This window comes from Pseudoalteromonas sp., assembly GCF_036960685.1.
GTDB lineage: Bacteria > Pseudomonadota > Gammaproteobacteria > Enterobacterales > Alteromonadaceae > Pseudoalteromonas.
Window position 1 is genome coordinate 115,343 of the sequence record NZ_JBALXK010000003.1, and the last position, 57,671, is coordinate 173,013.

Here is a 57,671-nt window from a genome sequence, read left to right on the forward strand (position 1 = left end):
TTTGATGAGTGATACAGATACCTTGCTAATGCAAGGAATTGAACAACAAACAATGGGACGTTTTACCGAAGACGCCTATTTAAACTATTCCATGTATGTGATCATGGATAGAGCATTGCCGCATATTGGTGATGGCCTAAAACCCGTACAACGTCGTATTATTTACGCGATGAGTGAACTGGGTTTATCTGCGGCAGCTAAATATAAAAAATCGGCCCGTACTGTCGGTGATGTATTAGGTAAATATCACCCACATGGTGATAGCGCCTGTTACGAAGCCATGGTATTAATGGCGCAACCATTTTCCTATCGCTACCCATTAGTCGATGGGCAAGGGAACTGGGGTGCGGCGGATGATCCAAAGTCATTTGCAGCCATGCGTTATACCGAAGCGCGTTTATCTAAGTTCTCAGAAGTACTGTTAAAAGAACTTGGCCAAGGCACCGTTGATTGGACGCCAAACTTTGATGGCACCATGGACGAGCCACAAGTACTGCCTTCACGCTTACCACATATTTTACTCAATGGTATTACAGGTATCGCTGTTGGTATGGCAACGGACATTCCACCTCATAACGTACGCGAAGTCGCCAGTGCCTGTTGCTTATTACTAGATAGCCCTAAAGCTGATTTAGATCAATTGCTTGAGCATGTACAAGCGCCTGATTACCCAACAGAAGCGGAAATCATTACCTCAAAAGCTGATATTCGTAAAATTTATGAAACCGGCCGTGGTTCGATAAAAATGCGTGCTATCTATACTGAAGAGCATGGCGATATCGTTATCACTGCGCTGCCACATCAGTGTTCAGGTGGTAAAGTTTTAGAGCAAATTGCGGCGCAAATGAATGCGAAAAAGCTGCCTATGGTTGCTGATCTACGTGATGAATCAGATCACGAAAATCCAACCCGCATCGTGATCATTCCTCGTTCTAATCGCATTAAAGTGGAGCCGTTAATGGCGCACTTATTTGCCACTACAGACTTGGAAAAAAATTATCGCGTTAATATAAATATGCTTGGCCTTGATGGCCGTCCGCAGGTAAAAAATTTACGAACCATTTTAACTGAGTGGCTGGTGTTCCGCCGTGAAACGGTACGCCGCCGCCTGCAATATCGTTTAGATAAAGTGTTGGCTCGTTTACATATTTTAGAAGGTTTACTCGCAGCCTTTTTAAATATCGACGAAGTTATTGAAATTATTCGTAGTGAAGACAAGCCAAAGCCTGTGCTGATGGAGCGCTTTGGGATCACCGATATCCAAGCCGAAGCAATCCTTGAATTAAAACTACGTCACTTAGCGAAACTTGAAGAGTTTAAAATTCGTGGTGAGCAAGATGAGCTTGCCAAAGAGCGTGATAAATTACAACAAACGTTAGGCTCTGATCGTCGTATGTCGACGTTACTGAAAAAAGAAATTCAAGAAGCTGCTGAGCTGTATGGTGATGATCGTCGTTCTCCGATTGTAGAGCGTCTTGAAGCAAAAGCATTAAGCGAAAAAGATTTGATCCCATCAGAATCTGTAACCGTGGTGCTATCAGAAAAAGGCTGGGCGCGGGTTGGTAAAGGCCATGACTTAGATGTTGAAGGGCTTAGTTATCGAGCAGGTGATGCCTATAAAGCCTCTGCCCGTGGTAAGAGTAATCAACCAGCGGTGTTCTTAGATTCAGCAGGGCGTGCGTTTGCCACCGATGCGCATGGTTTACCGTCGGCACGAAGCCAAGGTGAGCCAATGACAGGGCGCTTTAACCTCACCGCAGGTGCTAATTTTGAGCATGTCGTGATGGGCGAAGATAAGCAAGTGTTGCTGATGGCATCGGATGCGGGTTACGGCTTTATTACTGATTTTGTTGATTTAGTCAGCAAAAACAAAAACGGTAAAGCGTTAGTCAGCGTACCAAAAGGTGGCCAGTTATTAGCCCCAATTAGGGTGAATGACGTAGCTAACGATTACTGTATGGCTATTTCGAACGAAGGGCGCATGTTGTTATTCCCATTACGTGATCTACCTAAACTTGGTAAAGGTAAGGGCAATAAGATTATCTCGATCCCAAGCGCTAAAGTACAAGCACGTGAAGAGTTTGTAAAAGTGCTGGCGGTGGTGCCAGAGGGGACGAGTGTGACCTTGCATGCGGGCAAGCGTAAGCTCACCCTTAAACCAAGCGATTTAGAGCACTATCATGGTGAACGAGGCCGTCGTGGTAATAAACTGCCTCGTGGTTTACAACGTGTTGATGAAGCGGTGGTTGAGCTAACCGTCATTGATGATGAGATTGAGCCAACAGAAACAGAGTAACATTTAACTAATTGTCACTAAAATTAAACGGCCTGCTTTTGCAGGCCGTTTGTTTTTAAGTAAGAAATTAATTTAAGCTTACAAGTGTGCGCTAAACGCTCGTTTAGCAACTAAAATAACGCTATAATGCTGGCGTTATTATTTTTGGAGTGTGTTTTTTGTTAGCTATTATTCGTATTTTGATCATGGCACTATTTATTTTACTAAGCTGTATATTTGGTTTACTCCTTTGTTTAGTAAAACCTTTTCATATAAATAATGTACATATTGTAGCCAGTTGGTTTGGCTCAATGGCTAACATGCTCGGGGTAAAACTTGTCATTACACGCCACCCGGACGCATTAGAATGTGGCCCAGCGGTGTATGTTGCAAACCACCAAAATAACTATGATATTTTTACTTTACCGGCCGTAGTACCTAAAAATTGCGTTAGTTTAGGTAAAAAAAGCCTCAAGTGGATCCCGTTTTTTGGTCAGTTATATTGGTTATCGGGCAATATTTTAATTGACCGTGGTAATCGTTCGAAAGCGGCGGGCACAATTTCTAAATCAGCCGATAAAATAAGGCAAAAAGGCCTATCGGTCTGGATGTTTCCTGAAGGAACGCGTAGTTATGGCCGTGGCTTACTGCCATTTAAAACAGGGGCATTTCACACTGCATTAAATGCAGGTGTGCCTGTAGTGCCAGTTTGTATGAGCACCACACATAAAACCATTAAACTAAATCGTTGGGACAATGGTATAATCTACATCGACATGTTAGCACCACAGCCGCTTGATAAAACAATCGGGGCGCGTGAACACGCAACGCGTATTCATAGCATAATGGCTGCTAGAATAACTGAATTAGATGCTCAAGTGAGAGAAAAGTAATGGAAAATTGGCGTGAAATTAGTGAAGACATCGTAACTTCGTTATTAGAAGATGGCTCTGATCCAGAGATCCTTTATGAAGTTGAACACCACTTTGTTTGCGAAGACTTCGTAAAGCTTGAACAAGCTGCATTAGCTGCATTTAAACTTGGCTATGATGTTGAAGAGCCAGCTGAACTTGAGCTTGAAGATGGTAGTAAAATTTGGGGTTTTGACATAGTTGTTGAAGCTGAACTTGATGTTGACGTAATCATGGAAGACGTTGATAAACTTGCGCAACTCGCTATAGATACCGACGTAGAATACGACGGTTGGGGCACTTACTTCCAAGAGTAATGTGTTAGCTACTAGGTCCTAGCCGCTAGGACCTAGATCTACTCGCCAACTCGCCATTTCCTAGTGCTTATTTCGTATTCGTTACTTTTGTTATAGACATTTGTTGTGGATCGTTGATAATCAGTAACTATTATTGTTTGAAATGAATTAATCACTTTATATGCTTATTACCCTGCCAATTTCTGAACTCGTACCAGGCATGTTTGTTGATAGTGTTAGCAAGCAATTTGAGGGTGTTGATAGTATAAAAATCAAAACTCGTGGCTTAGTTCGCGATAAATCGATCATCAAACGCTTAATGTCCGAAGGGGTGCAAGAGCTGCTGATAGATTTTACCCAAAGTGATGTAAGTGTTCCTACCAAATACCAGCTTAAACCTGATGCTGAGCTTGTTACTAAAGCTGACATTAAGCCCAAAAAAGCAAAAATAAAAAAAATTGTCTCAGTTGAGCAAGAGTTTGCTAAAGCGACCGTCAGCTATGATCAACATAATCGTAATTTACAAAGCTTATATGGTGATGTTACTTCAGGTTTAAAAATGAATATCGCATTGCTTGATGATATTGCCAAAGATATCGTGTCTTCGGTATTTCGTAACCATAACGCAATGACTATTTTGACCCGTCTTAAAGATAAACATATGTACAATTGGCGACATATGACCAACTGCGCCATTTTTGTTACTGTGTTTGCTAAGTATTTAGGTTATAAAGAAAATATTGTGCATGAGCTTGCCATGGGAGCATTACTGCATGATTTAGGTCAAGCTAAGTTACCACAAGGAATTTTTTCCAAGCCTGAAAAGGTGAATAAGCTTGAGATGCAAGCAATTAAAAAGCATGTTGCGCAAAGCTTAGGGTTAGTAAAAGGCGAGAAGGGTATTACGCCATTGATGCTTGATATGATAGTCAATCACCATGAGCGTCTTGATGGCAGTGGTTATCCGCGTGGTTTGCAGGGAGAAAAACTCAGTCGTCCTGCGCGTATTATGGCCATAGTTGATGTGTATGACGCGATGACTGCGGACAGGCCCCATCAATTAGGTGATGAGCCAATTAATGCATTGCGTTATTTATTGGCGAATAAACAGATGTTTGATAGTGAGTTGGTACAGCGTTTCATCAAATGCTTAGGTGTGCACCCTGTGGGCACCATTGTGAAACTAACCAATGAACGGTTGGCGTTAGTGACAGAGGGCAATCATCAAAACCCGATTCAACCGAAAGTAAAAGTTTTTTATAATGCCAAGCATAAACACCACGTTACTGCTAAAGACGTTGATTTAACCTCGGCTGAGCATGATTTAAAAATCGTCGCCAGTATAAAACCGTTAGATTACCAGCTTAATTTGGCTCGTTTGTTAAAAGAGCATCTGCTGGTTTAGGCTGTTTAGTTATTGATTTAGTGCAGCGATTTTTTGCAGAGTGTTTCGCTGAAAGTAATGCCCCGCTAAAGCAACTGGTCATTAAGATCATCCACAATAAAGTACCATTTTCTGTATGTAATGCAGCGCAACAACACAATAATGCCGCCGAAGCACAAATAATAGCGCCTAACCAATAATGATTTACAGGGTTATCGCAGTTGCCAGCTCTGGTGCAGGCGCAAAAATTAGCCTTGCAAAAGCAATACACACTGACGCCACAAAAAGCTAATGCAGCAATAATTAATGCTATTTCCACAGCTTCACTCCCTTAACTGAATCTTGTTGCTCAGTCTAATTACCCTTTAGAATCAAGTCAACACAAATGATAATTAATTGCAATTGGGTTTTTGGTGTATCTTGTCCGATGTGCTTTAAAATGTTGTTATATTGCTGTTAAAAACTTGTTTAAGTGGGGTTTTTTAACGAATTGTTACAGTTTTTTATTAAAAAATAAGGTAATGTGCTAAGGTTTTGAAGTAACTTACTCCTAATAATTAGATACAACACATGGGAACCCAAGCGCTTAGTTTGGTTAAGGTAACATAATGAAATTTACAAAAACTTTAATCGCAGCATCACTTGCTGTTATGTCTGCAGATACGTTTGCAGCGGCTTTTCAATTAGCTGAGCAAAATGCTTCAGGTCTTGGCCGTGCATACGCTGGTGAAGCGGCAGTAGCCGATGATGCGTCAGTGGTTGCACGTAACCCTGCATTAATGTCGGTATTTAAAGAGCAGCAATTAAGTGTTGCTGGTGTGGCAGTTGTTCCAGATGTGAGCCTTCGTGGTACTGAAGCTAGTAATCAATCTGTTAATCCTGGCCAACTAAATGATAGCAGTATTGCGCCAGCCGCTTTTGTTCCTGCCGGTTATTTTGTCATGCCTATCGATGATAAATTTGCTGTCGGTTTTGGTGCGTTTTCAAACTTTGGTTTAGCGACAGAATTTGATGCAGATTACCCTGCCGGCCAGCTTGCTGGTGAAACTGAAATCGTAACAGTAAATATGAACGTAAGTGGTTCATATAAAATCAATGAACAATTTAGTGTAGGTCTTGGCCTTAACTATGTATACGCAGATGCGAAAATCATTCGTAACTTTGGCGCTACGTCAGAACAAACTCAAGCTCAGTTCGATCAACTATCGCAAGCTGGTTTGTTACCTCCAGGATTTGCTATTCCATCACAAACAGAGGCCGTGCATTTAGAGGGTGACGACTACGGGTTTGGTTGGAATGTGGGTGGTATGTACCAGCTTGATGAAAATAGTCGTTTTGGTTTTAACTATCGTAGCGAAACAGATATTACTTTTGAAGGCGAGTTTTCAAGTCAGCTTCCAGTTGGCTTAGGTGTTGGCTCTGGTGGGGCAAGCCTTCCTGGTCGTGTTGAGATTACGTTGCCGGCAATTGCTGAGTTTTCAGGCTCGCACCAGTTAGATGAAAAAGCAGGCCTACATTACAGTGTGATGTGGACTGGCTGGAGTAGTTTCCAAAATTTACAAGCAGATGTTGATGGGCGTGATGAGCCAGGTTTTTCAAAAAATGAGAACTTCTCAAATGCAATGCGTTATTCAATTGGTGGAGACTACCAGTTTAATGAAGCCGTATTATTACGTGCAGGCCTTGCATATGATGAATCTCCTGCTGATAAAAATCATATGTCGATTTCGATCCCAGATACAGACCGTTTTTGGTATTCATTTGGTGTTAACTACACGATGAGTGATCAAGCTAACTTAGATATTGGTATGAGTATTTTACGTGGTAAAACACAAAACTTTACTGAATCTGATGACCAAGGTCAGCAATGGGGCTTTGAATCAAAAGGCCATGCGTACTTATTTGGTGCACAGTATAACTACACGTTTTAATATTTGACTAGAACCTAGAACCTAGATGTATGGACTCCCTCTCCCTGAGGAGGTACGGTCTTAATCCGACAAAAGATTAACCAAAGGAGTCCATACATGAAAGATACTAATATATTGGCTATTGATTTAGCAAAGAATGTTTTTCAAGTCTGTAAACGAGATCCAAAAGGTAAAGTCCTCTTCAACCGAGAACTTAGCCGAGCAAAACTAAAAGAGATGCTTGTTAAGCAGCCACGCTCATTGGTGGCGATGGAAGCATGTGGTAGTGCGCAATATTGGGCTAGGCTAGCACGTGCTCTTGGTCACGAAGTCAAAGTCATTTCCGCAAGAACAGTTAAGCCTTTCCAAACTAAGCAAAAAACGGATCGTAATGATGCTTTAGCCATCGCAATCGCCGCTTCTCAAGAGCATATCCATGGTGCTCGTGTGCAATCTGCCGAAGAGCAGGCTTTGCAATCATTGGAGCGAGCTCGTCATTTAGCAAAAACACATCAAATAGCACAGAGTAATCAAATTAGGGGCTTACTTGGAGAGTTTGGTATTATTGTGCCACCAAGCTTATCCCAACTTCGTAAGCACATTCCTTTTATTCTGGAAGACGCTGAAAATAACTTGCCTCAGTCTTTTCGTGAAGCACTGAATTATTTATGGCAGCACTTACTACAGCAAATCGAACATGTTGCCATTTTGGAACGCCAGCTCGAAGGCGCTGTAAAATATGATACGACCTGCCAAAAGTTGATGAAGTTAGAGGGCGTCGGCCCCATCGGTGCTTTAGGGCTAGCGGTGCGTTTAGGTCAAGGTGAGAATTTTACCAACGGTCGTGAAGCATCAGCAAATATAGGGTTAACGCCAAAGCAACATAGTTCAGGTGGTAAAGAGCGTATTGGGCATATTTCAAAGCGTCATGCAGATAAGCGACTTCGTTCCACTCTTTTCCAAGGAGCGCTTTCTGTTATCACGCAAGTGAGTAAACGTCCAGCCAGAACAAGCAAAGAGCGTTGGCTACAAGCCTTAGTCGAGAGAAGAGGCAAAAAAATCGCAGCGGTTGCTTTCGCAAACAAAACGGTAAGAACAGCTTATGCGATATTAAAGAATGACACGGAATATCAGCCAATCTCATTGGCTTGATATTCCATGTTGAATCAGCAAAGAGCGATGTAAAACAGGTAAGACCGACCAATAGAAGCAAGTTAGGTCCTAAGGCACTTTAGATGCCGCTTCCTAGAGTTTGCCTATTGGTGCGAGTACATTTTAGGGCGAGGTAGCTCCTCAATAAAGCCCGTATATAAGCACGCATCTATATTTGTTTTTAATGATAGTTCTTTGTTGATTTACTTGGGGAGTCCATATAAGAACCTAGAACACAAAAAAGCCGCGTTACTATAAAGTAACGCGGCTTTTTAAATGCTTTGTATAAATATTATAGACTTTCGATCTTCGCTTTTTGCTCAAGCAGTTTTGCTTTCGCATCCGAGAACTCAGCCAGCTTCTCATTTTCTTTAGCAAGGACAGCTTCTGGTGCATTGTTTACAAACTTTTCGTTAGCAAGTTTATTTTGCACTTGAGCTAGGCCTTTTTCGGCTTTTTCAAGCTGTTTACCAATCCGTGCTAGTTCAGCATCAACATCAATTAGGCCAGCCATTGGGATCATGATTTCAAGGTTGCCAACATACGATGTTGCACAAGCTGGTGCCTCATCTTTATTTTCAAGCAGCGTAAATTCCTCAATTTTAGCAAGTGATGCTAAGAATGATTTATTTTCGTTTATACGACGTACATCATCCGCAGATGCGTTTGCCAATAGCACTGATAGCGGCTTGCTTGGGCTGATATCCATTTCACCACGGATATTACGAATGGCGAGAATGAATTGTTTAACCCACTCTAAATCGTCCATTGCTTTAGCATCAACGTTTGCTGCAGTGTAAACAGGGAAGGCTTGAACCATGATGCTAGTGTTTGCAGTTTCAAGGCTAGCCAATGGCGCAACACGTTGCCAAATAGTTTCTGTGATGTATGGCATCATTGGGTGCATTAAGCGCAGCAGGCTCTCAAGTACAGTAATAAGCGTATGACGCGTACCACGTTGTTGTGCTTCATTGCCTTTGAATAATACTGGCTTAGTAAGCTCTAAGTACCAATCACAAAATTGGTTCCAAGTGAATTCATAAAGCGTATTGGCTGCTAAGTCAAAACGGTAGTTGTCTAAGTGCTCAGTATAGGTTTTAACTGTTGACTCGAATTGGCCTAAGATCCAACGATCAGCAAGTGAGTATTCTTTTGCTGCATCGCTTGCAAAACCACAATCTTGTTCTTCGGTATTCATAAGTACGTAACGGCTGGCGTTCCATAACTTATTACAGAAGTTGCGGTAACCTTCAAGGCGATTCATATCCCAGTTGATATCACGACCCGTAGATGCCATAGCAGCTAACGTAAAGCGCAGCGCATCAGTACCGTGTGCTTCAATACCGTTATCGAAGGTTTTACGAGTATCTTTTTCGATTTTTTTAGCAACTTTCTCTTGCATCAGATTACTAGTGCGTTTGGTTACTAAGCTCTCAAGGTCGATACCGTCAATCATGTCGATTGGATCAAGTACGTTACCTTTTGATTTTGACATTTTATCGCCATTTTCATCGCGAATAAGACCCGTAACGTAAACAGTTTTAAATGGCACTTGTGGCTTGCCGTTGTCATCTTTGATGAAGTGCATAGTCATCATGATCATACGCGCCACCCAGAAAAAGATAATATCAAAACCGGTTACCAACACGTCAGACGGGTGGAAGGTTTTTAAATCATCAGTATTCTCAGGCCAACCTTGCGTAGAGAAGGTCCACAGTGCAGATGAAAACCAGGTATCAAGTACGTCTTCGTCTTGTGTGAGCACTACATCAGCGGCGATGTTGTTTTCGCTGCGTACTTCGGCTTCATCACGGCCAACAAACACATTACCTTCACTGTCGTACCAAGCTGGAATACGGTGACCCCACCAAAGTTGGCGTGAAATACACCAATCTTGCACATCGTTCATCCACGAGAAATACATGTTCTCGTACTGTTTTGGTACAAATTGAATGTCGCCATTTTTAACGGCGTCTTTTGCAGGCTCTGCCAGTGGTGCAACACGTACATACCATTGATCTGTAAGTAGTGGCTCAATAACCACACCAGAGCGGTCGCCGTAAGGTACGGTTAACGCGTGATCTTCGATTTTTTCAAGTAGGCCTAATTCTTCAAACTCAGCCACAATCACTTTCCGTGCAGCAAAACGGTCAAGGCCGTGTAAACGCTCTGGAATTGGTGCGTCAAATTCAAGCTCTTTACCGTCAAAGGTATAAGTTTCACCTTGGCTTAGAATTGCTGCATCTTTATCGAAGATGTTGATCATTGGCATTTGATGACGCTTACCGACTTCGTTATCGTTAAAATCATGAGCAGGAGTGATTTTTACACACCCTGTGCCTTTGTCTTTATCGGCATGTTCATCAGCAACGATTTTAATACGACGATTAACAATTGGCAGTAAAATGTCTTTACCGATTAAGTCTTGATAACGCTCATCATCAGGGTTTACAGCAACACCAGAGTCACCCAGCATGGTCTCAGGACGAGTTGTGGCAACGACAATGTAATCTTTGCCATCTTGGGTTTTCACACCGTCAGCCAGTGGGTAACGTAAGTTCCACATGTGGCCTTGCTTGTCTTTGTTTTCAACTTCAAGATCAGAGATAGCTGTGTGTAATTTTGGATCCCAGTTAACTAAACGCTTACCACGGTAGATTAAGTCTTCTTTGTGCAGGCGTACAAATACTTCTTTAACCGCTTCAGATAAGCCGTCATCCATAGTGAAACGTTCACGATCCCAATCTACAGATGCGCCAAGGCGGCGAAGCTGTTTGGTGATTGTGCCGCCTGATTGGTTTTTCCATTCCCAGATTTTATTAATGAATGCTTCACGACCTAAATCATGACGCGTTTTGCCTTCTTCAGCAGCAAGTTTACGCTCAACCAACATTTGTGTTGCGATACCTGCGTGGTCAGTACCTACTTGCCATAAGGTATTGTTACCTTGCATACGCTTAAAACGCGTTAAGGTATCCATAATGGTATCTTGAAACGCGTGGCCCATGTGTAAGCTACCAGTGACATTAGGTGGTGGGATCATAATTGAATATGCATCGCCTTTACCCGATGGTTTAAAGTAGCCTTTTTCTTCCCAGTCTTGATAGAGCGACTGTTCAATATCTTGCGGATTGTAGGTTTTATCCATTACACAGAACCTTAAATAAGTACTTAAATGAGTTAGTTAGCTATTAATACAAAAGGTATGTTAGCTATTAATATCTTGCGTGGTGATGTTGGCTCCGAGTTGACGCAGCTTTTTAAAGCGCTCACGGGCAGCTTGTTTTGCTGTGGCTTCAACGGGCACAAAATCAAAAACTTGGTTAAAGCGACGAATAAAATCCGGGAGCTGTGTGGCCAAATTTATTAAAACTTTACGATTACCAACGGGTGGGGTAGTGCCAATTTCTACAGGCGCTCCGCCTTTTGGGCCTTCACCTTGCAGGTTGTGAGGCACAAAACTGTCGGGGTCGAATGACCAAATAGTTTCATCAATGGCATGGGCAATTTCAATATCATCAACGTAAATAAAGATGCGATGACCAAGGCGATATTGTTGGCCTGCGATATCGGCAGCTAAGCTAAAGCGATCATCTGCCTTAGCAGTTGATTCATCTTGTTGCTTTAGAACGAAAAATTGTGCGTTCATGCTCATTGTATCGGGGCTTCCCACAGTATTGAAAATAATACTTAAATCAAAGCAGGGATTTTGCCATATAACGCGTTTTGCTTCAATTAATACACCGATAAATGAAGAATAAATAAGGCGCCAGAGGGCGCCTTATAATGAGTTGAATAGATTGCTAAACGCGGTGTTTAATCTTGGCTGGTTTCACTTACGCCAGCACGGTTTAGTAAATATTGCGTAAGCATAGGCACCGGGCGACCAGTTGCGCCTTTGTTTTTACCGCTGCGCCACGCTGTGCCTGCGATATCTAAATGCGCCCAATTGTATTTTTTAGTGAACTTAGATAAGAAACAGGCTGCAGTGATGGTGCCAGCGGCACGCCCGCCTAAGTTAGTAAAATCAGCAAATGGACTTTCTAGTTGATCTTGGTAATCATCCCACAGTGGTAACTGCCATGCGCGGTCGCCACTTTGTTCAGACGCTTTTAATAAATCATGAGCAAGTGGGTTATGGTTTGATAATAAACCAGTTGCATGTGCGCCAAGGGCAACAATACAAGCACCGGTTAAAGTGGCTACGTCAATCACGGTTTCAGGATCAAAGCGTTCAACATAGGTCAATGCATCACATAATACTAAGCGACCTTCGGCGTCAGTATTAAGTACTTCAACCGTTTGTCCAGACATAGTTGTTAGGATGTCACCAGGGCGATAGGCATTTGAGCTTGGCATGTTTTCACAGCCTGCCAGTACGCCAATAACGTTAATTGGTAATTGCATTTGTGCTAAGGCACGCATTGCACCAATAACACCCGCTGCACCACCCATGTCGTATTTCATTTCGTCCATGGCTTCGCCAGGTTTTAGTGAAATACCGCCTGAGTCAAATGTTAAGCCTTTACCAACCAGTACAATGGGAGCTTGATCTGTTGCGCCACCTTGATAGTTGATAACCGACATAACCGATTCGTTATCGCTACCACGGCCAACTGCCAAGTATGAATTCATCCCCAGCTCAGCCATTTTTTCTTCACCGATAATATCAACTGTGATGTTATCGAAATTAGTGGCAAGTTCTTGCGCTTGTTCACCTAAATACGCTGGGTTACAGATATTTGGTGGCATGTTTGCTACGTCTTTACATAACTTGCTACCGGCAGCAATCGCTAAGCCGTGCTCAATGGCACTTTCGCCAATAGTTAGCTCGCGACGGGTAGGTACATTAAATACAATTTTACGCAGTGGACGACGTGGGTCGCTTTTTTTGCTTTTTAATTGATTAAATGTGTATAAACAATCTTGCGTTGTTTCGACCGCTTGGCGGACTTTCCAATAGGTGTCGCGGCTTTTTACATGTTGCTCTGTTAAAAAGCATACCGCTTCCATCGACCCCGTTTCGTTCAGGGTATTAATGGTTTTTGAAATAATTTGCTTATACTGTTTATCATCAAGCTCACGCTCTTTACCACAACCAACCAGTAGTATGCGCTCACTTAACACGTTTGGTACATGATGTAATAACAGTACTTGCCCTGGTTTACCTTCAAGATCACCACGGCGCAATAAATTAGAGATATAACCATCGCTGATTTTATCGAGTTGTTCACCAATGGGGGATAAACGACGTGGCTCATAAACGCCAACTACAATACATGCGCTACGTTGCTTTTCAGGACTACCACTTTTTACGCTAAATTCCATTGTCACTCCTAATTTTGAGTCATTTACCCCTTAAATAAGGGCAATATAATAAAAATCCAGTTACTTACATTAATATTAGCTTATAAACGCTGACTCATTATGTGTATTTGAACTTTATACTTTTGTAGCCATCAATACCACTAAAGCGACAATAATATCGAGTTGCTAGGTAGGATATTTAATGTTGATGACATATAATAAAACCTTAAGTTTACTCAAATTTTCTTACTATTGAAGTGAAACATCATGTTTAACAGGGGCGATCATTGCTAATTTTCCGTTATTTGACCACTGAAGTTTTAAAGTCTCAGGTCGCCGTATTTTTAACTTTGATGACAATTTTTTTGTCGCAAAAGTTTGTTGTTATTTTAAGCGACGCCTCTGAAGGGGGCATTCCCGCTAAATTAGTGCTGTCAATGATTGCACTAAAACTACCGCAATTGGCGTCACTCATTTTACCGCTTAGTATCTTTTTAGGGATCATTCTCGCCTATAGTCGTATTTATGCTGATAGCGAAATGACCGTGTTAAAAGCCTGCGGTGTGAGCGAGTGGTATGTCGTGCGTGTTACTTTAATTTCAAGTGTCGTACTTGCCCTATTAGCCGGCATACTCACTTTATATGTTGCACCATGGGCGAGTGAACAGGAATATCAATTAAAAGAACAAGCCAAAGCTGATGCCGGTTTATCAGCACTGCGAGCAGGCCGCTTTCAGCAAACGGGCAATGAAAAAGCCGTAGTATTTATTCATAACATTGAAAATGGCGGTAAAGAATTAAATAAAGTGTTTGTAGCCCAGCTACCAGATAGTGAAAAAGACAATTTAGCCCGTTTAGTTTATGCTGATCGCGGAGTGGTGGTAGAGCAGGAAAATGGTGAGCAGCAATTAGTGCTTAGTGACGGTAAGCGTTACGAAACCGATGGCAAAACGCCTGCGCTCAATTTAACCGAGTTTGACGGCTATAGTGTACAAATACGTGAACAAGAAATTGAACACCAACGTCGAAAACTCGAAGCCGTACCAACTATCGACTTACTCGCCATGAAGGGCTCTGAAGCCGTTGCGCAGTGGCAATGGCGTATTGCCATTCCACTTTCGATCCCCTTGCTAACCTTATTAGCGGTACCGCTAAGTGTGGTTAATCCTCGCCAAGGTAAATTTGCCAAATTAGTCCCTGCGATCAGCTTATATTTAGGTTACTTCATCTTACTCAATGCTGCTAAATTTGCTGTTGAAGATGGCAAGATCCCGCCGTCAATTGGCTTATGGTGGATCCACGTTACCGCGCTATTTATAGGAGGCTTTTTGATTATCAAAGGACGGCCGCTCGGTGCTTGGCTCAAAGCTATTATTACTAAGCGGGAGTTAGGCGCATGATGAAAATGCTTGATTGGTACTTAGGCCGCAGTATTTTACAAACCACAGGTTTTGCTTTAATGGTGCTGGTGGGTATAAGTACCCTGATTAAATTTATTGAGCAGCTAAAATCAGTTGGCCGTGGCAGTTACGATATCGCCACCGCGTTACTTTATACCTTGTATAGCATGCCGGGCGATCTTGTGGTGTTTTTCCCGATGGCTGCTCTTATTGGCGGTTTAACTGGCTTGGGAGCGCTTGCATCAAACAGCGAGTTGGTGGTTATGCAAGCCGCGGGGATGTCGCGTTTACAAATTATTGTTTCTGTGATGAAAACCGCAATATTTATGGCACTGTGTATGATGGCATTAGGCGAGTGGGGCGCACCCGCTGCACAGCTTAAAGCTAAAGAAATGCGTAACCAAGCTATTCATGGTGGTGATGTGTTTAATGCACAGCAAGGTGTTTGGGCCAAAGATGGCAATAACTTTATTAATATTGAAGATGTGGATCAAAATGGCGTATTGCATGGCGTGAATATGTATCACTTTGATAAGTCTCTGCAACTTACGCAAATCACCAAAGCGCGCGAAGCTGTCAGCCGTAAAGATGGTTGGCTATTACGTGATGTAAATACAGTGCAATTAGGCGAAGAGCAAATTAATACACAGCAACAAGATGAAGAGTTTTATGATTCACAACTGACCGCTGAAAAGCTCGGCGTGGTATCGGTCAAGCCTGAGTCACTATCATTTACTGGCTTGTGGTCATACTTAGGTTATTTAAAGCAAAATGAGCAAGACACCAGTACTTACGAGCTGGCACTGTGGCGAAAAATAATGCAGCCGGTATCAATCGCTGTGATGTTGCTGGTGGCGCTGTCGTTTATATTTGGCCCACTTCGTACCGTAACTATGGGCGCAAGAATAGTGATGGGGGTTGTGACTGGGATTGTATTTCACTTAACCAATGAGATATTTGGTCCAGTGGTAATGGTTTATCAAATTCCAGCCATTATCGGTGCCACTCTACCGAGTATTATCTTCATTGGTTTTGCTACTTACTTACTCAATAAGCGCAATTAATAACGAGTATTTAAACCTAGGAGTCTTTGGCTCCTAGGACATTTTTATTGTCAATCTAACGAGCGGTAAATACGTTTGTTTTCTTCTTTTGTTAGTGCAACAACCTCGGTTTTAGACAGATAATCTTGCAGTGCGCGTTTGTTTTTAAAATCAACTAACACTATTAAATTGCCCAAGCCAAGCAAGGCCGTAACGCTGCGAATAACCGCTTGTGACCAACTGATCAGCTCGCCATCACGCGTTTGTACTTTTAAACGCCATGCCCGCATACCAATAGTTTGACCACTTTTAGTCCAAAAATAAGCAAAAAATACAATATTTACACCAACAAATAAGGCACTGCGAATACCAGATAGTAATGGGGTTTCATCTATAAAACCTGCAGGGTCTAGGCCTTCGGTTTGTACAATAACACCCAGTGTAATTAAAATTTGGATCACAGCAAAATACAAAATAGCAGTGAGCATTGATAATGAAATCACGACTAAAGAGTCGTAAATCAATGAAGCAAAACGACGCCAAAAGCCCGCACGTGGAAACTCACCAGACATAAACACACTCACAAAGTTAATATGCGCGCTAGTTTAGCAAATAGCGAGACAAATACTAGCCGCAGTGTAGCTCGCTTTCATAGGAATATGTTAATGGTTGCTTAATTGTTAAGCGGTTGATCAGGGTTTTGTAAAAAACGCTTGCTGCTCCTCTGATTGTTTGTATAATGCTTGGCATAGAGACGAGGACGGTTTGATAAGTCTTAGCTCTAAAGTGGTTTTTCTTTATCTTCTCATGTTAGAAGGTTAAAGAAAAATGATGCCAGCGTGATGAAATTGGTATACATGGGGGATTCAAAATCCCCTGCCGCAAGGCGTGCCGGTTCAAGTCCGGCCGCTGGTACCACTTTTAATAGCCCTGACCAAATTGGTCGGGGTTTTTTTATGCCTGAAATAAAGTGCTAGGTCGTAAGAGACCTTGAAAAAGTGGATTGATGGTGATACTTGGTGATTATTAAATGGCATTCAACGAGATTGAACGCCATTTAATATAAAACTAACTTTAATTAGATTAGTCAATTAGAGTTACTTTACATTGGTAGGTGTTATCACCCACTGAAAAACTACCTTTACCATTCCATTGGTTATCTACAGCAAAGCTTGCGGTAAAAGGTGATAGATAGCTACCAATTGCTGGAGGTGGAAAAGACACCACAGCTTGGCCTGTTAGCGCACCAACTTTAGTAACATCATTATAGCCAGTTGCATGCATATGCCCTGAAGCGCTAGATGTAAATTGTGGTGAATGTTGTGTTCCTTCTTGAATATGACCATTAGCGCGGCCATTCAGTGCGTCTGTTTTTGGATCTACAGCAAACTGAATCTCCATTGAGCCACCACCAACAACACCAGATTGAAATTGTAATTTAACTAGATATAAGCTTTCATCAGACATTTTCTTCTTCCTTTTATAAAGTGCTGCACACCATTGTGCTGGCATTCATTAATCGAGGGAAAGTGTAGGGTGATTGCCAAAAAATACATATTACAGGGTATTACAGCTAGATAATGTACATTAGCTTTCGGTGCAGCAACTCTATCATTGCAGTGCAAATATATGCAGTTAATGTATTGAGTTAGTCGTTTTTTCGATAGATTTAAAGCACTGATAATTGTATGTTATTGAAAGAGAAAGCGAGCTTAATCAATTGGCATTTGGTGCAAAAAAAACTGCTTATAACAGGGAATGAAGTTAATGATTACAAAACTAGACAATGCAAATGATTTTATCGCACAGCAAATTTACACCATCTTTCAACGTTCCTATAAAATAGAAGCTGAATTAATAGGTACGTTGAATTTCCCGCCTTTGTCACGCACTCGTAATGATATACAAAGTTCGCAAACGCACTTTTATGGATTGTACATAGACGAGTTACTTGCGGGTGCTATTGAACTGGCAATCAGCAATGAGGGGTTAGAAATTAATAGCTTAGTAGTTGACCCTGACCATTTTAGAAAAGGTATTGCAGATAAGTTGATAAGCTATGCGTTAACTCATGATATAGCCACAGCAATAGTCGAAACCGCCGTTGTTAACGAGCCCGCTATAAAGCTATATAAAAAACATGGCTTTGTTGAGTTTAAACGATGGACGCCAGAACACGGTATTGAAAAGCTGGCAATGGTTAAAAGTAGGAATGTTTAATAATCAGGGGCATAATGTGAGATACCCTGTGTGTTTAATATGTCAGGCATTTACATATTGCCCTCTAAAGCGCAGCGCCTCTTAATTTCTTTGTGAATCATTCAATTAAATATTTTTTGCACAAAGAGAACAGAATGAGAAGTAAATGAGGATGAACTAGAAGGCTAATTTTAGCATGCGTTAAACACATTATATTAATAAAGATAGTCCATAACTCCTCAAAAAAGCCACTCAAAAACCTGTAAAACGCCAATTAAAACAACAGCAAACCTTCTTTTTATATTTTACGTGAAAGTCAGTTGTCGATTGAATCAAAATAGGCCCCAGCTATGGTTAAATCATTAATAAAAAATAAATTAAAAACGAGTTAATCTACATGCTCGTTAGCTGTGTTTCCTAAATTGCTTACTCAGTGCTACTATAGTGATACATTTTTGTGGAGGTTATTATGAGAGTAGAGTTAGTAACAACATTGAAACGCCAAGCGACGAAAATATTATCTGAGCTGCATTCTTCTAAAGAGCCCGTATTAATCACCGAACATGGGCAACCGTCAGCGTATCTTGTTGATGTTGATGACTTCGAATTTATGCAAAAACGTATGCAAATCCTTGAGGCGCTAGCTAAAGGTGAGCAGGCAATAAGTAGAGGAGAAACTACGTCTAATATTGAAGCTAAAGAGAAAATGAATAAATGGCTGAAATAATCTGGACAAATCCTGCTCTGGAAGATCTAAACGATATCGCTGAATATATTGCATTGAGTAACTTGCTATCAGCTAAAAAGTTGGTGGCGAAAATCTTTGCTAAAGTTGAACGCCTTGAAGAGTTCCCTGAGTCAGGGAAGACACCGATTGAGTTATCTAATCTGAATTACCGTGAAGTGATAGTTAACCCTTGTCGTATATTTTACAAAATAGCCAATGATAAGGTTTTTATTTTACACATCATGAGACAAGAGCGTGATTTACGAAAGTTCTTGTTGCAAATGTAACTTGCATGAATCGTGTAGCCTGAGATCTTTCCACATCATCATAAAAGCCGCGATTGATTTAACAAGCACGGCTTTTATTTTTGTTAGAACCTAGAACCTAGAATCTAGTGAAGAATACGCGCTCTGATCGTGCCCTCTACTGCACTTAATTCTTTTAGTGCCACTTCTGAGTGATCTGTGTCTACGTCGATTACTACATAACCAATCGCTTCGTCTGTTTGTAAGTACTGCGCGGCGATGTTGATGCCGTGCTGAGCAAACGCTTGGTTAATCTGTGTTAACACGCCTGGACGGTTGTGGTGTACGTGTAATAAACGGCTACGGTTGGCAAGCTCTGGTAGTGATACTTCAGGGAAGTTAACCGCTGTAATGGTTGAACCGTTATCTGAGTACTTAGCCAGTTTACCTGCTACTTCAATGCCAATGTTTTCTTGCGCTTCTTGTGTTGAACCACCAATGTGCGGCGTTAAAATGACGTTGTCAAATTCACGCAGTGGCGAGATAAACTCTTCTTCGTTTGATTTTGGCTCAACTGGGAATACGTCGATGGCAGCGCCACTGATTTTTTTATCGCGTAGTGCTTCTGCAAGAGCGTCAATATCAACTACTGTGCCGCGTGAGGCGTTGATCAAAATTGAACCTTGCTTCATTACTGAAATTTCCGCGCTACCAATGAGGTTTTTAGTCTGCGGTGTTTCAGGCACATGTAAGCTGATAACATCAGCGCGTTGTAATAGCTGCGTTAGGTTATGTACTTGTGTGGCATTACCTAAGGTTAGCTTGTCTTCTATATCGTAAAACTCAACGTTCATGCCGATATTTTCAGCCATGATACCTAGCTGCGTACCAATGTGACCGTAACCAATAATACCGAGGGTTTTACCACGGGCTTCAAACGAGCCATTGGCTGTTTTTAACCAGCCGCCACGGTGAGCTATGGCGTTACGCTCAGGAATACCACGGAACAACAGTAAAATCTCACCAAGTACTAGCTCAGCAACAGAGCGGGTGTTAGAAAACGGTGCGTTGAATACCGCAATGCCGCGCTCACGAGCTGCGTTTAAATCAACTTGGTTAGTGCCGATACAAAAACAACCAACCGCAACCAGTTTTTCAGCCGCATCTAATACCGCTTCGGTAATATGAGTACGAGAACGTAGGCCTACAAAGTGCACATCTTTAATGCGCTCAAGTAGTTCGTCCTCAGGTAATGAGGTTTTTACATAATCAATATTGCTGTAGCCGTTGCGTTTTAGCGTTTCAACAGCGCTTTGATGCACACCTTCAAGCAAAAGAATTTTAATTTTGTCTTTTGCTAACGATACCTTACTCATATCCTCATCCTATTTATCTAATTTGCGGCCCATTTTTGGTACCGATAATCACTTTATCTGCGCCACGTTGGGCAAATAAGCCGTTAGTTACTACGCCAACAATTTGGTTAATTGTCAGTTCTAAATCTTTTGCTTGGCTGATAGACAAATTATGTACGTCTAAAATAACGTTACCATTGTCTGTCACTACACCTTGACGATAAACCGGGTCCCCGCCTAGTTTTAGTAATTCTCGGGCAACATAACTGCGTGCCATAGGAATAACCTCTACTGGCAGTGGAAATTCACCTAAGGTGTCCACTATTTTTGTTTCATCAACAATACAAACAAACTGTTTAGCCACTGCCGAAACGATTTTTTCACGGGTTAATGCAGCGCCGCCGCCTTTGATCATCTCGTTCAGTGCGTTGATCTCATCAGCGCCATCAACGTATACATCTAGGCTATCAACATCGTTTAATTCATATACTTCAATGCCGAGAGCTTTAAGCTTTTCGGTTGAAGCATCAGAGCTTGAAACTGCACCGGCAATGGTGTCTTTTACCGTGCCTAAGGCATCAATAAAGTGGTTTACCGTAGAACCGGTACCCACGCCTACTATGGTGCCTTCTTTTACAAATTCGAGTGCAGCCCAAGCTGCTGCTTTCTTTAATTCATCTTGTGTCATTGTTATATGCTCAATAGGTGAGAGAGATTGCCTTTAGTATACAAATTTATTGCTTACCAATGGTAGATTTTCTGTGGTGTGATTATGTAATTTAATGGTACGTCCCACGATTCAACCGGTAAACTTTTAACATGCTGACATTGATGTGCAAGGCCAATGAGTTGTGGTTTTTGCCAGTTTTCTTTCTCGTAACGCGCCAGTGTTTTATCATAAAAACCACCCCCCATACCTAATCGGTTGCCGTTATCATCAAACGCCACTAATGGCATAAGAAGATAATCAAGCTCTGCTAGTGGGCATATCTGACTACAATTTAACTTGGGCTCCAAGATACCATAGCGATTTGGCTTCATGGGTGAATTTTCTTCATAGCGCTGAAAGTACAAAGTAGTGCCATTGAAGGGGTGGATCACAGGCAGGTAAAGGGTGTGGTTTTTGCCCCAAAGGTCTTTTATTAACAATGATGTATCAAGCTCTGCGTCATTGCTAAAATAGATGCCTATGTGAGCGTTTTGAGGGCTTTTTTGTTGTTTTAAGTGTTGAGTAAAATTCACTTTAAGTGATTTGGCCGCAATTTCTTGTTCAGATTTTGACAGTAAATTACGTGCTTTACGGATTTTTTGGCGGATCTGTGCTCTTTTTTCACTCATTATTATTTTTTGTGGTACCTGTTTGTGGTGCTAAAAGCTAAATAAATCAGGAAATGCAAATGATATTCCTAATACTACGAGCAAGATAACGACCATTGCAATTAGAGAAAATAGCAGTATGTTACTGCGTTTTTTAATTGGCGTAGTTAATTCTTCGTCCAGTAGTAGATCATCAGTTTGCCAATCTTCGTCTTCATCAGCCGTTGCTTGTTGTTGATTTGCGGGTAAGCGCTGCTCTAGGTCATCGAGTTTTTCTTCGATACGAATTAGGCTACTCGTAATGTAATCAAGGGCGTTAAAAATTCGCTCATCGCGTTGGCTCGTTGTTTCACTGTTGCTGGTAACTGTGCTGATTTGTACAGGCGCGAGCTTACTTTTGATGCCAACACTGGCAAGTATTTTGGCTTGTTTTAGCGCTTTTTCTTTTTCACAAGGGGCAAATAATGGCTTGTTCTCAAAAAAAGCGGCCACTTTTGCGGTTGGGGCTTTGAGTCTAGTTGCCAATTGGCTGATCGCGTGTGCTTGGTCAGTATCTTTGGCGAGACCAGCAAACATGACACGGAAGTTTTCTGCCATTTTTGTTTTCCAAAACGTAAAATCAATGGTTTGAGTATATACCTAAACGTTTACATGTTGCGAAAAAAGCCCGTAAAAAACGGGCTTTTTTAATTAAATGAGTCTGCGTAATGCTTAATACTTGGCAGCTTCACCTTCTTTAGGTAATGATTTTAAAATGAAATCTCGTAAATCATTGTTCGAGCTTTCTAAATCAGCATGACGTAAATACATCATATGACCACTTCGGTAGCCTTTAAAGCTCAAGCGATCACGCATTTTGCTACTTGGATCAAGTTGCCACATCGTGTATTTGGCGTCAAAGTAATTGGTTGCGCCATCAAAATAACCCGATTGGATCATTACATTTAGATAAGGATTTTGCGCCATCGCTAAACGTAAGTTTTCGCCAGTGTTATTATTGGTGCGGTCCCACGGGTGAACATTACCAAACAAGTTATATTTAACATCTGTTTTATAGTTTAATTCATCACGTAAATAGTGATTAATTGCTGGTGTAAATGAATGCAGCCATGAGGTAAGCTCAGCCCAATAATCAGGAGACTCACCGGCATCACGCTTATCAATACCTAAGTAGCGAGAGTCTAAACGACCCACTGTTTGGCCGCGATCACGTAGTAACTCTTTCCAAAAAAAGTTATTTGGTATATCTAGGTTGTTTTGCGCAACAAACTTCTCGGATACACCGGCATATAAAGCCATTTGTTTGATGATGGCTTGCTTTTCGTCAGCGCCAAGAAAGCCGCCTTTGGCAATCGCAGGCAATAACTTATTAACTGTAAACTCTTCTACTTCAGGTAGTAACTCGTCTAAATCTTTTGCTTGCAGTGCAGGGCTGAGTGCTTTGTGGTACCAAGCCGTTGCTGCAAAGTAAGGAAGACGGTTTGCAGCCTCTACAGGTCCTTCGCGTTTAATACCTATCTCAGTTGGAGATACTAATACTACACCATTAATGTACATCCATTGGCGGTTTTGCAGCTCGTGGGCAAGGCCTGATACGCGAGTTGTGCCGTAGCTTTCGCCAATTAAAAACTTAGGTGAACGCCAGCGCTCGTTTCGTGACACAAAAGTATTTAACCATTCGGCTAAATATTTTATATCGGCATTTACACCAAAAAACATTTTTTGTTGTGCGTCTTTACTTGGCAGCTCACCTTTGTCGTTTTCAAGCACGCGAGAATAACCAGTATTAACTGGGTTAACGTAAACAATATCGGCAACATCAAGTACTGAGTATGGGTTGTCTTTTATACCATAAGGTTGAATAGGGTAGCCTTCGTCATCAATTTTTAACACCCGTGGGCCAGTATAGGCAATGTGCATCCATACAGAAGCAGAGCCTGGGCCGCCGTTGAATGAGATGAGCAATGGGCGTTTTGTTCTATCATCCACTTTATCACGGGTGTAGTAGGTGTACTGTAAGGTTGCAATCGCATCGCCTTGGTCATCCCATACCGGCTGTGTGCCTGTGGTTGCGGTATAGGAAAAGCGCTCGCCATTAATACGAGCTTTATGTTCGGTGACAACGTTGCTGTCGACATCAATGCGACGTTGGTTTTCTGCATAACTGGTAGTGCTGATACTTAAAGTAGCTACAGCCAATGAGAAACTAATGATACTAATAAGCTTCATGGTGGATCCTTTAGACAATTGTTAACCTATTAAAGATAATTTTTATGTAAATAACAAAGGGAATGAGACTAGACACCAATATTAATCGGTAGAAGGTAGACAATAATCTTATCAGCAACGGAACTATTGTGCTTTTATGCTTATATTTACAGCAAATTATTTTGCTCAAGGTAAAAATAAGGTATATTTCATACTTAGTTCTTATTTTTTGTTCGTAAATAATTTATATCGGCAATGTCCCGCAGTCGTGTTGAGAAGATATATGCAAAGAGTATTAGTGGTTGAAGATAGTAAAGTTGTCCAGCAAGTATTGCGGCACTTATCGGCTCATTATCTTGATGTTGCAATTGATTTTGCTTGGTCACTGGCACAGGGCAAAGAGTTTATTGCCAAACATCAATACACGTTGGCTTTAGTTGATTTAACACTGCCTGATGCAATGAATGGCGAAGTTGTTAAATACACCTTAGAGCACGAAATCCCCACAGTGGTACTGACATCGACGATTGATGAATATAAACGTCAGCAAATATTAGAGCTGGGTGTGGTTGATTATGTAATAAAAGATAATCGTGACTCTTATCATTATGCAATTAAATTAGTAGCGCAGTTATTACGTAATCAAGGTTGTAAGGCATTAATTGCTGATGATTCTTTATTGAGTCGTTCATTAATGAGACAAATGCTCGAAAAACAGCTATTTGATGTGCAAGATGCTCATGATGGCGAACAAGCGCTAGAAATCCTAAAAAATGATCCAGAGATTAAATTACTGCTAACTGATTACGCCATGCCAACAATGGATGGCTTTGAACTAGTCAAGGCTGTGCGTAATATTCGCGGCCGCGATGATTTAGCCATTATAGGTTTATCTGGCGCGGGTAAACATGGTTTATCTGCTCGGTTTATCAAATTTGGTGCAAATGACTTTTTAACTAAACCCTTTATGAATGAAGAGTTCCATTGTCGTGTATTGCAAACTATGGAGCAGCTTGCCCTTATTGCCGATATCAAAGAAAGTGCTTTTCGTGATGATTTAACTAATCTTTATAATCGCCGCTATTTTTATCAATTTGCCGAGAAACTGTTAAAAGAAACATCGCGCAATAATAGCTTGGCGTTACTTGATATTGATTTCTTTAAAGCGATTAATGACAAGTTTGGCCATGAAGCAGGAGATCAGGCGCTAAAGCAGGTGGCGTCGTTACTGCGTAGTTCATTTAAAGATTTTACGGTTGCGCGGGTCGGCGGTGAAGAATTTGCAATTGTGTTAACTGATGTCGGGTTAGATCAGGCTTATCCGCTGCTAGATGCTTTTCGAGTTCGCTTATCTGAATATGAGTTTGTAATAAATGGTCAGGTATTTGCCATTACGGTGAGTATAGGTTTAACCAAATTCCAAAATGTGACGCTAACCAGCGCCATGCGTTTAGCAGATAAAGCTTTGTATCAAGCGAAAGAGCAAAATCGCGACTGTGTGGTAAGGCAAAATTAGGCTGCTGCACCAGCACAGTTAAGATGTTAAAAAAATGCACCTATATGGTGCATTTTTTATGGGGGTAATTTATTTTTATTATGTAACTGTTTGTTTTTTAATTGTTTAAAATAGTGGCACAAAGGTTGGATTATCTTAGCCAACAGGATAACAATAAGCGTCCGAAGGGGGCCACTATGAAAATGATTAGTGCAATAATAAAGCCATTCAAATTAGATGATGTGCGTGAAGCGCTGGCTGATTTAGGCATTGAGGGGATGACGGTTGTTGACGTCAAAGGTTTTGGTCGTCAACGTGGTCATACAGAGTTGTACCGTGGAGCTGAATATCAGGTTGATTTTATACCAAAAATCAAACTTGAAATTGCTACTCGTACCGAAAATTGTCAAAGGGTCGTTGAGACCATTACCAAAATTGCTTCAACAGGCAAAATTGGCGACGGCAAAATTTTCGTTTACGACTTAGATCAAATTGTCCGTATTCGTACGGGTGAATTAGATGAAGAAGCAATTTAAGGGGGCTTTATGGAAAACACGATAGTAGAACTTAAGTTTTCATTGGATACATTTTATTTTTTAATCTCAGGTATTTTAGTTATGTGGATGGCGGCAGGTTTCGCCATGCTTGAAGCAGGTTTAGTTCGTTCAAAAAATACCACTGAAATTTTAACCAAGAACGTGGCGCTTTATGCTATCGCTTGTACCATGTTCTTATTAGTTGGCTACAACATTATGTATGTAGACAACGCGGAAGGCGGGTTAGTGCCTTCGCTTGGTGCGCTAATTGGCACTCAAGCAGCTGATGCTGATCATTCATTAGAATCTGATTTCTTCTTCCAAGTGGTATTTGTGGCAACGGCTATGTCGATTGTTTCGGGTGCAGTTGCTGAACGTATGAAGTTATGGGCTTTCCTTGCTTTTGCAGTAGTCCTTACGGGCTTTATCTACCCAGTTGAAGGCTACTGGACGTGGGGCGGTGGTTTCTTATCTGAAATGGGCTTTGTTGACTTTGCAGGCTCTGCTATTGTTCACGGTACAGGCGCTGCTGCAGCTCTTGCTGGTGTATTAATGCTAGGCGCTCGTAAAGGTAAATACGGTAAAAATGGCGAAATCTACCCAATTCCAGGTTCTAACTTACCATTGGCTACGTTGGGTACGTTTATTCTATGGATGGGTTGGTTTGGCTTTAACGGCGGCTCACAACTACTTATCTCTGATGCTGAAAATGCCACTGCGGTTGGTCAAATTCTTTTAAACACCAATGCAGCTGCGGCAACAGGTGCAATCGCAGCATTATTTGTATGTAAAGTCTTATGGGGCAAAGCTGATTTAACTATGGTACTTAATGGTGCACTTGCAGGCTTGGTTGTTATCACTGCTGACCCATTATCACCATCACCTTTATTAGCATGTTTACTCGGTATTTTAGGTGGTTCATTAGTGGTATTTAGCATTGTGGCGCTAGATAAAATTAAAATTGATGACCCAGTTGGCGCAATCTCAGTGCATGGTGTATGTGGTATTTTAGGTATCATCTTAGTACCAGTATCAAATGCTGATGCAACGCTAGTTAACCAGTTAATCGGCTTGGTTTGTATCTTAGGGTTTGTATTTGTTGCCTCGCTTATCGTGTGGGGAATACTGAAGAAAACTATGGGTATCCGTGTAACAGAAGAAGAAGAACTAAACGGCATGGATCAACACGATTGTGGTATTGATGCTTACCCGGAGTTTGTTTCTGTACGCAGTAACTAATAGCTCAAAATTGTAAAAGATCATTGTGTGTTCAAAACAAAGTCCTAATTTCGATTAGGACTTTTTTTGCGCGTGTAATAAATGTAAAAAGTAATTGATAAAATTCAGATTATTCAGGTAGGAAAATAGTAATTTAATGACTATTCTTTAAGTGACATTAATTACAATTCAAAGGCTAACTATGGATAACAAATTGTTACTGATCATTTTATCTTTATTTTTACCTCCTGTGGCGGTATTTCTAAAAGCTGGTGTAGGCAAAGATTTGATTATTAATATTGTGTTGTGTTTTATCTTTTTTATACCAGCGGTGATCCATGCACTTTGGTTATGCACACGCTAGTCACATAATTGGCGGCGTTTCAGTTACTGTTAACTTTACAGGTGTTAGTGTATCCTAACACCTGTAAATTAACCTCTGGATAGTAATAGCAACGTCAATGGCTGATAAAAAAGATCCCCGCTCTAGTAAAACTCCATCGAAACGCTCGGCCAACAAAGCCTCAACGACGGCGTCTAAGTCTGTGAGAAAAGCACCGACAAAAAAAGCGTCTGCAAAAAATATAAAGAAAACTGGCATTGGTCGTAAGGTTTGGTCTATTTTTTGGAAGCTCAGCTTAGCTGGCATTATTGCCATGGCGTTATATTTGATTTACCTAGATGCAAAAATCACCCGTCAGTTTGAAGGCAATAAATGGCAGTTACCAGCACAAGTTTATGCCAGAGCAATGGGCTTTTATCCCGGACAATTTTTATCTAGTCAAGAAGTGGTGTGGGAGCTCGATAGGTTAAATTATTCTTCAGTAAATAAGCTTAGCCGTACCGGACAATATGTAAAAGCGGGTGATAATATTCAAATCTTTCGTCGTGAATTTGAATTTTACGATGGCTTAGAACAAGCACAAGTAATTGAGCTGCGTTTTGCGGGTCAAAAACTTGCCAGTATTAAAGATAAATTTGGTAGGCGCTTAAATAGTGCTCGATTAGAGCCAGTACAAATTGCACGTATTGGTAATGATTCAAAACAAGACCGTGAGTTTGTGCCGCTGGATAAATTTCCACCTATGCTAACAGATACTCTGTTAGTGGTTGAAGATCAAGATTTTTATCAGCACCACGGTGTATCGGTATTTTCGATTATGCGCGCTTTATATAGCAATATAAAAGCAGGGCGCACTGTTCAAGGTGGCAGTACGTTAACGCAGCAACTAGCAAAAAATATTTATTTAACCCGTGATCGTACGCTGATCCGTAAATTCAATGAAGCGTTGATCGCGCTGATTTTAGATTACCGCTATTCAAAAGATCAAATATTAGAAGCGTATCTAAACGAAGTGTATCTTGGTCAATCGTATAATCAAGGTGTACATGGCATGGGGTTGGCCTCTGAGTTTTACTTTTCTAAGCCAGTAGATGAGCTTGAGTATGATCAAATAGCATTACTCGTCGCTATGGTGAAAGGCCCTTCATACTATAATCCGCGCCGTTACCCTGAGCGCACTATGGAGCGTCGTGATTTAGTGCTGCGCTTAATGGTTGATAATAAATTAATTGATACCCGCGAATACCGTGCTGCACTAAAACGCCCAATCGATATTGCACCAATGAAAGACAGCTTGCCTAAATCGTACCCTGGTTATTTAGAGCTGGTGGATCGTGAGCTGAAAAAATTACTGCCAGACCAAGAAGTACTAGATGCTGGTGTGCGAGTATTTACTTATTTTGATCTACAAAAACAAGCCGCAATGGAAGAGGCAATTGAAAAAAGCCTACCGTATCTTGAAAAGCGCGCCACCACAGAGCAGCTTGAAGCGGCGATGATCTCAGTTAATGTTGAAAAGGGTGGAGTTTCTGCACTGGTTGCAGGGCGCGATCCACGTTTCTTAGGATTTAACCGAGTGTTAGATACAAAACGCAATATAGGCTCATTAGTAAAACCGGCGGTGTATTTAACTGCATTGGGTTTACCACATTATAATTTAGCGACGTTGCTTGATGATTCACCAGTACAAGTGACCAATGAGCAAGGTAAAGTGTGGCAACCAGAGAATTTTGATCACCAATATCGCGGCATGATGCCGCTGTATAAAGCGTTTAGTAAAAGCATTAATATACCAGCGGTAAATCTAGGCTTAGATGTTGGGGTTGATAAAGTCGCCGATACGCTGACTAAGCTTGGCGCAAAAGGTAATATTCCTCACTATCCATCATTACTGCTTGGTGCAGTTGAGATGTCGAGCTTTGACGTTGCTCAGCTTTATACCACTTTGGCGGCAGATGGTGAATACCGTCAATTAACATCTATTTCGGCATTAACCGACTCTGTTGGGCGTGTGCTTTATCAGCACCAAGTTAGTTCTGAACCGCGTTTTGATAAAGCCGCTGTTTATATGACTAAATACGCGATGAAGCGAGTCACCAAAGATGGCACTGCTAAACGTTTAAATGCCCATTTCCCATCAATTCAGCTGGCTGGTAAAACGGGCACCAGTAATGATCTACGTGATAGTTGGTATGCAGGTTTTGATCAAAATACAGTAACCGTTGCATGGCTCGGCCGTGATGATAATAAAAGCACTGGCTTAACCGGCAGCGTAGGCGCATTAGAAACCTATATTCGCTATCTCAAACCGCTAAACCCTGAAGCAATTGCTGATACTCGACCACCTTCTATTCGTTGGGCATTTATCGACGAACTAACTGGTAAACAAGCACCTCCGGGTTGTGGCAAGGTTATTCAGCTACCACTGAGGGAAACTGAATTTGAGCCAAGACCAAGTTGTCAGCGCTAAGTAAGTAAGCTTATTTAGCTCATAAAAAAAGCCCTTTCGGGCTTTTTTTATTGCTTAAAATTAAAACTTAAAGCTTAGCAAACGCGCGCTCAGCAGCGGCGATGGTGTCGGCGATTTCTTGCTCCGAGTGTTCAGAGCAAACAAAACCGGCTTCAAATGCTGATGGCGCTAAATATACGCCTTCTTCAAGCATCAAGTGAAAGAACTTTTTAAAGCGCTCTAAATCACATTGAGTAGCTTGTTGGTAAGTGGTTACTTTTTCTTGTTCAGTAAAGAAGAAACCATACATGCCACCGGCGTAGTTTGTGGTCAGTGGGATACCCGCTTTTTTAGCGCCAGCTTCAAAGCCCTCACAAATTGCTTTGCTTTTTGCTTCAAGCTCAGCGTGTAGTCCATCAACACATAAAAGTTCAAGTGCTTTTAAGCCTGCTGCCATGGCGATTGGGTTACCAGACAATGTACCAGCTTGGTAAACAGGACCGACTGGCGCAATGTAATCCATGATCTCCGTTTTACCACCAAAGGCACCCACTGGCATACCACCGCCAATCACTTTACCTAAACAAGTTAAGTCAGGAATGATGTTGTAGTAAGCTTGAGCGCCACCTAAAGCAACACGAAATCCGGTCATTACTTCGTCAAAAATTAATACTGATTTGTACTCATCACATACCGCGCGCAGGCCTTCTAAAAACCCAGGTACAGGTGGAATACAGTTCATGTTACCGGCAACAGGCTCGACGATGATACAGGCGATTTCGTCAGCGTATTTGGCGAAAATAGCTTTTACTTCATCAAGGTTATTAAACGATACTGTTAAGGTGTGTTTAGCAAAATCTTCTGGAATACCCGGTGAGTTTGGTACACCCATGGTTAGTGCGCCTGAACCTGCTTTTACTAACAATGAATCTGCGTGACCGTGGTAACAGCCTTCAAATTTAAGTATTTTGTCACGGCCAGTAAAACCACGGGCTAAACGAATTGCGCTCATTGTCGCTTCAGTACCTGAACTTACCATGCGTACTTTTTCGATTGATGGCACTAGCTGTTTAACTTTTTCAGCCATGAAAATTTCAGTTTCAGTTGGTGCGCCATAGCTTAGGCCGTTTTCTACCGCATCAAGTACTGCTTGTTTAATAGCTGGATGGTTGTGACCCATGATCATAGGTCCCCATGAACCCACATAATCGATATAACGGTTGCCATCGGCATCAAAGGTAAATGGGCCTTGTGCTTTTGTAATAAACAGCGGCGTGCCACCAACGCCATTAAAGGCACGTACCGGTGAGTTTACGCCGCCTGGGATAGACGCTTGGGCGCGGGCAAATAAATCTTGGCTAATTGTCATGAAAAATCCTATTAATTGTACTGGTAGATTAACTATCGCGTTTACGGCTAAACCATGGCACAGCGACTTCATATTGCTCAACTTTGTCGGCAACATCTAAGGTCAATGCAAATAGTGCCATACGAATTAGCACGCCATTTTGTACTTGGCGGAAGATAGCTAAGTTATCGTTACTATTTAAATCGTTATCGAGTTCATTGGCTTCCATGCGGCTGTCGCGAGGCAATGGATGCATTAATACTGAGTTTGGCTTGCAGTGTGTATTGTAAATTGATTGGCTGATCCGAAAACCACCACGGTATTTATTGGCTTCTTCTTGCGAAGGAAAGCGCTCTTCTTGAATGCGAGTTTGATAGACGATATCAGCGGCTAAATTGCCTTCCATTTTATCGACGATTTCAATTTTATGACCGGCATTATCAACCGCATCCAAAATATAGCTCGGCATTTGTAAACCATCTGGTGCCACCATCGAGAATTTTATATCTTTGTAATGACAGAGTAATTTTGATAATGAATGCACAGTGCGGCCATATTTTAAATCACCAACAAGGGCGATGTGCATGCCATCAATCCCTTGCTCAAAACGGTTTAACTCACGCTCTATGGTTAATAAATCAAGCAATGCTTGAGTTGGGTGCTCGTTAGGGCCGTCGCCGCCGTTGATCACCGGTACCGAGCAGCCAGTGGCGAATTCAGCCACTGAGCCTGCATCAGGGTGGCGCATTGCAACCGCATCTGCGTACGCAGAAATAACGCGTGCGGTATCGTACAACGACTCGCCTTTCGCAAGTGCTGAGCTTTGCATACCTGTGGTTTCACGAACTAGGCCGCCTAATAAATTAAAGGCGGTGCCAAAACTTACGCGAGTACGAGTACTTGGCTCAAAGAATAAGTTTGCTAAGATCGCGCCTTCTAACACATTGGTGCGCTTTTGCTTTTTAGCATATGGCTCCATTTTTTTGGCTACTGCAAAAATACGTTCAATACAGTCGCGGTCGAGCTGATTGACAGAAAGAATATTTTCACCTTGGAAACTTAACATTGGGGTTATTCCTATCACATTGAAAAGGGGCGCGATCAACCATCAACGATGGGCACGCAATCGCGCGATACTATAGCAAATTTTTTATAAACTAGGTTTAGTTACCGCTAAAAATATGATGACTAACAGTAGTAACACAGGTAACTCGTTAAAAATGCGATAAAAACGATGGCTACGGGTATTACGGTCGTGTTTAAAATCAGCCAGCAACTTAAAACAAAAGCCGTGGTACAGATATAAAATAATCACTAATACCAGTTTGTAGTGCAGCCACATGCTGTGTTTGAACCACTCACGGCCGTATTCCATAATGGTTAATACACCAAATACCGCGGTTAATATGGCAAACGGAGTAACAAAATATAATAAGCGGCGTTCCATGACTTTAAGCATTGAATTGCATGATTTCTCTTCGCTCATGGCATGATAAACAAACAGTCTTGGCAGGTAAAAAATGCCAGCAAACCAGGCAATCATAAAAAAGATATGTAGGGCTTTGTAGACTAGTAGCGCGCTCATAATGTTCTCTATTGGGTTAGTTAAAGTAAGCTATTACGTATGGTGAGGATATGGCGGATCTGATCCCAGCGCATAATTCCCATAATTTGTTGATTGTCGAGTAAGTTATAGATATACACAGCGCCACTGCGTTTATCTTTTAATATATCAAACGCATCAGCAAGTGTGGCTTGGCTGCTGATCCCTTGCAGGCTGATATAGTTAATAGCAATGTTTTGATCCGACATTAAACTTAAATCATATTCCGCAAGCCGGTAGCCATTTTCAGCATCATAAACAATCAGCGGTGTTTGGCTATCTACCGCATTTAAGGTACTTTCGATTTGCTGTTTATCATCTGAATACAGTAGTTTAAAGTTTTCATCCATCTCGTCCATTACTCCCACCTTTTGCAGTGCTTCGGTCGCTGGTGAGACTTGATAGCTTAAGCCTTGAAAATCCAGTTGCTGTAAAAATATTGAGCGGTTACCAAATATTTGTAGTGCAGTAACGTAAGCAGTTGTAATAACCAACATGGCAGGGACGATAATCTCTTGGCTTGAAGTAAGCTCCATTACTGTGGTTAGAGCCGCAAGCGGGGCGTGCAAAGTAGCAGCGAGTAATCCTGCCATGCCTAATACACTGTAAGTACCCGCAATATCAACGCCAGGACTAATAAACTGGGCAAAAAATGCCATTAAGGTGCCCATTAGTACGCCAAGCCCGATCACTGGACCAATAATGCCACCGGGAATACCTAAACCAATAGCAAATAGGGTGGCGAGTAATTTAGCGATTAAAATAGTGGTAAGCAGTTTTACATCTTCAGGAGTTTCTACGGCGAGCGTTATTGCACTCATCCCCGAGCCCATAGCTTGCGGTACTAAATAAGCGATGCCACCGGCAATGAGACCTGCTAACAATAGTCGTGGAAACATACTCAAGGGTTTAAAAGTGCGAATGATCAACATTAAATTTTGGTTAAACGCATAGGCTACAGCGCCCAGTGCAATACCAAATAGGATTAAAAATGGATAGTGCCAACCGCTAAGGGTGGTGATGGTAATAAGTTCTAATTCAGAGGCATTACCAAATATGAATTGAGTAGCCAAAGCACCGGTAACAGCAGCAAGCATAATAGGCACAAAGATATGCACTTTGTACTCACGCATGACCACTTCCATTACAAAAATTACCGCCGCTAATGGGGTGTTAAATGAGGCTGCAATGCCCGCTGCAACGCCACAACCACTGAGGGTTCGCATAGCGTTGTAAGGTAAATGCAGTTTATCCGCTAAGATACTTGCGCCGGTTGCACCCATATGCACGGATGGTCCTTCACGGCCGACAGAAAAACCACTGATCAATGCTAATGCACCACCAACAAATTGATTAACAGTGTTATACAACGGCATTTGTCCATAATGGCTTTTGATCCGATGAATAACGAATGGAATACCTAATCGATAATGTTTAAAACCAGTGAAAGCCGCAAACAGAGCAATTAAAAAGGCTGCAATAATAGGCATTAACACCCGTTCAAGAGGCGGTAAAGTGGTGAAGTCGTCAGGGTTATCAAGGAACAAGCCTTGAAAAAATAGAATGGTTAAACGAAATAGAATGATCAAAAACGCCGCAATTAATCCAGCACTTACGCCAAGTAAGCACAATTGCACCGATGTTTTTGGCTTTGCCAAGCGACGCCTAAGCGTTTCAAGCCACATGCTTTATTCCTCGCCACCTATTCCAGCGGGCAGTTTATCAAAAGTGTCACAGTAAGTCCTTTTGATTTTCATTCAGAGTTTAATTTAAATCAAATCGATACCAGTTTGTTAGGTCGCTGTACGCAATACCTATTGCAATGTATTAAAAAGCACTAACGAATACTATTGCCAGAATCAACTGGGCTTTTTTAGTGACTGAGGATCATTGATTGATAGTGGCTTTTTGATTGATTGCCTTCGTGCGCTTATGGTCGAACATTCTGGCATCAGCCTTATTGAGTAATTCATCTAAGTTGGTGGCTTCGTCTGGGTAAATTGCGTAACCGATACTAGCACTTACTGAGAAATTCCCTTGCGTAGATACTATGGGTAACTCAATAGCGTCTATAAATCGTGTCAGGGCTTTTTTTACTTGGTTGCTTTTTTCAATATAGGTGATGATGATCACAAATTCATCCCCGCCAATACGGGCTACACAATCTGTTTTTCTGGCTGTATCGAGTAAGCGCTTGGCTATTTCAACCAATACAAAATCACCGACTAAGTGACCATGAGTGTCATTAATTGGTTTAAATTTATCTAAGTCAAAATATAAGCAAGCGACTTTAGTGCCAGTGCGTTCTGTGCAGTCAAATTCATGCTCCGCAAACTTGCACAGTGCATTACGATTAGCGAGGCCTGTGAGGTGATCTGTTTGTGCTAACTGGAGAAGTTTATTTTCAGCAATCACACGCTTTGAGATATCAAAATTGATCCCTACCATGCTATTGCCGTAAATTCGGCCATCAGCATTTAGGTAGCGAGTTTCTCCGCTAGGTAAAATAATCTGAAATTCAGCATGAAACTCATCTTGATTGGCTACTGCACTTTTTAAGTTTTTGATGACTTCATCGTAGTCATCGGGATGTATGCTGTTCTCCCATACTGAGTAGTTACCATTAAAGGTTTCCCTGTCAACGCCATAGAGCTCGAACATCCAGTCATCCCAAATCAACTCATTGGTCTGAAAGTTCCACTCCCATACGCCAATATGTGCGGCGTTAGCTGCCATTGACATACGATGATGCAATTTTTCAAGTTCTAGCTTTGCTACCCTTAGTTCGGTGATATCCTCAGATACAGCCAGTAAAAATTTTGCCTTACCACGGTTATCTTTGATGGTAATTTTACGAGTGCGTAAATAGCGGGTGTAGCCATCGATGGTGATTGGCTCTTCATCAATTGTTATGCCTTTACCGGAGCTTAAAACTGAGCGATCTGCCGCTGAGAAAAACGCCGCCTCTTGTGCCGGGAATAAATCAGCATCGCTGAGCCCAATCAGCTCATCTCGTGTTTTTCCGAGTAATTGCTCACCGGCTTTATTAACATGGCTAAATGCCAGTTGCTCAGCTTCTTTGACGACTAACATGATTGGTAAAGTGTCGAAGATGGTTTGAGTAAACGCTTCTTGATTTTGGATATTGGTTAAATCTTTAATGGTGGCAACAAATGATGGATTGGCGCGTTTTCTGATTGGGCTAATTGATACAGTAATAGGGAAGTCGACACCGTTACTATTACGTCCTTGCAATAATTGGCTCTTACCTGCTTGTTCAGCGTAATTATGGTGCTCAGTACGCGCTGTCGATGCGGCATATTTTTGTGGTATCAATAGAGCAATATTTTTACCAATTAAGGAGTGTTGTTCAAAACCAAAGATGCTGGCAGTTGCAGGATTTGCAAACTCAATATTACCTAGTTTATCAAAACAAATTACCCCATCTTGCACGGTATTGAGCACCGCTTTTAATTTTGCGGATAATAAACTTCTCGCGCGTAATTCCATACTGCCAACCAGCAGCAAGCTTAATGTTAATAAAACAAACATGATAACTTGAGCAAGTTCAGAGCTGTTTTCATTAGTGATATAGGTTGTATGATGTGCTGCAAAGACATACATAGACATCATGCCTATATAGTGCATTCCTGAAATTGCCGTACCCATCACCAAGGCTGCCAGCAGATTGACCCAGCTCAGCTTTATATGTGTTGTTAGACGTAATTCATTTATTTTTAAAGCAAGCCCAGATAGCACCACCGCGACTAGCACTGAAAACGAGAATAACCACGGTTCATAAGCCATGTGAGCAGGCATCAGCATCGCCATCATGCCTACATAATGCATACTACCAATACCTAAGCCCATCAATATGCTTCTGAGCCATAAATTGTTAAAACGCCCTAAATTAGGTGACATAACAATATAACTGGCAAATACACTAGGTAAAATCGACACCAGTGTTAGTGTGATATCGTACTCTACGGGAATAGGCAGTTTATAGGCGAGCATACCAACAAAGTGCATAGCCCAAATTCCGCCACCTAAAAAGCAAGATGAAACGACGGTCCACAGTAGCGCTTCTTCTTTTAGTTGTGAGTCTTTGATCCGCGCAGATAATAAGAAAGAAATATAGGAGGCAAACACGGCAGTTAAAATTGAGGCGACAACTAGATAGCCATCATATTGCGCTGTAATAACGGGCGCATTAAGCATTTCAGGGGTTACAAAATGAAGCTTTAAGTGGCTGTCCAAGATGGTCCCTCATCTTAATTAAAAATATAAAGTGGGTGTATCTGCGTATGAACAATAAATATAGTCTAGAAATAATGGCTTGACCATTTGATACAACTAACTATTTTAAATCTATGTTAACTATTATAAGCAAACTCATCCCTATACTTGATTAAAACACTCGGGTATTAGATAATCGCAGTAATGTAGGTATAGAGGGTTATATTATGTCAGATGAATTACCCATTAAGTTCAGCGATGCAGCGGCTGTTCGCGTTAAACAGTTAATCGACGAAGAAGAAAACCCAGATTTAAAACTGCGTGTTTATGTCACAGGTGGTGGATGTTCTGGTTTCCAATATGGATTTACTTTTGATGAAAAAGCGAACCCAGGCGATTTAGAGATTGTCAAAAATGGTGTGACCTTAGTGGTTGACCCAATGAGCATTCAATATTTAGTTGATGGTGAGGTGGATTACACCGAGGGACTTGAAGGCGCACGCTTTTTTGTTGCTAACCCCAATGCAACGACCACCTGTGGGTGTGGCGCTAGTTTCAGCGTTTAATGGTATTGATTAAAGCCGCAGATTGCGGCTTTTTTATTGGCTAAAATTTATAATTTTATAAGATAACATCCTAATCTTATTGCCTTAAAACGACTACCTACTCTATTATTCATACCATCATCTTGCGCACTTATTATTGATAGCTAAAAAGGAAACTTTGTGTTGAAAAAGCTTGCCCAACAATTAGAAGAAAAACCCTATATTCTCGCCATAATCCTAGTTGTTGCTATTTGTATCTGGATGGGATCCGGTTCAAGTCATGCCAGTGATGAACAGCAACAAAGTAATAATGAGAAAGTAGCGAAAGTGCAAGTGGTGAAGTTAGTTGCGCAAGAGATAAAAAAGACCTTGTCGTTTTATGGCAAATCAGAGCCAGATAAATTAGCACGAGTTAGTGCGCGTCAAGCCGGTGAAGTAGACAAAATTTATGTGGAAGAAGGGCAGTTTGTTGAGCAAGGTGCCTTGATACTAGAGTTGGATAAATCGGATTTAGTTGCGCAGCTAGGTTCTGCCACGGCATTATTAAAGCAATATACGGCTGAGTATGAAGGTGCTCTTTCACTTCGAAATCAAGGCCTGCAAGACCGTGTACAAACTATGCGCAGCGAAGCTTTGCTAGCACAAGGTAAAGCGCGTTTAGCTGGGCTTGAATTGCAATTAGAACGCACCGAAATTCGTGCGCCGTTTAGCGGCATTATTAATAAACGAGTCGTGCAACTTGGTGACTATGTTGCTATTGGTGATCCAATTTTGGAATTAGTCGATTTAGATCCTTTAGTTGTGCGTGCCGATGCGACACAAAAAGAAATCACTGGTTTGCAAGTTGGTCAAGCTGTGCACGCCCATGTTTTAAATGATAAAACATACCCAGGGAAAGTGCGTTATATCGCCTCTGTCGCCGATGACAGTACCAATACATTTCGTATTGAAGCGGCTTTTGCCAACCCTGAAATGAAATACAAAGCAGGTTACTCTACACAGCTTGATATCTCGCTAGACTCAGCGCCTGCCATGCTATTAAGTCCTGCCTACATGGCACTTGATAGCGAAGGCAATATCGGTGTTAAGGTGATTAACTCCGAGAATCGCGTAGAATTTATCAATGTTAGTTTGGCTAAATCAACCGCAGAAGGAGTTTGGCTGTGGGGGTTGGGTGAAACAGCAAATGTGATCACGTTAGGGCAAGGCTTTGTCAGAGCGGGTGATATTGTTGAGCCCGTGTTTGTCGAAGCTGATACGACCGCGGGCGAGTAGGGCATGAAAAACTTAATTGAAGCCTCGCTTAACCACACGCGTACCGTACTGCTGATTTTCATTCTATTATTGATATCTGGCTGGGTGACGTACCAAAATATTCCCAAAGAAGCGAATCCTGATGTCACCATCCCGTTCATTTATGTATCAATCATTCATGATGGTATTTCACCTGAAGATGCTGAGCGGTTACTGGTAAGGCCCATGGAGATTGAACTACGTTCTATCGAAGGGGTAAAAGAAATGACGGCGGTGGCCAGTGAAGGCCACGCCTCAGTTACACTTGAATTCATGGCGGGCATGGATCCAAAAGAAGCGCTGGCTGATGTACGCGACAGAGTAAGTCTTGCAAAAGCTAAATTACCGTCAGAGTCAGAAGAGCCTGAAGTACATGAAATTCTCATGGAAGATGAGCAACCCACCATTACTTTAACCCTCTCAGGTGACGCGCCTGAGCGAGGCTTATTAACCCTTGCCCGTAATTTAAAAGACGAACTTGAAAGTATTTCGAGTGTATTGGAAGTTGATGTTGGTGGTGACCGAGAAGACATGGTTGAAATTGAAGTCGATCCATTGGCGATGATTTCATACGGACTTGAGCCCAGTGACATCATTCAATTACTGTCTAATAACAACCGTTTAGTCGCTGCAGGTACATTAGATACTGGCAAAGGGCGATTTGCTGTAAAAATTCCTTCTGTATTTGAAACCATCCAAGATGTAATGGAACAACCTGTAAAAGTGGTGGGTGATAGAGTTGTACGCTTTATGGATGTGGCTAAAATACGCCGTGCTTATAAAGATCCAAGCTCAATAGCGCGTATTAATGGCCGCCAAGCGGTATCTCTTGAAGTCAAAAAACGTGCAGGTGAAAATATTATAGACACCGTAGCGCAAGTGAAAGAGGTGGTTAGCCAAGCACAAAAAATCTGGCCAGAGCATATCCGAGTTGATTACACCGGTGATATGTCAAAAGACGTGGAAATGATGCTTTCAGACTTACAAAACAACGTGTTATCAGCAGTGTTACTGGTAGTCATTGTCATTGTTGCTGTGCTCGGAGCGCGTACTGCATTTTTAGTGGGAGTGGCGATACCCGGTTCATTTTTAACCGGTATTTTGGTGATTTCCTTGTTCGGTTTAACCGTTAATATCGTGGTGTTATTTGCGCTGATCATGGCGGTTGGCATGCTGGTGGATGGCGCGATAGTTGTTACTGAGTTCGCTGATAGAGCAATGAGCGAAGGTAAGACACGCAAGCAAGCTTATAAAATAGCTGCCGAGCGGATGGCGTGGCCAATTATAGCATCAACAGCGACGACACTTGCCGCGTTCGCGCCGCTAATATTTTGGCCGGGAATGATGGGTGAGTTTATGAAATACTTGCCAATTACTTTAATCGCGACATTATCGGCATCATTATTGATGGCATTGGTTTTTGTGCCCACGATCGGTGGCTTGATCGGCAAAATTAGGCCGTTAACGGCGCAACAAAAGCAAGATCTGGTGATCGCTGAATCAGGTGATTTAACGCAGCTTCAAGGTTTTGCTGGACGTTATGTGCGACTACTAAATCGCGCACTTGATAAGCCATGGTGGACCTTGCTTGCGGCTGTGGTGTTCTCTATTTTAGTGTTTGTGGGGTTTGCGGTAGCAAAGTTAGGAGTTGAGTTTTTCCCAGATGTTGAGCCAAACGGGGTGAACATTAAAGTACGTTCGTATAGTGATCTGTCTATTTATGAAAAAGATGTGGTCATGAAAGAAATCGAAACCCGTATTTTAGCCGTCGAAGGTATTAAAACCTTGTATGCGCGCACCGGTGGGCAAGATCAAATCGGCTCATTTCGATTAAATTTAAAAGATTGGCATGAACGTCCGCCTGCTGAAGATATCATCACCAAAGTAAATGAGATCACCGCAAGCTTTGCAGGCGTTGAGATTGAAATGCGTAAGGATGAAAACGGTCCCGGGGGTGGTAAGGCGCTGAGTATTGAGTTGAGCTCAAAATTTCCTGAGGTATTAAATCAACAAGCTAAAGTGATCCGCCAAGCTATCGAAAACGATGGCGCCTTTCGAAATGTAGACGATACAGCGTCAAAGCCTGGGATTGAATGGCAGTTAAAACTCAATCGAGCAGATGCTGCCCGATATGGCGCTGATGCGGCTATGCTCGGTGCTAATGTGCAGTTAATTACCAATGGCTTAAAGTTAGGTGAGTACCGTCCTGATGATGTTGACGATGAGATAGACATTCGAGTGCGCTTTCCGCACGATAAGCGTGACTTAGGTCGTCTTGAAACGTTACGGGTTAAAACTATTCATGGGCAAGTGCCTATTAGCTATTTTGTTGAGCGCCATGCTGCGCCAAAAGTGGATACTATTCGCCGTGTTGATGCCCACCGGGTGGTGACTATCAATGCCGATATGAAAGTAGGTGAACAATTGGCTAAAGCGTTACCACGTCTACAAGCACAACTGAAAGAACAAGGTTTAGATCCCAGAGTTAAAATCAAAGTCCGTGGCGAAACCGAAGATCAAGATGAATCTGAGGCGTTTTTGAAAAATGCCTTTTTGGTTGCGCTGTTTGTGATGGGGATTATTTTAGTTACGCAATTTAATAGTTTTTATCAGGCCTTTTTGATTTTGAGCGCTGTGGTGTTTTCGACTGTTGGCGTATTCTTAGGCTTACTCGTATTACAGCAACCGTTTGGTATTGTTATGTCAGGCATTGGGGTGATTTCGTTGGCTGGCATCGTGGTTAATAATAACATTGTACTAATTGATACTTACAACGTGTTAAGAGCACAAGGGCTTGCTGCAAAAGATGCCATTTTAAGAACCGGCGCACAGAGATTACGCCCGGTATTATTAACTACAGTGACAACTATTTTAGGCCTAATGCCCATGGTGCTACAGATCAATATTGATTTATTTAATCGCACAATTGATTTTGGTGCACCGTCAACGCAGTGGTGGGTGCAATTAGCGACCGCTGTTGCGGGTGGTTTGACCTTTGCCACCATACTAACTTTAGTGCTAACACCTTGCTTACTGATGCTACGCGAACGTCGCAGAGCCTAATGTTGGCTTATTTTTAGTCACTCACACCCTGTGAGTGACTTGCATCATTAGAATAAAAAAGCCTAACACTAGTGTCGAAAAGATTAAAATGTATATAAAGCCTTTCTTACCTTGTTTAATAGGTACCTTGTTGTGCTTAAGAAAAAAGTACCAAATTAAGCAAAGAATAACTGGCATAAGGAACAGTAATCGGAACATAGACATCTCTCTTTCGTGATGATTATACAGTTTATTAGCATAACTATTTAATTTTAAAGTTAAAAATAATTTATCGTAAAAAGGGTTCATTTCAATAAATTATTTGTTACATTAAAGAGGAACTAATACTAGACTATTAACTTTAATGTTTGTTTTACAATAAAGTTAATAGCCTACAATAGCAATTACCTGAAAGCGGTACTTGCCTGAAATTAGTTATTTCACATGAGTGTGAATAGTATATAATGTATCCAAGAGTGAGACGGGCAAAATTTCACTCTTAAATTAATTAAACTTTAAATCATCTAGTAGGAGATGTTTTTTATGATGGGTAAAACAGTTTCTTCTGAAGAAAACTCAAAACTAACCAAATGGCTTAAGACTAAGCGTCACGAGAAAGGTCATACAATGCGTAGCCTTGCTCAAGTACTTGGTACACCGCATTCATTCATTGGTAAAATTGAAAACCAAGAGCGCCGCTTAGACGTGATTGAATTTTTACGTTATTGCGATGCATTAGAAGTCGACCCGTATGAAGGTTTAGGCTTATTAAAAGAAGACTAATATTTAGTTTTTTTAGTAAGCGCAGGGAAGCGCTTTCATCAGTGATTTAATCCCGAACACCTCCAATACTCCCCTAAAAACACTTATTTATTACCGTGATAACTATTTTCTAAAGCATACAAACGATGTCGAATTAGGTATAAAAATACCAGCGATGGCAACACCATCAAAGCGGTTAGAATAAAGAATAACGACCAATTACCACCGAGCCAGTCATCAATGACGACACCGCTATAACTCGATAGCAATGTTCTTCCTAAATTCCCCAATGATGCAAGCAACGCATAATGAGTAGCACTAAAGGCTCTGTCGCAAAGCATTGATATAAACGCTACCATAGCCACTAACGACCATGCCTGAGTAAACCCATCCACCACAATTGCCATCGCATACAAATGCTCTTGAGGGCCAGCTAGTGCAATCCAAGAAAACATTAAGTTGGATGCTGCCATGGCTACACCACTTATAAATAAGCCTTTAACGATGCCATATTTATGATTAAAAATACTGCCTAAAAATGCAAAAACGATGGTGATTAAACCGGTTCCCAGCTTTGAGTAGTTGGCAATTTGTGTATTGCTAAAGCCGACTTCTTTATAAAACACAATCGACATACGGGCTAAAAATGCTTCACCAATTTTGAATAAAAATATAAAAGCCAGCAGCGCTAGTGCTGTTTTTACGCCATTTCGCGCGAAGAAGGTTTTAAATGGGTCGAGTACAGTCACCGCCAGCCATGCCGTCACTTTAGTTAATTGCGTCTGCTTACCCAGAGCTAGCTTTTGTTGGTAAATGCGTTCTAACTCAGCATGTACCGCCTCACGATTTGATTCTGGCTCTTTGGCCCAAAATACACAACTCATTAGCAGTAACATGATCATTGCTAAAAAATAATACACTTGTGGCCAGTCAATGTTTGGCATATCAGCCATATAAAACGGGATGGCACCAAGCAGTGCATAACCGCTCCACCAACCAGAAGTAGCCATAGCAGCCGCTGCGGTGGCTTTATGGCTTTCGTTTTCATCTAAGGTATCGATACGAAATGCATCAATAGCGATATCTTGAGTGGCAGAGGCAATGGCTATAAGTAAGCATAAAGCAGCAGCGACACCTAAATGGGCCGTAATATCGAGCCCGGCTAATAAAATAACACCGAGTAAAATAAAGCTCTGGCAAAGCAGTATCCAGCTGCGGCGCTGGCCAAGCCAGCGATAAAGAATGGGTAGTTTGATTCGGTCAACCAAAGGAGACCATAAAAAGTTGATGCTGTACGCGCCAAAAACAATGCCAAATAAACCAATCATACTGCGGCTAAGGCCTTCGTCTTTGAGCCAGGCTGACATAACAGAGCCAATCAGCACCCAAGGAAAGCCACTACTCATGCCAAAGATAAACACATTTATGAGGCGTTTATCTTTAAAGTAAGAAAAATATTCTGCTATCGACAAATTTTTAGTCATAACGCCTTCAATGGCAAAGAGAGTTAGGCGCTCTCTTCATTATAGTTATAATGGAGTTGGCTCTAATACGGCCATATTTAAAATAATAACAGGGGTTTTTGGCACAAAGTCATAACCAATTTTTTCGTTAAAACCAGTTTCAACTTGCATGATTTTATCAAGTGTTTCATAGCCTTCCATTACCATGCCGAACACGGCAAAACCCCAATCTTTACCAGGGTTTAGATGGTCGTTATCATCCATATTAAAGAAAAACTGACGCGTTCCTGAGTGTGGTTGGCGGTCTTGATAGGCCATAGCAATGCTGTACATATCATTTTTTGAACCATTGCCACTTTCATTAAAGATTGGATCGCCTTCATAAACACCATCGTAGTTTCTATCGTAACCACCACCTTGAATGACAAAATCACGCTCGTTTTCTACATCACGTTCCACACGATGAAAAACAGTGCCTTTGTAACTGCCATCCATTACGTAAGTTAAAAAGTTATTGACGGTAATAGGGGCTTTTGAGCGATCCATTTCTATCACTATTTTGCCCATCGTGGTGGTGATCTCTACACGAGGAAACATATTGTTTTTCTGAACAAAGCGTCCTTCAGTTGCCGCTAAAAGTGGTTGGCTCAGCAGTAATAAAGCAGCCAATAAAAATACACGTTTCATGATTAACCTTCTAAAAATGCGAGTAATTCAGGGTCTGATACCATGCGGGTTATTAGCTGCTCAGTCAACTTATTGAGTTGACCTTCAATTTTGGCTCGGTCATGACCAAGCGGTCCTTCAAGGCTCGCATTGCCACGGTAAATTTTACTAAAGTTACTGCTGCTACGAATAACCCGGACACCGAGTTCAATTTTTGCATCGCTGGTATGAGAGACCATTTTTTCAGTCACTACGGCTTGTAAAGTATGAATATCCACTTCAAAGCGAGTCGTTGCTAAATTTGAAATGCTAGCGCCGTTGCGGCTCAGCGCGCTATCAAGCGCACTTTTAATTGACTCTGTGAGCCCTTGGCTGGCAATGGTTTGAGTTTTATCTGAGGTGATCAATTTTAATGTGGCAGGGTCTCCACGTAAATCAATCACACTGGTGCTTAAACTTTGATTAATAGCGCTTAACTTGCCACTTTTATAAACCGGGTTTAAGATCAGTTGATTAGGCTGGCTACTACAAGCCGACACTGATAATAAAGCACAGCAAGGTAAAATGTATTTCATCATGGTTATAGCATTCCATTATTTTTAGTCGCACTTAATACTACAAACTTTTTATTTGAACCGAGTAACTCACAATTGCCAAACATACGTTTTAGTTTGTCATGGTAGTCTAGATGACGATTGCCGATAATACGCAATTCGCCACCATTTTTTAAGGTGTCTTTGGCTTGCTTAAACATTTGCCATGCAATGTGATCAGTAACCGCTTGCGCTTGGTGAAAAGGCGGATTACATAACACCATGTCGACACTTTCACGCTCAAAACCAGTTAAACAATCGTTTTCAATAAATGTACATTGCTCAAACTTGTCTTCCATATTAAGTTCAACAGTCAGCCGTGCAGATTCTACTGCCATGTACGATTCATCAACAAATGTCACCTGTGCATTAGGGCAGCGTGACAGAGTCATTAGCCCAACTACGCCATTACCACAGCCTAAATCAACAATACTTTTTGCTTTATTGGTTTGTGGTAAATAGTCAAAAAAGAACCGCGCACCAATATCAAGTGAATCACGCGAGAATACATTGGCATGATTACTAATGGTAAAGTTAGTGCCTTCAAGCGGCCAGCTTACTGGGAAATCAGCGGCTTTATATCCACCTGCTGCGTGGCCAATAATCAGGCGCGATTTTTTCACCGCTAAACTGGTTTTTGTTTCGCCAATAAATTGCTCAAACGCTTTAATGGTCGAGTTGTGCACATCTTTAGTTTTTGCTGCGCCAATAACAGGGGTGCCGGGCGTGAGTACTTCGCTCAGTTCAGACAATTGATATTGTAAAAAAGCTAATGTACGTGGCACTTTTAAAATAACTAAATCAACCTGCTCAGGTAAAGCCGATAAACTATCAAGCTGACTAAAAGCGGTTGTGGCAATTTTATTCTCTGCTAAGTTATAGGCAGCAGCTTGATGACTAATATAAGAATCATTGACTGAACAAACCGTTAACTGGCGTTTGCTAAAATAACAAGACAGTGCGCCAAAGCTATCATTTAAGATCAGCAAAGAGCGACAATCAGGATAATGTTCAGTAACATAGTCGATTAAGTATTCGTCTGCTGAGTCCCAAGCTTGTAAGCTACGGTTTTTTTGATCTAACGGAAAACGTTCAAGTGTAAAAGTTGTATCGCCGAGCTGTGCTTGCGTGGTCATAATAGTTTAGTGATCGATAATCAATTGATAGGTAAATTCTAACATGCAACGGCAAAAGGCCAACCCCCATATGTTGCCAAATGGCTTTTCTTATCAAAGAAGGGCGCTGAGCGCACAAAAAAGCCTCGATTTATTTTATCATCTGCAGCAAAACTTAAATTGGCAGCAACCCAACACCACCGTTTATGGGCGAACAGGCCCAATCCCCCGCTTGCAATGTTTTATCAGTGATAATGACATTGAATATGGTTACTCTCACAGTAAATTAGTGGTTGAGCCTTGGCCTACTATTTTATTAGCTTTACGCAAACGCTTAGAGGCGCATTTACAACAGCCTTTTAATTCTTTGCTGGTAAATTATTACCGTGATGGTAATGATACTATGGGCTGGCACAGTGATGATGAAATTGAACTCGGCTTTCAGCCAACTATTGTGTGCATCTCTTTAGGTGCAGAGCGGGTGTTAAAACTCAAACATAAGGCCACTAATAAAGTAACCGATTTACTCCTTCACAGTGGTAGTTGTTTAGTGATGCATGCTGACAGCCAACGAGATTACCAACACGCAATTGCCAAGCAAACCACTTTGCTACATCCTCGTATCAGTTTGACGTTTAGGTATATTTTACCAAAACCAAGCTAGCTAAATTACAGCCTTACTTGTTATAGTAAGGCAATAAATCAGTTTTAAAGTGAGCCTTTAATGTCAATGCAGCAACAAATAGAAAGCAAATTAGCCGATGGGCTAGCTTGTAAGCATCTTAATGTGGTGAACGAAAGCCACATGCATAGTCGTGGTGAAGATTCGCACTTTAAGGTGATTGTCGTCAGTGAAGAGTTCAGCGGTAAGCGCTTATTACAACGCCATCGGCAAATTAATGAAATTTTAAAAGATGAGTTAGCTAATCATATTCATGCCTTAGCAATTCATACCTTTACTCCTGAAGAATTTAGTGAGCAAAGCGGTCAAGTTGCAGACTCACCAAGCTGTTTAGGCGGCTCTAAATTAGATTAACGGCCAGGTCTGAGAGCATACCAGACTCATCAGACCTGTATTTTTACAATTAGCCTTTAAACTAGCGCTAATTTTTATTGAGATAGATATAGGATGATCAATGGTCATTAAGCCTAAAATTCGCGGTTTCATTTGTACTAACGCCCACCCAGTAGGCTGCGCAGCGCACGTACAAGAACAAATTAACTATGTTAAACAGCAAGGTGCATTAAAAAATGCGCCTAAAAATGTACTAGTTATCGGTGCTTCAACGGGCTATGGCCTTGCATCGCGTATTACTGCTGCATTTGGTGGTGGCGCTAAAACCTTAGGTATCTTCTTCGAAAAAGAAGGCACAGAGCGTAAAACTGGTTCTGCGGGTTGGTATAACACTGCAGCATTTCAAGCAGCCGCAGACGCTGAAGGTTTATGGTCTAAAAATATCAATGGCGATGCGTTTTCTAACGAAATCAAGCAAAAAGCAATTGATACCATTAAAGCTGATTTAGGCAAAGTAGATTTAATTATTTACAGCTTGGCATCTCCTCGTCGTACTGATCCAAATACTGGTGAAACTTACTCATCAACACTTAAGCCAATTGGTGACGCTGTTACAACCAAAAATTTAAACACCACAAAGCGTGAAATTGACGACATTACCGTGGAAGCGGCAAGCCAAGAAGACATCGACAACACGATTAAAGTAATGGGCGGTGAAGATTGGGAAATGTGGATTGATGCACTTAAAGCAGCCGATGTCCTTGCTGATAACTTTAAGACGACTGCTTATACCTATATTGGTAAAGAGTTAACCTGGCCAATTTATGGTCACGCGACAATCGGTAAAGCAAAAGAAGACTTAGACCGTGCAACCGTGGCGATTAAAGAATCGACTAGTGCATTAAATGGTGAAGCCTATGTGTCATCACTAAATGCGGTTGTAACACAAGCCAGCTCTGCAATTCCTATTATGCCACTTTATATTTCTGCGTTATTCAAAGTAATGAAAGCCGATGGCACGTATGAAGGCACTATTGAGCAAATTCATGCTTTATTTACTGAAAACCTATACGGTGATTCACCGCGTTTTGACGATGGCGGCCATTTATTCCAAAACTACAAAGAGTTGGAAGATGACGTACAAGCGCGTATTCAAACTGTGTGGGACAGTGTAACCACAGCAACAATTGACGAATTAACGGATTACGTAGGTTACCACAATGAGTTTTTACGTTTATTTGGTTTTGGTATCGACAGTGTTGATTACGAGCAAGACGTTGATGCAATCGCACCAATTGCTAACATGATTGACTAATTCTTTATGTTGAATAAAAAAGTCGCTGCGGCGACTTTTTTATTACCTGCCATTTATTATTAAAGTTATCTGCAACTATTTTTGTTTAATTTCCATCCATCCTCGCGAGCAATAGCACTTTGGTCTATATTGAATTTTATTCAAATGCGGCGATTGAGCTAAATAACCACTCTTGTCGTATAAATTTCATATTTACACTCGCATAGTAGTCACGATTAATGTTAAAATTCGCGCAATATATGTGAGGAGTTTAACTGCGTTGCTTGTTTTGAGATTAAAACAGGTAGTTCTTTGATATCTTGAATTTAGCTTAGATCATCGAAATAGCGACGTGGTTGGTACGATTTTTCAGTTTCTTTCCGTTAATGTAGTGCAAGTGCGTATGATCAACATAAAAAAAGGTCTGGACTTACCCATAGAGGGCGCGCCTCAGCAAGTTATTCATGATGGTTCTACCGTCAAACGTGTAGCTGTGCTAGGTGAAGAGTTTATTGGTATGCGTCCAACCATGCATGTTCGTGTGGATGACCAAGTCAAGAAAGGCCAGGTACTTTTTGAAGATAAAAAGAACCCAGGCGTATTATTTACTGCCCCAGCTGCTGGTACAGTAAAAGAAATTAATCGTGGTGCAAAACGTGTGCTGCAATCTGTTGTTATTGAAGTAAACGGCAGTGAGCAAATCACCTTTGACTCTTTCTCAGCTGAGCAACTTTCGAGCTTAGAGCGTGAAAAAGCCAAAGAAGTACTTATCCAGTCAGGTCAATGGACGGCACTTCGTGCTCGCCCATTCAGTAAAGTAGCGGCTGTGGATGCAAATCCTAGCTCTATCTTTGTGACGGCTATCGACACTAACCCACTTGCTGCAGATCCTGCAGTGATTATTGCTGAGAATGTGCAAGCATTTGAAGCGGGCTTAGCTGTGGTTTCTCGTTTGACTGATGGTAAAGTATTTGTTTGTAAACAAGCAGGTAGCCAAGTACCTAGTTCATCAATCCCTCAAGTAGAAGTACATGAGTTTGGTGGCGTACATCCGGCTGGCCTTGTTGGCACACATATCCATCACTTAGACCCTGTGTCTGTAAGTAAGCAAGTTTGGCATATTGGTTACCAAGACGTTATCGCCTTTGGTCACTTATTCCTAACGGGTGAAATCTCGACTGATCGAGTTATTTCTCTTGCAGGCCCTCGTGTTAAAAACCCTCGTTTAGTGAAAACTCAACTGGGTGCTGCTTTAGATGATTTAGTTGCTGGTGAATTAGAAGACGGTGATAACCGCGTTATCTCTGGTTCTGTTTTAGCTGGTGCTACGTCACAAGGTCCACAAGCGTTCTTAGGTCGTTACCATGTTCAAGTATCAGTATTACTTGAAGGTCGCGAAAAAGAATTGTTTGGTTGGATTGCACCAGGCACAGATAAATTCTCTGTAACACGTACTTTCTTATCGCACCTAACACCGAGTCGTTTATTTAAAATGACAACGTCAACAGGTGGTTCAAAACGTGCCATGGTACCAATTGGTAACTATGAGCGTGTGATGCCTTTAGATATTTTACCAACTCTATTATTACGTGACTTAATTGCCCGTGATTTAGATGGTGCAATTTCATTAGGTGCACTTGAGCTTGATGAAGAAGATTTAGCGTTATGTACCTTCGTTTGTCCAGGTAAATACGAGTATGGTTCAATCCTACGCGATTGCTTGACTACGATCGAGAAGGAAGGCTAGAGAGATGGGTTTAAAGAAATTTCTAGAAGATATCGAGCCGCATTTTGAAGCTGGTGGTAAACATGAAAAGTTTTATGCGCTGTATGAAGCAGCTGCAACTATTTTTTATACCCCTGGTCACGTAAATAAAGGCGCGACACACGTACGCGATAACATCGACCTAAAACGTATGATGATTTTAGTGTGGATGGCGACGTTCCCAGCAATGTTTTTTGGTATGTTCAACATCGGTCATCAGGCCGCAGGCGCATTAGCGCAAGGTTTTGAACTAGCAAACTCATGGCAAGTTGGTCTGTTCCAGATGTTTGGTGGTACATTAACCGCTGAATCAGGCTGGGGCGCTAAAATGTTTTACGGGGCATGTTTCTTCCTGCCTATCTACGCAGTAACATTTGCTGTAGGTGGTTTCTGGGAAGTGATTTTTGCTTCAGTGCGTAAACACGAAATTAACGAAGGTTTCTTCGTAACATCGGTGTTATTTGCACTTATCCTGCCAGCAACCATCCCTTTGTGGCAAGTTGCACTAGGTATTACGTTCGGTGTAGTAATCGCGAAAGAAATCTTTGGTGGTACTGGCCGTAACTTCTTAAACCCTGCTTTAGCGGGCCGTGCGTTTTTATTCTTCGCATACCCTGCACAAATTTCAGGTGACACAGTATGGACAGCAGTAGATTCATTCTCTGGTGCAACTATGCTAGGTCAAGCTTTTGTAGGTACACTTGATTATAGCAACATGGCGCTTTGGTGGGATGCATTTTACGGTTTCATTCAAGGTTCTGTAGGTGAGACATCTACGCTTGCGCTATTAGTGGGTGGCTTATTCCTAATCTATGTACGTATCGCTTCATGGCGTATCGTGCTAGGTGTGTTCTTGGGTATGGTTGCTACAGCATTCTTATTAAATGCAATTGGCTCAGATACTAACCCAGCATTTGCAATGCCTTGGCATTGGCACTTAGTATTGGGTGGATTTGCTTTTGGTATGTTCTTTATGGCGACAGACCCAGTGTCTGCGGCATTTACAGATAAAGCAAAATTCGCATACGGCGCGCTAATTGGTGTGATGGTTGTAATGATCCGTGTAATTAACCCTGCATTCCCAGAGGGTATGATGCTAGCAATTTTATTTGCTAACTTATTTGCACCATTATTTGATCACTTCGTAGTGCAAGCTAATATCAAGCGGAGGTTGGCACGTAATGTCTAGTAATAACGAATCAATCGGCAAAACGCTTACCGTTGTTGTTGCACTATGTTTAGTGTGTGCAATCATCGTATCGTTTGCTTCAGTTCAGCTTCGCCCTTTACAGCAAGCTAACAAAACGCAAGATATTCAAAAGAATATCTTAGCTGCAGCGGGTATTGATGCAGTTGAAAATATCTCTGATACGTTCAACGCAAAAATCGAAGCGCGCGTTGTTAATATGGAAACAGGTGAGTTTGTTGAAACTGACCCTAATACATTTGACTTCGAGAAAAGCAAATTTGATCAAAAAATTAGCTTTGCATTAAAAGCAGAAGGCATCAAAGACATCGCTGGTATTCAGCGTATGACTAAAGAGTCACCTGTTTATATCTCGAAAAAAGCAGACGGTTCTACAGATGCTATCATTTTACCAATCCAAGGTTACGGCCTTTGGGGTGTTATGTATGGTTTCTTAGCGCTTGAAAGCGATGGCGAAACGGTTAAAGATATTAACTTCTACAAGCATAATGAAACACCAGGTCTAGGTGGGGAAATTCAAAACCCACAATGGACTGCAACATGGGAAGGTAAAGAGTTACCTGTCGATGTTGTAAAAAGTGGCGCTAAAAACGATCATCAAATTGATGGTTTATCAGGTGCAACTTTAACGTCTAATGGTGTTGATCACGCAGTTGACTTTTGGACTGGCGAAAACGGCTTTGGTCCTTTCCTTGCGAGAGTACGTGAAGGAGCGTTGAAATAATGGCTGATACTAAAGAAATGAAGTCGGTCCTATTTGGTCCGGTACTGGCAAATAACCCAATCGCACTACAAGTACTTGGTATTTGTTCTGCGCTTGCGGTAACGTCGAGCTTAAAAAATGCGTTAATCATGTCAATCGCATTGACTTTGGTAACGGCTTTTTCAAGCTTCTTTATCTCAATTATTCGTAACCAGATCCCGTCATCTGTACGTATTATCGTGCAAATGACCATCATTGCGTCACTGGTAATCGTTGTTGACCAAGTATTACAAGCCTTCTCTTATGCTACGGCAAAAGAGTTGTCAGTATTCGTTGGTCTAATCATTACTAACTGTATCGTAATGGGTCGTGCTGAAGCATACGCAATGAAGTCGCCGCCAGTTATGTCGTTCCTTGATGGTATCGGTAATGGCTTAGGTTACTCAGTAGTGTTACTTACAGTTGGCTTTATTCGTGAACTATTTGGTAAAGGCACATTATTTGGTGTTGAAATCATCCCTCTTGTACAAGATGGCGGTTGGTATCAACCTATGGGTCTATTGATTTTACCTCCTAGTGCATTCTTCATCATTGGTTTATTCATTTGGGTACTTCGTACTTATAAGAAAGACCAAGTAGAAGCGAAAGGGTAAGGGGCAGACAGTGGAACATTATATTAGTTTATTCGTAAAAGCAGTTTTCATTGAAAACTTAGCTTTAGCCTTCTTCCTAGGTATGTGTACTTTCCTTGCAGTATCAAAGAAAGTAACAACATCTATCGGCCTAGGTGTGGCAGTTATCGTGGTATTGGGTATTTCAGTACCAGTTAACAACTTGGTTTATCATGCGGTTCTTGCACCTGGTGCACTTGAGTGGCTTGGTTACCCTGAAGCGGATCTTAGCTTCTTACGTTTCTTGACCTTTATCGGTGTTATTGCAGCACTAGTACAAATTCTTGAAATGGCATTAGATAAGTTCTTCCCAGCACTTTATAACGCGTTAGGTATCTTCCTTCCGTTGATCACAGTTAACTGTGCAATCTTCGGTGCGGTATCTTTCATGGTTGAACGTAACTATAACTTCACTGAGTCAGTGGTGTATGGTATCGGTTCTGGTGTGGGTTGGGCGCTGGCAATTACTTTACTTGCTGGTATCCGTGAGAAAATGAAATATTCAGACGTGCCAGATGGCCTACGTGGTTTAGGTATTACCTTTATCACTGTTGGTTTAATGGGTCTTGGCTTTATGTCATTCTCTGGTATTTCACTTTAATAGGTAGCGAGGATAAATCATGAGTTATGAGATTTTCTTAGGCGTTGGTGTTTTCATCGCTATCGTTGTACTGCTAGTTTTAGTCATCATTGGTGCTAAATCTAAGCTAGTTGCAAGCGGTGACATCATCATCGGCGTAAATGGCGATCCAGATAAAGCCATTACAACATCAGCAGGTACCAAGCTTTTAGGCGCGTTATCTGAGTCAGGTATCTTCGTATCATCTGCATGTGGTGGCGGTGGCTCTTGTGGTCAGTGTCGTGTACACATTCATTCAGGTGGCGGCGATATCTTACCAACAGAACTTGATCACATCTCTAAAGGTGAAGCCCGTGAAGGCTGTCGTTTAGCGTGTCAGGTAAATGTTAAAAACGACATGGAAATTGAGCTTGAAGAGTCAATTTTCGGTGTTAAAAAATGGGATTGTGAAGTTATCTCTAACGATAACAAAGCAACCTTCATTAAAGAGCTTAAGCTACAAATTCCTGATGGCGAGTCAGTACCGTTTCGTGCCGGTGGTTATATTCAAATTGAAGCCCCTGCGCACCACGTTAAATATGCTGATTTCGATGTACCAGAAGAGTATCGTGGCGATTGGAACCATTTTGGTTTCTTCAAGCTGGAGTCTAAAGTAGACGAAGAAACAATTCGTGCTTACTCAATGGCGAACTACCCAGAAGAAGAAGGCATCATTATGCTTAACGTGCGCATCGCTGCGCCGCCACCAAGAGACTTAAGCCTTCCATGTGGTAAAATGTCATCGTACATTTGGTCACTTAAAGAAGGTGATAAAGTAACTATCTCTGGTCCATTTGGTGAGTTCTTCGCAAAAGACACTGACGCTGAAATGGTATTCGTAGGTGGTGGTGCTGGTATGGCGCCAATGCGTTCACATATCTTTGACCAACTTAAGCGCTTAAACTCTAAGCGTAAGATGAGCTTCTGGTATGGTGCACGTTCTAAACGTGAAATGTTCTACGTAGAAGATTTTGACGGCCTAGCGGCTGAAAATGACAACTTTGTATGGCATACAGCGCTTTCAGATCCACAACCTGAAGATAACTGGGAAGGCTACACTGGCTTTATCCATAACGTGTTATTTGAGAACTATCTTAAAGATCACGAAGCACCGGAAGATTGTGAGTTCTACATGTGTGGTCCTCCAATGATGAACGCTGCGGTTATCACTATGTTGAAAGACTTAGGTGTTGAAGACGAAAATATCTTACTAGATGATTTCGGTGGTTAATACCAAAACTAATTAAAATTAGTTAAAATGCTAGCCTCGTAACAATCATTGTTACGAGGCTTTTTTATATTATTAACTTAACTAAGTAGGCTGCAATGAATAGAGTTTTTCACCCGCAAGGCATCATTGCCTTATTCTTCCTTACCCTCACTTTACTCATTAGTGGTTGTGGCCAGAGCGATGAACCACAAGAGCTTTATCTCGAAGGTAAAACGATGGGGACTACCTACCATATAAAGGTGTTCGCCAATCAAGAAAAATTGGATTCACTGAATTTACTACCAGAGATAACACAGCTTCTTAAAGACATTAATCAATCAATGTCGACCTATATACCGGATTCAGAGATCAATACATTTAATCGTCTATCTGCTGGACAAGTAATGCCAATCAGCAGTGATTTTAGAGCAGTTGTTAGTGAGTCCATTCGACTAGGTAAATCAACTAAAACCCTTGATGTAACTATGGGCCCATTAATTGATTTATGGGGTTTTGGCCCTGATAAAAAACCAACAAAACGTCCAACTGACGCAGAGCTAACCGCGATGGTTGCACAAATTGGCGTTGATAAATTAATACTGACTGAGCAAGGTTTAGCAAAAACAATCGATGGTTTGGAGTTGTCGTTTTCAGCTACTGCAAAAGGCTATGGCATAGATAAAGTGGCTGAGTTATTAGAAAGTCACGATTTAGCTAATTATATGGTTGAAATCGGTGGCGAGCTGAGAGTAGCGGGTAAAAAACCAAATGATCAAGATTGGCGCATTGCGATAGAACAACCGGACGCAGAGCCAGGTGTTCGCAAAGTACACAGAGTATTAGCACCAGGTAACAACGGCATTGCTACCTCAGGTGATTATCGTATTTTTTATGAAATGGACGGTGTTACTTACAGCCACTTAATTGATCCTGCCACGGGCATGCCAAGTCGTCACGATTTAGTATCTGTTACAGTGCTTCATCCATCAGCTATGACTGCCGATGGCCTTGCTACAGCGCTAACGGTAATGGGTATGGAGAAAGCTAAGGCCTATGCTGAAAAACATGACCTACCAGTTTACTTAATTGGTAAATCAACAGATGGTTTAGTGGCTTATTCGAGCCCTGCATTCAAACCCTATTTGTAGCCGAGCACAAAGCCGTTTATAATACACACAGCTTGGTGGTTATCACCAAGCATTACTTTATTGCTGATCAATAGGGGCTAAGCAATGTCACTTTTTCTTCTTACATTTGGTTTATTGCTTTTAATAGTCGCAGCGATGGCTGTGGGCATGATGGTACAAAAGAAATCTATGGCCAGCAGTTGTGGTGGTTTAGGCTCTGTAGGTATTGATAAGGCCTGTGATTGCGATGATCCATGCGACAAGCGTAAAAAGCGTATGGAAAAAGAGCAAGTTTGGAAAGAAAACCAAATTTTATAAGCTCATTTTAGCAAACTAATAAGCATAAAAAGCGCCAGTGATGAACTAGCGCTTTTTTGTGCCTGTTTACAATTTGATTAATTGCTCCCCCAAAACGGCATATTTTGCAGTGCCTTGCTCTCGTAAGATAAATGCGGCTGCACCATGTCGCTTAGGTAGCGCTGATTGTGCATTATCACAATGATAGCTTATCCAGTCACTTTGGTTGTTAAGCAGTGTGATATCCCCTGAAAAACAACTGTACCCTTGGCTTAATAGTTGTCGATATTTATCGCCAGATAGGTTTAATGGTTTAGTTAATAAGTAAGCTTTGCCAGCATCAAAGTTGAGCGTTTGCGCATCTAACTGAGTAAATCCTTGGCGAATACTGCTTATATCACCCAGCTCATTAATTTGCGGGTAATGGCCTTTGGCATTAATAGCAATGTCTGTGATATAGCTGCCTTGAGGGCTGACTATGTTGACATCATCAATGAGTAAATCGACCCATGCATCCTTAGCATTGAACGGGATCGCTTGATATGTAGCGATTTTTTGCTGCTGCCAGTTACCAGATACCAGCTCATCTATCATTTGGACATACAGCATACGGTTAATTTTGCGGGCTACTTGGCGGTGTGGATCATTTGGATATGCCCCAGATTCGATGAGTATAGTGCTGATCCCCATTTCTGAAAACGTATCACCAAAACTACGATAAGAATAACTATCGTTATATTTAGCTAGGTGGCCAGGTATTTGCTGCGTGATGAGTTGACTTAATTGCGCAATCAATTTCATGGCATTGCCACGGCTTTCATTGATCTCACGCTGTGTATTATAAGCTGGAGCTAAGACGGAGATAGTTGCTGGTAGGCCTTTTTCACCTGCACCGTAATAGGCATTTTGGTCATGTAAATTAAATGCAAATTGAGGCTTAAATGTCTTAGCCGCGGCCATTAATAATTGACCTTCAGGCGTGCGTAGCGCTTTAGCATCGCGATTTAAATCGATCCCTTGTGCATTAAACCGGGTTTGTAGCTGTGCACCATCAGGATTGACCATCGGAATGATCATCAGTGACAACTTATCCTGCCAACGTTTACGCCATTGCTCATTTTCAGCCGCGAGCGTATAGCTTAAAAAATCCATTAATGCGGCGCTTGCAGTATTCTCATCACCATGCATTTGGCTCCACATCATGACTTTAATGGGGCCTGAGCCAATATAAAATGCATCAATGGGTTTTCCTAACAATGATTTTCCTAGGTTTTTTCGCTCCAGAGCGCGGTGCTTCGCAAGCGAATCAAGTATAGGTGCAAGATCA

General features: G+C 41.6%; 52 protein-coding genes and 1 tRNA gene (1 of these 53 cut by a window edge). 32 read left to right on the forward strand and 21 right to left on the reverse strand.

Translation table 11 applies throughout. The features are described from left to right. Positions 1 to 4 precede the first annotated feature (4 nt). The 4 genes from parC (at position 5) to V7783_RS04165 (ending at position 4,887) form a co-directional block, all read left to right on the forward strand. Positions 5 to 2,296 carry a DNA topoisomerase IV subunit A gene (gene parC / locus V7783_RS04150; RefSeq protein ID WP_335677627.1) on the forward strand — a complete coding sequence of 764 codons (2,292 nt, stop codon included), beginning with the start codon at positions 5 to 7 and terminating at the stop codon, positions 2,294 to 2,296. Between the two features lie 158 nt (positions 2,297 to 2,454). Further along, entirely contained in the window at positions 2,455 to 3,168 is a 714-nt protein-coding gene (locus tag V7783_RS04155; protein WP_192541726.1) for a 1-acylglycerol-3-phosphate O-acyltransferase, read from the forward strand. Further along, positions 3,168 to 3,503 (forward strand): ribonuclease E inhibitor RraB, encoded by a 336-nt coding sequence (rraB, locus tag V7783_RS04160; RefSeq protein ID WP_064667208.1) that lies wholly within the window; start codon positions 3,168 to 3,170, stop codon positions 3,501 to 3,503. The genes V7783_RS04155 and rraB overlap by 1 nt, the downstream gene beginning before the upstream one ends. 160 nt (positions 3,504 to 3,663) lie before the next feature. After that, complete coding sequence (locus V7783_RS04165; protein ID WP_192541727.1) at positions 3,664 to 4,887, forward strand: HD-GYP domain-containing protein; 1,224 nt, start codon at positions 3,664 to 3,666, stop codon at positions 4,885 to 4,887. Here V7783_RS04165 and V7783_RS04170 read toward each other — a convergent pair. Continuing rightward, complete coding sequence (locus V7783_RS04170) at positions 4,847 to 5,185, reverse strand: hypothetical protein (protein ID WP_084448209.1); 339 nt, start codon at positions 5,183 to 5,185, stop codon at positions 4,847 to 4,849. The two genes, V7783_RS04165 and V7783_RS04170, sit on opposite strands and share 41 nt — an antisense overlap. Before the next feature lie 289 nt (positions 5,186 to 5,474). On the opposite strand from V7783_RS04170, the gene V7783_RS04175 reads away from it, so the two are divergent. Both V7783_RS04175 and V7783_RS04180 read left to right on the forward strand, forming a co-directional pair. Further along, a complete protein-coding gene (locus V7783_RS04175) occupies positions 5,475 to 6,797 on the forward strand; it encodes an outer membrane protein transport protein (RefSeq protein ID WP_335677628.1) in 1,323 nt (440 codons plus the stop codon). 96 nt (positions 6,798 to 6,893) lie between these two features. Next, the gene (locus tag V7783_RS04180; protein ID WP_335677629.1) at positions 6,894 to 7,928 is read left to right on the forward strand and encodes an IS110 family transposase; all 1,035 of its coding nucleotides are present in this window, start codon (positions 6,894 to 6,896) and stop codon (positions 7,926 to 7,928) included. A 292-nt stretch (positions 7,929 to 8,220) separates the two neighbouring features. Here V7783_RS04180 and V7783_RS04185 read toward each other — a convergent pair whose 3' ends face one another. The 3 genes from V7783_RS04185 to pepA form a co-directional block, all read right to left on the reverse strand. Beyond that, positions 8,221 to 11,076, reverse strand: coding sequence for a valine--tRNA ligase (locus tag V7783_RS04185; protein WP_335677630.1), 2,856 nt, complete (start codon positions 11,074 to 11,076; stop codon positions 8,221 to 8,223). Positions 11,077 to 11,136: 60 nt separating this feature from the next. Then, positions 11,137 to 11,583: a DNA polymerase III subunit chi gene (locus tag V7783_RS04190; protein ID WP_335677631.1), complete on the reverse strand. Its 447-nt coding sequence runs from the start codon at positions 11,581 to 11,583 to the stop codon at positions 11,137 to 11,139. Positions 11,584 to 11,744: 161 nt separating this feature from the next. Continuing rightward, positions 11,745 to 13,256, reverse strand: coding sequence for a leucyl aminopeptidase (pepA, locus tag V7783_RS04195; RefSeq protein ID WP_335677632.1), 1,512 nt, complete (start codon positions 13,254 to 13,256; stop codon positions 11,745 to 11,747). A 266-nt stretch (positions 13,257 to 13,522) separates the two neighbouring features. On the opposite strand from pepA, the gene lptF reads away from it, so the two are divergent. Together lptF and lptG are read left to right on the forward strand one after the other, a co-directional pair. Then, on the forward strand, positions 13,523 to 14,635 hold the full coding sequence (lptF, locus tag V7783_RS04200) for an LPS export ABC transporter permease LptF (protein ID WP_335677633.1): 1,113 nt from the start codon (positions 13,523 to 13,525) through the stop codon (positions 14,633 to 14,635). Continuing rightward, positions 14,632 to 15,699, forward strand: a complete 1,068-nt coding sequence (lptG, locus tag V7783_RS04205; protein ID WP_335677634.1) for an LPS export ABC transporter permease LptG — start codon at positions 14,632 to 14,634, stop codon at positions 15,697 to 15,699. Before lptF ends, lptG begins: the two co-directional genes overlap by 4 nt. Positions 15,700 to 15,749: 50 nt before the next feature. On the opposite strand, the gene V7783_RS04210 is transcribed toward lptG, so the two are convergent. Next, entirely contained in the window at positions 15,750 to 16,250 is a 501-nt protein-coding gene (locus V7783_RS04210) for an RDD family protein (protein ID WP_335677635.1), read from the reverse strand. A gap of 261 nt (positions 16,251 to 16,511) precedes the next feature. On the opposite strand from V7783_RS04210, the gene V7783_RS04215 reads away from it, so the two are divergent. Further along, a tRNA-Leu gene (locus V7783_RS04215) sits at positions 16,512 to 16,596 on the forward strand. 165 nt (positions 16,597 to 16,761) lie between these two features. On the opposite strand, the gene V7783_RS04220 is transcribed toward V7783_RS04215, so the two are convergent. After that, positions 16,762 to 17,145, reverse strand: a complete 384-nt coding sequence (locus V7783_RS04220; protein ID WP_335677636.1) for a DUF1842 domain-containing protein — start codon at positions 17,143 to 17,145, stop codon at positions 16,762 to 16,764. 300 nt (positions 17,146 to 17,445) lie between these two features. On the opposite strand from V7783_RS04220, the gene V7783_RS04225 reads away from it, so the two are divergent. From V7783_RS04225 to V7783_RS04235, 3 genes are all read left to right on the forward strand, one after another. Next, positions 17,446 to 17,898 carry a GNAT family N-acetyltransferase gene (locus V7783_RS04225; protein ID WP_335677637.1) on the forward strand — a complete coding sequence of 151 codons (453 nt, stop codon included), beginning with the start codon at positions 17,446 to 17,448 and terminating at the stop codon, positions 17,896 to 17,898. 448 nt (positions 17,899 to 18,346) lie between these two features. Then, positions 18,347 to 18,604, forward strand: coding sequence for a type II toxin-antitoxin system Phd/YefM family antitoxin (locus tag V7783_RS04230; protein ID WP_028470509.1), 258 nt, complete (start codon positions 18,347 to 18,349; stop codon positions 18,602 to 18,604). Then, complete coding sequence (locus V7783_RS04235) at positions 18,592 to 18,891, forward strand: type II toxin-antitoxin system RelE/ParE family toxin (RefSeq protein ID WP_335677638.1); 300 nt, start codon at positions 18,592 to 18,594, stop codon at positions 18,889 to 18,891. The genes V7783_RS04230 and V7783_RS04235 overlap by 13 nt, the downstream gene beginning before the upstream one ends. A 104-nt stretch (positions 18,892 to 18,995) precedes the next feature. Here V7783_RS04235 and serA read toward each other — a convergent pair whose 3' ends face one another. From serA to V7783_RS04260, 5 genes are all read right to left on the reverse strand, one after another. Beyond that, positions 18,996 to 20,225, reverse strand: a complete 1,230-nt coding sequence (serA, locus tag V7783_RS04240; RefSeq protein ID WP_064665590.1) for a phosphoglycerate dehydrogenase — start codon at positions 20,223 to 20,225, stop codon at positions 18,996 to 18,998. A 13-nt stretch (positions 20,226 to 20,238) separates the two neighbouring features. Beyond that, a complete protein-coding gene (gene rpiA, locus V7783_RS04245; RefSeq protein WP_335677639.1) occupies positions 20,239 to 20,892 on the reverse strand; it encodes a ribose-5-phosphate isomerase RpiA in 654 nt (217 codons plus the stop codon). 53 nt (positions 20,893 to 20,945) lie between these two features. Next, complete coding sequence (locus tag V7783_RS04250; protein WP_335677640.1) at positions 20,946 to 21,542, reverse strand: 5-formyltetrahydrofolate cyclo-ligase; 597 nt, start codon at positions 21,540 to 21,542, stop codon at positions 20,946 to 20,948. Between the two features lie 30 nt (positions 21,543 to 21,572). Continuing rightward, entirely contained in the window at positions 21,573 to 22,118 is a 546-nt protein-coding gene (locus tag V7783_RS04255) for a hypothetical protein (RefSeq protein ID WP_335677641.1), read from the reverse strand. Positions 22,119 to 22,232: 114 nt separating this feature from the next. Then, entirely contained in the window at positions 22,233 to 23,750 is a 1,518-nt protein-coding gene (locus V7783_RS04260; protein WP_335677642.1) for a S10 family peptidase, read from the reverse strand. A 262-nt stretch (positions 23,751 to 24,012) separates the two neighbouring features. Here V7783_RS04260 and V7783_RS04265 point away from each other — a divergent pair, with 262 nt between their 5' ends. The 5 genes from V7783_RS04265 (at position 24,013) to mrcB (ending at position 29,791) form a co-directional block, all read left to right on the forward strand. Beyond that, entirely contained in the window at positions 24,013 to 25,245 is a 1,233-nt protein-coding gene (locus V7783_RS04265; protein WP_335677643.1) for a GGDEF domain-containing response regulator, read from the forward strand. A gap of 176 nt (positions 25,246 to 25,421) precedes the next feature. After that, positions 25,422 to 25,760 (forward strand): P-II family nitrogen regulator, encoded by a 339-nt coding sequence (locus V7783_RS04270; protein WP_016708666.1) that lies wholly within the window; start codon positions 25,422 to 25,424, stop codon positions 25,758 to 25,760. Between the two features lie 9 nt (positions 25,761 to 25,769). Continuing rightward, complete coding sequence (locus V7783_RS04275) at positions 25,770 to 26,999, forward strand: ammonium transporter (RefSeq protein WP_335677644.1); 1,230 nt, start codon at positions 25,770 to 25,772, stop codon at positions 26,997 to 26,999. Positions 27,000 to 27,180: 181 nt separating this feature from the next. Beyond that, positions 27,181 to 27,342: a YqaE/Pmp3 family membrane protein gene (locus tag V7783_RS04280; RefSeq protein WP_087531003.1), complete on the forward strand. Its 162-nt coding sequence runs from the start codon at positions 27,181 to 27,183 to the stop codon at positions 27,340 to 27,342. Between the two features lie 97 nt (positions 27,343 to 27,439). Next, positions 27,440 to 29,791: a penicillin-binding protein 1B gene (mrcB, locus tag V7783_RS04285; protein ID WP_335677645.1), complete on the forward strand. Its 2,352-nt coding sequence runs from the start codon at positions 27,440 to 27,442 to the stop codon at positions 29,789 to 29,791. 67 nt (positions 29,792 to 29,858) lie between these two features. Here mrcB and hemL read toward each other — a convergent pair whose 3' ends face one another. The 5 genes from hemL to V7783_RS04310 all read right to left on the reverse strand — a co-directional run bounded on the left by hemL (position 29,859) and on the right by V7783_RS04310 (position 36,978). Further along, positions 29,859 to 31,139, reverse strand: a complete 1,281-nt coding sequence (gene hemL / locus V7783_RS04290) for a glutamate-1-semialdehyde 2,1-aminomutase (protein WP_335677646.1) — start codon at positions 31,137 to 31,139, stop codon at positions 29,859 to 29,861. Between the two features lie 28 nt (positions 31,140 to 31,167). Further along, positions 31,168 to 32,184, reverse strand: coding sequence for an aspartate carbamoyltransferase (locus tag V7783_RS04295; RefSeq protein WP_192541516.1), 1,017 nt, complete (start codon positions 32,182 to 32,184; stop codon positions 31,168 to 31,170). Between the two features lie 84 nt (positions 32,185 to 32,268). Further along, positions 32,269 to 32,703, reverse strand: coding sequence for a CopD family protein (locus tag V7783_RS04300; RefSeq protein WP_016708673.1), 435 nt, complete (start codon positions 32,701 to 32,703; stop codon positions 32,269 to 32,271). A gap of 20 nt (positions 32,704 to 32,723) precedes the next feature. Beyond that, the gene (locus tag V7783_RS04305) at positions 32,724 to 34,406 is read right to left on the reverse strand and encodes a chloride channel protein (RefSeq protein ID WP_335677647.1); all 1,683 of its coding nucleotides are present in this window, start codon (positions 34,404 to 34,406) and stop codon (positions 32,724 to 32,726) included. Positions 34,407 to 34,608: 202 nt separating this feature from the next. After that, entirely contained in the window at positions 34,609 to 36,978 is a 2,370-nt protein-coding gene (locus tag V7783_RS04310) for a diguanylate cyclase domain-containing protein (protein ID WP_335677648.1), read from the reverse strand. A 206-nt stretch (positions 36,979 to 37,184) separates the two neighbouring features. Here V7783_RS04310 and erpA point away from each other — a divergent pair, with 206 nt between their 5' ends. The 4 genes from erpA to V7783_RS04330 all read left to right on the forward strand — a co-directional run bounded on the left by erpA (position 37,185) and on the right by V7783_RS04330 (position 42,620). Continuing rightward, positions 37,185 to 37,523, forward strand: coding sequence for an iron-sulfur cluster insertion protein ErpA (erpA, locus tag V7783_RS04315; protein WP_064665602.1), 339 nt, complete (start codon positions 37,185 to 37,187; stop codon positions 37,521 to 37,523). Between the two features lie 159 nt (positions 37,524 to 37,682). Next, the gene (locus V7783_RS04320; protein WP_335677649.1) at positions 37,683 to 38,777 is read left to right on the forward strand and encodes an efflux RND transporter periplasmic adaptor subunit; all 1,095 of its coding nucleotides are present in this window, start codon (positions 37,683 to 37,685) and stop codon (positions 38,775 to 38,777) included. 3 nt (positions 38,778 to 38,780) lie between these two features. Continuing rightward, positions 38,781 to 41,858: an efflux RND transporter permease subunit gene (locus tag V7783_RS04325; protein ID WP_335677650.1), complete on the forward strand. Its 3,078-nt coding sequence runs from the start codon at positions 38,781 to 38,783 to the stop codon at positions 41,856 to 41,858. Positions 41,859 to 42,380: 522 nt separating this feature from the next. Then, on the forward strand, positions 42,381 to 42,620 hold the full coding sequence (locus V7783_RS04330; RefSeq protein WP_016708680.1) for a helix-turn-helix domain-containing protein: 240 nt from the start codon (positions 42,381 to 42,383) through the stop codon (positions 42,618 to 42,620). A gap of 83 nt (positions 42,621 to 42,703) precedes the next feature. Here the strand turns inward: V7783_RS04330 and V7783_RS04335 are convergent, their stop codons facing one another. From V7783_RS04335 to V7783_RS04350, 4 genes are read right to left on the reverse strand one after another with little or no spacing between them, the layout of a single operon-like run. Next, a complete protein-coding gene (locus V7783_RS04335) occupies positions 42,704 to 44,083 on the reverse strand; it encodes an AmpG family muropeptide MFS transporter (RefSeq protein WP_335677651.1) in 1,380 nt (459 codons plus the stop codon). A gap of 45 nt (positions 44,084 to 44,128) precedes the next feature. Next, positions 44,129 to 44,749 (reverse strand): peptidylprolyl isomerase, encoded by a 621-nt coding sequence (locus V7783_RS04340; protein ID WP_335677652.1) that lies wholly within the window; start codon positions 44,747 to 44,749, stop codon positions 44,129 to 44,131. 2 nt (positions 44,750 to 44,751) lie between these two features. Continuing rightward, positions 44,752 to 45,306 (reverse strand): YajG family lipoprotein, encoded by a 555-nt coding sequence (locus V7783_RS04345; RefSeq protein ID WP_193330413.1) that lies wholly within the window; start codon positions 45,304 to 45,306, stop codon positions 44,752 to 44,754. A gap of 2 nt (positions 45,307 to 45,308) precedes the next feature. Further along, on the reverse strand, positions 45,309 to 46,457 hold the full coding sequence (locus tag V7783_RS04350; RefSeq protein WP_335677653.1) for a methyltransferase: 1,149 nt from the start codon (positions 46,455 to 46,457) through the stop codon (positions 45,309 to 45,311). A gap of 43 nt (positions 46,458 to 46,500) precedes the next feature. Between V7783_RS04350 and V7783_RS04355 the strand changes: the two genes are divergently transcribed. From V7783_RS04355 to nqrM, 11 genes are all read left to right on the forward strand, one after another. After that, positions 46,501 to 47,100 (forward strand): alpha-ketoglutarate-dependent dioxygenase AlkB family protein, encoded by a 600-nt coding sequence (locus V7783_RS04355; protein ID WP_335677654.1) that lies wholly within the window; start codon positions 46,501 to 46,503, stop codon positions 47,098 to 47,100. 60 nt (positions 47,101 to 47,160) lie between these two features. Beyond that, positions 47,161 to 47,472, forward strand: coding sequence for a BolA family protein (locus V7783_RS04360; protein WP_064665610.1), 312 nt, complete (start codon positions 47,161 to 47,163; stop codon positions 47,470 to 47,472). A 100-nt stretch (positions 47,473 to 47,572) separates the two neighbouring features. Further along, positions 47,573 to 48,766 carry an enoyl-ACP reductase FabV gene (gene fabV, locus V7783_RS04365; RefSeq protein ID WP_335677655.1) on the forward strand — a complete coding sequence of 398 codons (1,194 nt, stop codon included), beginning with the start codon at positions 47,573 to 47,575 and terminating at the stop codon, positions 48,764 to 48,766. 382 nt (positions 48,767 to 49,148) lie between these two features. Next, on the forward strand, positions 49,149 to 50,492 hold the full coding sequence (locus tag V7783_RS04370) for a Na(+)-translocating NADH-quinone reductase subunit A (protein ID WP_335677656.1): 1,344 nt from the start codon (positions 49,149 to 49,151) through the stop codon (positions 50,490 to 50,492). Positions 50,493 to 50,496: 4 nt separating this feature from the next. Continuing rightward, on the forward strand, positions 50,497 to 51,699 hold the full coding sequence (locus tag V7783_RS04375) for an NADH:ubiquinone reductase (Na(+)-transporting) subunit B (protein WP_335677657.1): 1,203 nt from the start codon (positions 50,497 to 50,499) through the stop codon (positions 51,697 to 51,699). Then, entirely contained in the window at positions 51,692 to 52,441 is a 750-nt protein-coding gene (locus V7783_RS04380) for a Na(+)-translocating NADH-quinone reductase subunit C (RefSeq protein ID WP_335677658.1), read from the forward strand. Before V7783_RS04375 ends, V7783_RS04380 begins: the two co-directional genes overlap by 8 nt. Next, complete coding sequence (locus V7783_RS04385) at positions 52,441 to 53,073, forward strand: NADH:ubiquinone reductase (Na(+)-transporting) subunit D (protein ID WP_064665615.1); 633 nt, start codon at positions 52,441 to 52,443, stop codon at positions 53,071 to 53,073. The genes V7783_RS04380 and V7783_RS04385 overlap by 1 nt, the downstream gene beginning before the upstream one ends. Positions 53,074 to 53,083: 10 nt before the next feature. Further along, positions 53,084 to 53,692: an NADH:ubiquinone reductase (Na(+)-transporting) subunit E gene (nqrE, locus tag V7783_RS04390; RefSeq protein ID WP_054205555.1), complete on the forward strand. Its 609-nt coding sequence runs from the start codon at positions 53,084 to 53,086 to the stop codon at positions 53,690 to 53,692. 19 nt (positions 53,693 to 53,711) lie between these two features. Beyond that, complete coding sequence (gene nqrF, locus V7783_RS04395) at positions 53,712 to 54,941, forward strand: NADH:ubiquinone reductase (Na(+)-transporting) subunit F (protein WP_335677659.1); 1,230 nt, start codon at positions 53,712 to 53,714, stop codon at positions 54,939 to 54,941. Positions 54,942 to 55,036: 95 nt separating this feature from the next. Then, positions 55,037 to 56,068 carry an FAD:protein FMN transferase gene (locus tag V7783_RS04400; protein ID WP_335677660.1) on the forward strand — a complete coding sequence of 344 codons (1,032 nt, stop codon included), beginning with the start codon at positions 55,037 to 55,039 and terminating at the stop codon, positions 56,066 to 56,068. Between the two features lie 84 nt (positions 56,069 to 56,152). Beyond that, positions 56,153 to 56,365, forward strand: a complete 213-nt coding sequence (gene nqrM, locus V7783_RS04405; RefSeq protein ID WP_064665619.1) for a (Na+)-NQR maturation NqrM — start codon at positions 56,153 to 56,155, stop codon at positions 56,363 to 56,365. Positions 56,366 to 56,431: 66 nt separating this feature from the next. Here the strand turns inward: nqrM and V7783_RS04410 are convergent, their stop codons facing one another. After that, positions 56,432 to 57,671: the 3' portion of a M14 family metallopeptidase gene (locus V7783_RS04410; RefSeq protein WP_335677661.1), read on the reverse strand. It continues 113 nt past the right edge of the window; only the last 1,240 of its 1,353 coding nucleotides appear in the window; the start codon falls outside the window, past its right edge — the gene reads right to left on this strand; it ends in the stop codon at positions 56,432 to 56,434.

What these genes read in the sequence shown, in the direction of transcription:
- parC (WP_335677627.1), top strand. Translation starts at nt 5, where the DNA reads ATGAGTGATACAGATACCTTGCTAATGCAAGGAATTGAACAACAAACA.
- rraB (WP_064667208.1), top strand. Translation starts at nt 3,168, where the DNA reads ATGGAAAATTGGCGTGAAATTAGTGAAGACATCGTAACTTCGTTATTA.
- V7783_RS04165 (WP_192541727.1), top strand. Translation starts at nt 3,664, where the DNA reads ATGCTTATTACCCTGCCAATTTCTGAACTCGTACCAGGCATGTTTGTT.
- V7783_RS04175 (WP_335677628.1), top strand. Translation starts at nt 5,475, where the DNA reads ATGAAATTTACAAAAACTTTAATCGCAGCATCACTTGCTGTTATGTCT.
- V7783_RS04180 (WP_335677629.1), top strand. Translation starts at nt 6,894, where the DNA reads ATGAAAGATACTAATATATTGGCTATTGATTTAGCAAAGAATGTTTTT.
- V7783_RS04185 (WP_335677630.1), bottom strand. Translation starts at nt 11,076, where the DNA reads ATGGATAAAACCTACAATCCGCAAGATATTGAACAGTCGCTCTATCAA.
- V7783_RS04190 (WP_335677631.1), bottom strand. Translation starts at nt 11,583, where the DNA reads ATGAGCATGAACGCACAATTTTTCGTTCTAAAGCAACAAGATGAATCA.
- pepA (WP_335677632.1), bottom strand. Translation starts at nt 13,256, where the DNA reads ATGGAATTTAGCGTAAAAAGTGGTAGTCCTGAAAAGCAACGTAGCGCA.
- lptG (WP_335677634.1), top strand. Translation starts at nt 14,632, where the DNA reads ATGATGAAAATGCTTGATTGGTACTTAGGCCGCAGTATTTTACAAACC.
- V7783_RS04210 (WP_335677635.1), bottom strand. Translation starts at nt 16,250, where the DNA reads ATGTCTGGTGAGTTTCCACGTGCGGGCTTTTGGCGTCGTTTTGCTTCA.
- V7783_RS04220 (WP_335677636.1), bottom strand. Translation starts at nt 17,145, where the DNA reads ATGTCTGATGAAAGCTTATATCTAGTTAAATTACAATTTCAATCTGGT.
- V7783_RS04225 (WP_335677637.1), top strand. Translation starts at nt 17,446, where the DNA reads ATGATTACAAAACTAGACAATGCAAATGATTTTATCGCACAGCAAATT.
- V7783_RS04230 (WP_028470509.1), top strand. Translation starts at nt 18,347, where the DNA reads ATGAGAGTAGAGTTAGTAACAACATTGAAACGCCAAGCGACGAAAATA.
- V7783_RS04235 (WP_335677638.1), top strand. Translation starts at nt 18,592, where the DNA reads ATGGCTGAAATAATCTGGACAAATCCTGCTCTGGAAGATCTAAACGAT.
- serA (WP_064665590.1), bottom strand. Translation starts at nt 20,225, where the DNA reads ATGAGTAAGGTATCGTTAGCAAAAGACAAAATTAAAATTCTTTTGCTT.
- rpiA (WP_335677639.1), bottom strand. Translation starts at nt 20,892, where the DNA reads ATGACACAAGATGAATTAAAGAAAGCAGCAGCTTGGGCTGCACTCGAA.
- V7783_RS04250 (WP_335677640.1), bottom strand. Translation starts at nt 21,542, where the DNA reads ATGAGTGAAAAAAGAGCACAGATCCGCCAAAAAATCCGTAAAGCACGT.
- V7783_RS04255 (WP_335677641.1), bottom strand. Translation starts at nt 22,118, where the DNA reads ATGGCAGAAAACTTCCGTGTCATGTTTGCTGGTCTCGCCAAAGATACT.
- V7783_RS04260 (WP_335677642.1), bottom strand. Translation starts at nt 23,750, where the DNA reads ATGAAGCTTATTAGTATCATTAGTTTCTCATTGGCTGTAGCTACTTTA.
- V7783_RS04265 (WP_335677643.1), top strand. Translation starts at nt 24,013, where the DNA reads ATGCAAAGAGTATTAGTGGTTGAAGATAGTAAAGTTGTCCAGCAAGTA.
- V7783_RS04270 (WP_016708666.1), top strand. Translation starts at nt 25,422, where the DNA reads ATGAAAATGATTAGTGCAATAATAAAGCCATTCAAATTAGATGATGTG.
- V7783_RS04275 (WP_335677644.1), top strand. Translation starts at nt 25,770, where the DNA reads ATGGAAAACACGATAGTAGAACTTAAGTTTTCATTGGATACATTTTAT.
- V7783_RS04280 (WP_087531003.1), top strand. Translation starts at nt 27,181, where the DNA reads ATGGATAACAAATTGTTACTGATCATTTTATCTTTATTTTTACCTCCT.
- mrcB (WP_335677645.1), top strand. Translation starts at nt 27,440, where the DNA reads ATGGCTGATAAAAAAGATCCCCGCTCTAGTAAAACTCCATCGAAACGC.
- hemL (WP_335677646.1), bottom strand. Translation starts at nt 31,139, where the DNA reads ATGACAATTAGCCAAGATTTATTTGCCCGCGCCCAAGCGTCTATCCCA.
- V7783_RS04295 (WP_192541516.1), bottom strand. Translation starts at nt 32,184, where the DNA reads ATGTTAAGTTTCCAAGGTGAAAATATTCTTTCTGTCAATCAGCTCGAC.
- V7783_RS04300 (WP_016708673.1), bottom strand. Translation starts at nt 32,703, where the DNA reads ATGAGCGCGCTACTAGTCTACAAAGCCCTACATATCTTTTTTATGATT.
- V7783_RS04305 (WP_335677647.1), bottom strand. Translation starts at nt 34,406, where the DNA reads ATGTGGCTTGAAACGCTTAGGCGTCGCTTGGCAAAGCCAAAAACATCG.
- erpA (WP_064665602.1), top strand. Translation starts at nt 37,185, where the DNA reads ATGTCAGATGAATTACCCATTAAGTTCAGCGATGCAGCGGCTGTTCGC.
- V7783_RS04325 (WP_335677650.1), top strand. Translation starts at nt 38,781, where the DNA reads ATGAAAAACTTAATTGAAGCCTCGCTTAACCACACGCGTACCGTACTG.
- V7783_RS04330 (WP_016708680.1), top strand. Translation starts at nt 42,381, where the DNA reads ATGATGGGTAAAACAGTTTCTTCTGAAGAAAACTCAAAACTAACCAAA.
- V7783_RS04335 (WP_335677651.1), bottom strand. Translation starts at nt 44,083, where the DNA reads ATGACTAAAAATTTGTCGATAGCAGAATATTTTTCTTACTTTAAAGAT.
- V7783_RS04340 (WP_335677652.1), bottom strand. Translation starts at nt 44,749, where the DNA reads ATGAAACGTGTATTTTTATTGGCTGCTTTATTACTGCTGAGCCAACCA.
- V7783_RS04345 (WP_193330413.1), bottom strand. Translation starts at nt 45,306, where the DNA reads ATGATGAAATACATTTTACCTTGCTGTGCTTTATTATCAGTGTCGGCT.
- V7783_RS04350 (WP_335677653.1), bottom strand. Translation starts at nt 46,457, where the DNA reads ATGACCACGCAAGCACAGCTCGGCGATACAACTTTTACACTTGAACGT.
- V7783_RS04355 (WP_335677654.1), top strand. Translation starts at nt 46,501, where the DNA reads ATGCAACGGCAAAAGGCCAACCCCCATATGTTGCCAAATGGCTTTTCT.
- V7783_RS04360 (WP_064665610.1), top strand. Translation starts at nt 47,161, where the DNA reads ATGTCAATGCAGCAACAAATAGAAAGCAAATTAGCCGATGGGCTAGCT.
- fabV (WP_335677655.1), top strand. Translation starts at nt 47,573, where the DNA reads ATGGTCATTAAGCCTAAAATTCGCGGTTTCATTTGTACTAACGCCCAC.
- V7783_RS04370 (WP_335677656.1), top strand. Translation starts at nt 49,149, where the DNA reads ATGATCAACATAAAAAAAGGTCTGGACTTACCCATAGAGGGCGCGCCT.
- V7783_RS04375 (WP_335677657.1), top strand. Translation starts at nt 50,497, where the DNA reads ATGGGTTTAAAGAAATTTCTAGAAGATATCGAGCCGCATTTTGAAGCT.
- V7783_RS04380 (WP_335677658.1), top strand. Translation starts at nt 51,692, where the DNA reads ATGTCTAGTAATAACGAATCAATCGGCAAAACGCTTACCGTTGTTGTT.
- V7783_RS04385 (WP_064665615.1), top strand. Translation starts at nt 52,441, where the DNA reads ATGGCTGATACTAAAGAAATGAAGTCGGTCCTATTTGGTCCGGTACTG.
- nqrF (WP_335677659.1), top strand. Translation starts at nt 53,712, where the DNA reads ATGAGTTATGAGATTTTCTTAGGCGTTGGTGTTTTCATCGCTATCGTT.
- V7783_RS04400 (WP_335677660.1), top strand. Translation starts at nt 55,037, where the DNA reads ATGAATAGAGTTTTTCACCCGCAAGGCATCATTGCCTTATTCTTCCTT.
- nqrM (WP_064665619.1), top strand. Translation starts at nt 56,153, where the DNA reads ATGTCACTTTTTCTTCTTACATTTGGTTTATTGCTTTTAATAGTCGCA.